Below are 57,671 nucleotides of genomic sequence, written 5' to 3'. Positions count from 1 at the left end.
GCGCGGTGGAAGTGCCCTTCCTCTCGACCGTCACCGGGCAGTTGCTGGACGGCACGGAGCTCGACGGCTCGTACTGGTTCCACAACCTGCGCCGGACCGTCCAGCTCCAGGAGGCCACCCGAACCCTGCTCGCCCAGGGCCACCGCGTCTTCATCGAGGCCAGCGCCCACCCGGTGCTGACCGTCGCGCTCCAGGAGACGATCGAGGACACGGCGTACGACAGCGCCGTCACCGTGGCCTCGCTCCACCGCGACGAGGGCGGACTCGACGACTTCCTCGCCTCTGCGGCGCAGGCCCACGTCTCGGGCGCCCCGCTCGACTGGGCCGCCGTGGCCGACGGTCCCGGCACGGCCGTCGACCTGCCGACGTACCCCTTCCAGCGCAGGCGCTACTGGCTGGAGGGTCCGCCGCGGGTCGGGGACGCGAGAGGGCTCGGTATGGCCGCCGAGCGGCACCCGCTCATCCATGCCGCACTCTGGCTGGCGGACGGGGACAAGCTGGTCCTCAGCAGCAGGATCGCCCTGAACACCCACCCCTGGCTGGCGGACCACGGCGTGGCCGGCGACGTGCTGCTCCCCGGTACCGCCTTCGTGGACCTGGCCATCCGGGCCGGTGACCACACGGGCCTCGACCAGCTCGACGAGCTGACCCTGCAGGCGCCGCTGGTGCTGACCGGCCGCGGCGGAGTGCAGCTCCAGGTCGTGGTCGACGCCCCGGACGACGAGGGAAGGCGCGCGTTGTCGTTCCACTCCCGCCCGGAGCCCGAGCCGGACGACGCCGCGGTCCACCCGTGGACCCTGCACGCCACCGGCGTACTGGGACAGGCGCAAGGACGCGCGGCCGAGACGGCCGGCACCGCCTGGCCCCCGCCCGGCGCCGAGCCGGTCGACCTGACGGCGGCGTACGACACGCTCGCCGGACGGGGCTTCGAGTACGGGCCGGTCTTCCGGGGCCTGCGGGCGCTGTGGCGCGCCGGCGAGGAGATGTTCGCCGAGGTCGCGCTCCCCGAGGACGCCCCTTCGGGCGAGTTCGGGATCCACCCGGCCCTCCTCGACGCGGCCCTGCACCCGCTGGCGCTCGCCCAGGACGGCGGACTGAGGCTGCCGTTCGCCTGGACCGGGGTCCGGTTGCACGCGGCGGACGCGAGCATGCTGCGCGTACGGATCACCCCGGTAGGTTCGGGTGCCGCACTGTCCCTGGCGGATGCGAGCGGTGCGCCGGTCGCGTCGGTGGAGACGCTCAGTCTGCGGGCCGAGGCCCCCGCGCAGCCGGCCGGCACCCCCCGCCAGCCGCTGCTCCACGTGGAGTGGACGCCCGCCCCGGAGGCCGCCCCGGCCGCCGGATGGGCCGTCCTCGACGAGTCCGGCCACGGCCTGCCGGCGCCGCTCGGCAGCTACTCGGACCTCTCCGGCATGCCCGGAGCCCCGCCGTTCGTCGTGGCCCCCTTCTCCGGCTTCTCCGGCTCCCCCGGCTCCCCCGGCGGCGACGGCCCCGGCGCCGTGGCGCACCGGGCCCTGCGGCTGGCCCAGGAGTGGCTTGCCGAGGAGCGGTTCGCCGACTCGCGCCTGGTCTTCGTGACCCGGGACGCGACCACCGCCCGCACCGAGGCCGGACTCGCCTCGGCTCCCGTCTGGGGGCTGGTGCGTACCGCCATGGCCGAGAACCCGGGCCGCTTCGGTCTGCTGGACCTGGGGGACTGGGACCTCTCCGAGGCCGAGCTCGGCCGTGCGCTGGCGGTACCGGACGCGCAGGCGAGCCTGCGGGACGGGACCCTGCTCGTACCGCGACTGGTCACGTCGCCCGCGGCGGGCGGCACCGTGCCCGCCCTGAACTCCGAGGGCACCGTGCTCATCACGGGCGCCACCGGCGCCCTGGGCCGGCTGTTCGCCCGTCACCTCGTCGCCGAACACGGCGTACGGCACCTGCTGCTGGCCAGCCGCCGCGGCCGGGACGCGGCGGGCATGCCGGAGCTGGAGGCCGAACTCCGCGCCCACGGAGCCGACGTGTCCGTGGTCGTCTGCGACACGACCGACCGCGAGGCAGTCGCCGCGATGCTGGCCGCGATCCCCGCGCAGCACCCGCTCACCGCCGTCCTGCACACCGCGGGCGTCCTCGACGACGGCACGCTGCATACCCTGACGGACGAGCAGCTCGACACCGTGCTGCGCCCCAAGGCCGACGCCGCCTGGCACCTGCACGAGCTGACGGCCGGCCTGGAGTTGGACGCGTTCATCCTGTTCTCCTCGCTGGCCGGTACGGTCGGCACCGCGGGACAGGCCAACTACGCCGCGGCCAACACCTGTCTGGACGCGCTCGCACACCACCGCCAGGCCCTGGGCCTGCCCGGTACCTCGCTGGCCTGGGGCCTGTGGGCCGAGGGCAGCGGGATGACCGGCCACCTGACCGACGCCGACCTCGCCCGCATGTCCCGTGGCGGTATCGCCCCCATCGGCAGCGAACAGGGGCTGGCGCTGTTCGACGCCGCCCTCGCGACCGGCCGGGCGACGGCCGTGCCGGCGCTGCTCGACTACGCCGGACTGCGCGCGCAGAGCGCGGACGGCACCCTGCCCGCACTGTTCCACGGCCTGGTGCGCCCGGCGCGGCGCGCGGCCGCCGGCGAGCGAGCGGGCGGGGACACCCTCCGCGAGCGCCTGGCGCGCCTGTCCGCAAAGGACCAGGAGCGCACGCTGCTGGAGCTGGTCCGCGGCGCCGTGTCCTCCGTACTGGGGCACACCGACGCCGACGAGCTCGCGCCCGACCGGGCCTTCAACGAGCTGGGCTTCGACTCGCTCAAGTCGGTGGAGCTGCGCAACCGGTTGAACGCGGCTGCGGGCCTGAAACTGCCCGCCACGCTGGTGTTCGATCACCCGAACACGGCCGATCTGGCCGGCTTTCTGCGGACCGCACTGCTCGGCCCGGACACCGCGGTAGCCGGGTCCGGACCGGACGCCGGTGCCTCCGACGAGCCGATCGCGATCGTCGCGATGGCCTGCCGCTACCCGGGCGGGGTCAGCTCCCCGGAGGAGCTGTGGGAGCTGCTGTCCGAGGAGCGGGACGCCATCGGCCCGTTCCCCGACGACCGCGGCTGGGATCTGGACGGCCTGTACGACACGGACCCCGACCACGCGGGCACCTCGTACACGCGGCACGGCGGATTCCTCTACGAGGCTCCGCAGTTCGACCCCGAGCTCTTCGGGGTGAGCGCGCGCGAGGCCACCGCCATGGACCCGCAGCAGCGCCTGCTGCTGGAGATCTGCTGGGAGGCGTTCGAGCGCGCGGGCATCGACCCGGCCTCGGTCAAGGGCAGCCCGACCGGTGTGTTCGCCGGTGTCATGGCCAACGACTACGCGGCGCGCCTGAAGGAAGCCCCCGAGGCGATGGAGGGCTACCTGTCGGTCGGCAGCACGGTCAGCGTCGCCTCCGGCCGTATCGCGTACACCTTCGGCCTGCAGGGCCCGGCGATCACCGTCGACACCGCCTGCTCCTCCTCGCTCGTCTCCGTCCACCTCGCCGCGCAGGCGCTGCGGAGCGGCGAATGCGGGCTGGCCCTGGCCGGCGGTGTGACCGTGCTGGCCTCGCCCAGCCTGTTCGTGGAGTTCAGCCGGCAACGTGCCCTGTCACCCGACGGCCGGTGCAAGGCGTTCTCCGCGCAGGCGGACGGGGCGGCCTGGGCAGAAGGCGCCGGAGTCCTCCTGCTGGAGCGGCTCTCCGACGCCCGGCGCAACGGCCGCAGGATCCTCGGCGTGATCCGCGGAACCGCCGTCAACCAGGACGGTGCGAGCAACGGGCTCACCGCCCCCAACGGACCCGCACAGGAGCGGGTGATCCGCCAGGCCCTGACCAACGCGGGCCTGACCGGCGCGGACGTCGACGCGCTCGAGGCCCACGGCACCGGCACCACGCTCGGCGACCCGATCGAGGCCGGGGCCGTACTCGCCACGTACGGACAGCAGCGCCCGGCGCCGCTGCGCATGGGCTCCCTGAAGTCCAACATCGGACACTCCCAGGCCGCCGCCGGTGTGGCCGGGGTCATCAAGATGGTCATGGCGATGCGGCACGAAGTGCTGCCCAAGAGCCTGCACATCGACGAGCCCAGCCCGCACGTGGACTGGTCCGCCGGCGAGGTGGACCTGCTCACCGAGGCGGTGCCGTGGCCCGAGTCCGGGCGGGCGCGCCGGGCGGGCGTGTCCTCCTTCGGCATCAGCGGTACCAATGCCCACGTCATCGTGGAGCAGCCGCCGGCCGAGGGGACGGTGCCGCCGGCCGAGCCGATGCCGGTCGTGCCGCTGCTGCTGTCCGCGCACAACGAAGCGGCACTGCTGGCACAGGCCGACAGGGTGGGCGCGGCCGTCGCCGGCCGGCAGGACCTGGCGGCGGCAGGCCGGACCCTGGCCGTCGGACGGGCCGGACTGCCGCACCGCGCCGTGGTGGTGGCCGCCGGCGCCACCGAAGCGGTCGAGGAATGCGCGGCGCTGACCGTGCGGGGCACCCCCGTGGACGGCCGTACGGCCTTCCTCTTCACCGGCCAGGGCAGCCAGCGGCTCGGCATGGGCCGGCAGCTGTACGCCGCCTACCCCGCCTACGCCGCGGCTTTGGACGCCGTATGCGCCGAGCTCGACACACGGCTTCGGACGCCGCTGCTCGACGTCCTCTTCGGCGAGGACCCGGAGCCGCTGGACCAGACCGGCCACACGCAGGCCGCCCTGTTCGCGACCGAGGTCGCGCTCTTCCGGCTCCTCGAAAGCTGGGGCGTACGGCCGGACTTCCTCGCGGGCCACTCCATCGGTGAGCTGGCCGCCGCGCACGTCGCCGGCGTCCTCTCGCCGGCGGACGCGGCGGAGCTCGTCGCGGCCCGCGGCCGGCTGATGCAGGAGCTGCCCGGCGGCGGCGCGATGCTCGCGGTGCAGGCCGAGGAGCAGGAAGTGCTGCCGCTGCTCGCCGGGCGGGAGGACCGGCTGGGCATCGCCGCCGTCAACGGCCCGACCTCCGTGGTGCTCTCCGGCGACGCGGAAGCCGTCGAGGCCATCGGAACCGAACTCGCCGACCGGGGACGCAGGACCAAGCGACTGCGTGTCAGCCATGCCTTCCACTCCCCGCACATGGACGCGATGCTGGAGGAATTCCAGACAGTCGCGAAGGGGCTCGACTTCGCCGCGCCCACCATCCCGATCGTCTCCGCCATGACCGGGAAGCTGGCCGGCGCCGAGGAGCTGACCACGCCCGAGTACTGGGTCCGGCACGTCCGCCGGCCCGTACGCTTCCTGGACGCGGCCCGCGCCCTGGAAGCGGAAGGCGTGCGGACCTTCCTGGAACTCGGCCCGGACGGCGTACTGACCGCCATGGGCCGAGACTTCCTCGACGCGGGTTCCCTCCTGGTCCCGTTGCTGCGCGGCGGCCGCCCCGAGCCGCACACCGCCGTCACCGCCGTGGCCCACGCCCACGTACGGGGCGTGGGTGTCGACTGGCGCGCGCTGTTCGGCGAGAACCTCGGACCGGCCGCGGACCTGCCGACCTACCCCTTTCAGCGCCGGCGCTACTGGCTCACGGAGGGGCCAGGGGCCGGCGACGTCACCTCAGCCGGACTCGACTCCGCGCGGCACCCGCTGCTCGGGGCCGCGGTTCCGCTTGCCGACTCCGACGGGGTCCTGTTCACCGGCCGGATCTCGGCCCGCAGCCACCCCTGGTTCGCCGACCATGCCGTCGCCGGCACCCCGCTGGTCCCGGGCACGGCCCTGGTGGAACTCGCGCTCCACGCGGGCGCCGCACTCGGCTGCGAGCGGCTGGAGGAGCTCACGCTCCAGGCACCACTGATCCTTCCCGACGAGGGCGCGCTCCAGCTCCAGATCACCGTCGGCGACCCCGACAGTGACGGCCGCAGGCCGGTGGCCGTCCACTCGCGCGGGGACCAGGAAGGCGACGTCTGGAGCCGGCACGCCGCCGGAACCGTGGGGGCGGCCGTTCCCGGCGGCCCCGAGCCCGACCTCGCGTCCTGGCCTCCGGCCGGCGCCGAACCCCAGCCGGTCGAGGACCTGTACGACCGCCTCGCCGGCCAGGGCTACGGATACGGCCCCGCCTTCCAGGGCCTCAAGGCGGCATGGCGCTCGGGTACGGACCTGTACGCCGAGGTACGGCTGTCCGCCGATCCGGACGGCTTCGCCCTGCACCCGGCGCTGCTCGACGCCGCGCTGCACCCGCTTCTCCTGGAGGAGTCGGCCCAGTTGCGGCTGCCCTTCTCCTTCGGCGGCGTACAGCTGACCGGGGCGCGGACCGCCCTCCTGCGGGTCAAGCTGTCGCCCGGCCAGGACGGAACGGTCGCGGTGACGATGGCCGACGAGACGGGTGCACCGGTCGCCACCGTCGCGTCGCTCGCCCTGCGGACGCTGCCGGAGGGGACCACGCTGATCCGCCCGTCCGGCCGCCACCTGTACGGGGTGGAGCGGACCGGCGTGGAGTTGGCCACCGGCAGCGAGCCGACCGTCGCGGTCCTCGGTGAGGCCGACCTCGGACTCGCCGCCGAGCACCACGCCGACGTGGCCGGCCTGGCCGCCGCGATGGCGGCCGGCTCGGCCGCACCCGACGTCGTCGTTCTTCCGGTGGGCCCGGCTGCTGTGGACGAGACCGGCAGGGTCACCGAGGAGGTGCTGGCGGTACTGCGGCAGTGGCTCGCCGCCGACGTGCCGACCGGAGCACGGCTCGCCGTGGTCAGCACCGGGGAACTGGCCCACAGCGCACTTTCCGGGCTGCTGCGGACCGCCGCGTCGGAACACCCGGGACGCTTCCAGCACGTGATCACCGACGGCCTGCCGGCCGACGGCAAGCTGCTGGCCGCCGCGCTGGCCGCCCCCCGGCCACAGCTCGAACTGCGCGGGGAGCGGGCCTGCGTGAGCAGGCTCGCCAAGGTCCCCCGTCCCCGGCAGGACCTGGCCGCCGACGACACCTTCGACCCGGAGCGCACCGTGCTGATCACCGGTGGCACGGGCGCGCTCGGCGCCCGGGTCGCCCGGCACCTGGTGACCGTCCGCGGCGCCCGCCGCCTGCTGCTCACCAGCCGGCGCGGCGGGGCAAAGGACCTGGCCGCCGAGCTGACGGCGCTCGGCGCGGAGGTACGGGTCGCGGCCTGCGACGCGGCCGACCGCGACGCGCTGGCCGCGCTGCTCGCCTCGATCCCGCAGAGGCACCCGCTCACCGCGGTCGTGCACGCGGCCGGAGTCGTCGAGGACGCCACGCTGGAGGCCATGAGCCCGGAGAGCCTGGCCCGGGTCCTGCGGCCGAAGGTGGCAGCCGCCTGGAACCTGCACGAGCTGACCGCCGGGGCGGAGCTGACGGACTTCGTCCTGTTCTCCTCCGTCGCCGGGCTGGTGGGGAACGCCGGACAGGCCGGCTACGCCGCAGGCAACACCTTCCTGGACGCCCTCGCCGAACACCGGCGCTCCGCGGGTCTGCCCGCCGTGTCACTCGCCTGGGGCATGTGGCAGGACGGCATGGCGAGCGACCTCGACCACGCCGACCGGGCCAGGCTCGCCCGTAACGGGATCCTGCCGATACCGGCCGAGGACGCACTCGCGGCACTCGACGTGGCCCTGGCCGGCGGCCGGACCGGGACCCCGCCGGTGCTCGCGCCGGTGGCGCTCGACCTCGCGGTGCTGCGGAGCCTCGGGGAGGAACTGCCCGAGGCGTACCGGGGCCTGGTGCGCACCGAGAGCCGGGCCGGGGCAGGCACCTCCGTGCCGGAGGGGATCCCGTTGGCGCGACGGCTCGCGGGCCTGGGCGCAGAAGAGCAGCAGCGGCTGCTGCTCGACTTCGTCAGGGAACAGGTCGGTACCGTCCTGGCCCACCCGGCCCCGCGGACGATCGACGTCCAGCGCGGGCTGCTGGACCTGGGGTTCGACTCCCTCACCGCGGTCGAGCTGCGCAACCGGCTCGACACCACCACCGGGCTGCGGCTGCCCAGCACGCTCGTCTTCGACCACCCGACCACCCAGGCCGTCGCCGCATACCTGTGGGGCGAGCTGGGCGGCGAGGAGGCGGACCCGGTCCAGGCGGCCCTGGACGCGGTCGAGGCCGCCCTCGCGGCCACCGGCCGGGCGGACGGCGGCGGACCGGAGGGAACGTACGCCGCGCGGCTGCGCAGCCTGCTCCGGACGGTGGACGGCGGCTCCGACGGAGCCGACCTCGACGCGGCGACCGACGACGAACTCTTCGCAGCACTCGACAACGAACTCGGCGGGTAGACATGGACAACGAGCAGAAACTTCGCGACTACCTCAAGCGGGCGATGGTCGATCTGCGCGAGAGCCGTCAGCGGGTGCACGAGCTCGAGGAGCGCGCCCACGAACCGATCGCGATCGTCGGCATGGCGTGCCGGCTTCCAGGCGGCGTCGCCTCCCCCGACGACCTGTGGCAGCTACTGGGCGCCGGACGGGACGCGGTCGGTCCGTTCCCGGAGGGCCGCGGCTGGAACCTGGAGAACCTGTACCACCCGGACCCCGACCACCTGGGGACCTCGTACTGCCGCGAGGGCGGCTTCCTGTACGAGGCGGACCGGTTCGACGCCGAGTTCTTCGGTATCGGTCCCCGCGAGGCCACGGCGATGGACCCTCAGCAGCGGCTGCTGCTGGAGACGGCCTGGGAGGCCTTCGAGCACGCGGGCATCGACCCGACCGCGCTGCGGGGCACCCGTACCGGGGTGTACGCGGGTGTCATGTACGACGACTACGGCTCCCGGACCCCGCAGGAGCCGGAGGACTTCGAGGGCTACCTGCTGACCGGCAGCGCCGGCAGCATCGCGTCGGGCCGGCTGTCCTACACCTTCGGCTTCGAGGGGCCGGCGGTGACGGTCGACACGGCGTGTTCGTCCTCGCTGGTCGCGCTGCACCTGGCCGCGCAGTCGCTGCGTCAGGGGGAGTGCTCGACGGCGCTCGCCGGCGGTGTGACGGTGATGGCGACGCCGGGCACGTTCGTGGAGTTCTCCCGGCAGCGCGGGCTGGCGCCGGACGGGCGCTGCAAGGCGTTCTCCGCTTCGGCGGACGGTACGGGCTGGGCCGAGGGCGTCGGTCTGCTGGTGCTGGAGCGGCTGTCGGACGCGCAGCGCAGCGGGCACCGGGTGCTGGCGGTGCTGCGTGGCTCCGCGGTGAACCAGGACGGTGCGAGCAGCCAGCTGACCGCGCCGAACGGGCCGTCGCAGGAGCGGGTCATCCGGGCCGCGCTGGCTGGCGCGCGGCTGTCGGCGTCCGAGGTGGACGCGGTGGAGGCGCACGGCACGGGTACGCGCCTGGGCGATCCGATCGAGGCGCGGGCACTGGTGTCCACGTACGGGCAGGACCGCGAAGAGCCGCTGCGGCTGGGCTCGCTGAAGTCGAACATCGGTCACACGCAGGCCGCGGCGGGCGTCGCGGGCGTGATCAAGATGGTCTTGGCCATGCGCAACGGGGTCATGCCCGCGACGCTGCACGTGGACGAGCCGACCTCGGAGGCCGACTGGTCGGCGGGCACGGTGCAACTGCTGACGCGGGCTCAGCAGTGGCCGGAGCTCGACCGTCCGCGGCGTACGGGTGTGTCGTCGTTCGGGATCAGCGGGACCAACGCGCACGTGATCCTCGAAGAGGCGCCGCGCGAGGGTGCCGCCGATCCTGCGGCAGGGCCGGATGCCCCCGTACCGCAGCCGGAGCCGGGCCTGCCGGCACCGTGGCTGCTCTCCGCCAAGTCGCAGGCCGCGCTACGGGCGCAGGCGAGCCGGCTGCTGGCCTGGACCGCCGACCACCCCGAGGCGGATGACGCCGACATCGCCGCCGCGCTGACCACCACGCGCGCCCAGCTGGGCCGCCGCGGTGCGGTGCTCGGCGCCGACCGGGACGCCCGCCTCGCCGGCCTGGAGGCACTGGCCGCGGGGTCGGCATCACCGCAGGTGGTGTCGGGTGCCGTCACGACCGGTGAGACCGCCTTCCTGTTCACAGGGCAGGGCGCACAACGCATCGGGATGGGCTCCGAGCTGGCTGCCGCCTTCCCCGTATTCGCCGCCGCCCTCGACGAGGTGTGTGCCGCATTCGACGCCCTGCTCCCGGTCTCGCTGTGCGACGTCATGTCCGGAGCCGCTGACGACGCCGAGGGCCTGGCGCGGCTCGACCGGACGGAGTTCACGCAGCCGGCGCTGTTCGCGTTCGAGGTGGCGCAGTACCGCCTGCTGGAGTCGTTCGGCGTGACCCCGGATGTGGTGGCCGGGCATTCGATCGGTGAGCTGGCCGCGGCGTACGTGGCCGGGGTGTGGTCGCTCGCCGACGCGTGCCGGCTCGTCGCCGCTCGCGGCCGGCTGATGGGCGCGCTGCCGCGCGGTGGCGCGATGCTCGCCGCCGCGGTGCCGGAGGAGCGGGCACGGGAGCTGGCCGCGGCCGGGACGCTCTCGCTGGCGGCCGTGAACGCGCCCGCAGCGGCGGTGTTCTCGGGCGAGAGCGTGGCGGTCGCCGCACTGGAGGAGCGGCTGGCCGGCGAGGGCGTGAAGACGACCCGGCTGACGGTCAGCCACGCCTTCCACTCGGCGCTGATGGAGCCGATGCTCACCGCGTACGAGCAGGTTGCCGGCTCGGTGGAGTACCGGACGCCCCGTATCGGCGTGTGTTCCACGGTGTCCGGCACGGCGGCCGGGCCCGAACTGCTGACGCCGCAGTACTGGGTGCGGCAGGTGCGCGAGGCTGTGCGTTTCGCCCCTGCGGTGCGGTCCCTCGCTGACGCCGGTGTGTGCCGGTTCGTCGAAGTCGGTCCGGACGCGGTGCTGGCGGCGCTGACCCGGCAGACGCTGGGCGACGAGGAGGCGTCCCACGCGCTGGTCGCGGCGGCGTCACGGCGCGGCGCCGACGAGGCAGACCAGTTCCTGCGGCTGCTTGCCGCCGCCCACTGCGCGGGCACCGGCGTCGACTGGACGCCGCTGACCCCGGGACGGTCGGCCACCCCTCTCGACCTGCCCGGATACGCCTTCCAGCACCGCCGTTACTGGGCGCTGCCCGACGACGGCGCACTCGGCGACCTGGGCCGCGCCGGCCTCTTCGGGCTCGAACACCCGCTGCTGCGCGTCGCCGCGCCGCTCGCGGGCCGCGACGAGTGGCTGTTCAGCGGCAGGCTCTCCACCGCCGACCAGCCGTGGATCGCGGACCACACGGCCTTCGGATCGATACTGCTGCCCGGCACCGGGTTCGTCGATCTCGCGCTGGCCGCGGGCCGCCGCCTGGAGCTGCCCGTCGTGGACGAACTCGTCCTGTCGGCGCCGCTGCTGCTCGACGGCGCCGACGCCGTGGACGTACAGGTCTCGGTGAGCGAGCCCGACCACACCGGCCGGAGAAGCCTGTCGATCCACTCGCGCCCCGCCGTGGCCGCAGGGCCGGCCGACGCGGGCGGGCCGGACTGGACGCTGCACGCCACCGGTGCCCTCGCCCACGCCGACGGCACGGCGCCCGCCTGGACCGACCCCGACTGGCCGCCGGCCGACGACGCGCCGGCCGACCACGTGCAGCTGTACGACCGGCTCGCCGACCTGGGATTCGGCTACGGCCCCAGCTTCCAGGGCGTACGCGCGGCCTGGACCAGCGGCGAGGAGGTGTTCGCCGAGGTGGCCCTCGACGAGGCGAGCGCGGGCCGGGCGGCCGGGTTCGGGGTGCATCCGGCGCTGCTGGACGCGACCTTCCACGCCGTCCTCGGCGCGCTCGCCGAGGACCTGCCCGACGGCAGGCTGCCGCTGCCGTTCTCCTTCGGCGGCGTCCGGGTGTTCCGGTACGGCGCCACCGCGGTCCGCGCCCGCATCATCCGCTGGGGGTCGGAAAAGGTGCGTATCGACGCCTGCGACGCCACCGGCGCCGCGGTGCTGTCGATCGACGCCGTGCTCGCCCGCCCCGCGGACGCGAGCGCCCTGGCCGGAGCCGGCGAGCCGCTCCACGCCCTCGACTGGACGCCGGTGCCGGCGCCCGAGGCGCCGGAGCGGCGGCTGGTCGCACTGGGCCGGCCCGTCCCGGGCTGCGCCGAGACGTTCGAGGACGCCGCGGCGTACGCGGCCGGCGGGGACCACGCGGGCGCAGCGGTCGTCTGGGCGCCCCAGACGGCGCCGGCAAACGGCGACGACGTCCCCGCGACCATCCGCACCGCCGTGCACGGCGCCCTCGCGGTGCTGCGCGACTGGCTTACGGAACCGGCCTGCGCCGACGCCACACTCGTCGTGCTGACCCGCAACGGCGCAGGTCTGCCCGGCGAGACGCCGGACCCCGCGGCAGCAGCCGTCCGCGGCCTGGTGCGCAGCGCGCAGTCGGAATACCCGGGGCGCATCGTGAACATCGACCTCGACGGCGCCGACCCGTACGGCAGCGGCCCGCACGACAACGGGATCGCGGACCTGCACCAGCGGATCGCCGCCGCGGCCGGCACGGACGAGCCGCAGCTGGCGTTCCGCGACGCCGCCACGCTGGCGCCGCGGCTGGTCCGTACGGCCGCCGCCGAAGGGGCCGGCGCATCCTTCGGCGACGGCACGGTCCTGATCACCGGCGGCGCGGGCGGACTCGGCGCCGTCACCGCACGCCATCTGGTCACCCGGCACGGGGTGCGCAGCCTGCTGCTCGCCTCGCGCCGTGGCTCCGCCGCGCCGGGCGTCGAGGAGCTGGTCGCCGAGCTGACAGCGCTGGGCGCCGACGTACGTGTCGCCGCCTGTGACGTCAGCGACCGCGCCGCGGTCGCGGCGCTGCTGGAGGCCGTACCGGCGCACGCACCGCTGACCGCCGTCGTGCACACCGCGGGCGTGGCCGACGACGGCACCGTCGAGACCCTGACCGCGGGGCAGGTGGACCGGGTGCTCGCCCCGAAGGCCGACGCCGCCTGGCATCTGCACGAGCTCACCCGCCACCTGGACCTGTCGGCGTTCGTGCTGTTCTCCTCCGCCGGGCCGCTCCTCGGCGGCCAGGGTCAGGGCAACTACGCCGCCGCGAACGCGTCGCTGGACGCGCTCGCCCAGGTGCGCCGTAGCTCCGGGCTGCCCGCGCATGCGCTGGCCTGGGGGCTGTGGAAGCTCGGCATGGCCGAGGCGTTGAACGACCCCGGCGCCGGCCACCTGGAGCGCCGGATCCGCACGCGGCTCGGCCTGGCCCCGATCGAGCCGGACGCCGGCATGCGGATGTTCGACCGTGCGCTGCACACGGACGAGCCGCTGCTGCTGACCGCGCTCCTCGACACCCCCGCCCTCATCGCGCTCGGCCGACTGGGCACGCTGCCCGCGGTGCTGCGCGGCCTGATCCACGTACCGGCGCGTGGCCACGTCGCCGACAGCCCGCTGCGCCAGCGGCTGCTCGACGCCCCCGCCGAGCAGTGGGAGGCGCTGATCCGCGACGAGGTGCGCGCGATCGCCGCCGCGGTCCTCGGCCACGAGTCGGCCGACGCCATCGACCCCGAAGTGCCCTTCACCGACCTGGGCTTCGACTCCCTCGGCGGAGTCGAGTTCCGCAACAAGGTGACCGCCGCCACGGGCGTCCAGCTACCGTCCACGCTGGTATTCGACTATCCGACCGCCGCCGCCGTCGCCGGCTTCCTGCGTACCCGGGTCGACGGCTCGGCGCCGGCGCGGCCGCGCCCCACCGCGGCCCCGGCCAGGCCCAGGGCGGACGAGCCGATCGCGATCGTCGGCATGAGCTGCCGGTACCCCGGCGGCGTCGGGAACCCCGACCAGCTCTGGGAACTCCTCGACGGGCGCGTCGACGCGATCACGACGATCCCGGGCGACCGGAACTGGGACGTCGACGAGCTGTACGACGCCGACCCCGGCAAACCCGGCAAGATCTACACCCGGGAAGGCGGCTTCCTGCCCGCCGCGGGCGACTTCGACGCCGCCTTCTTCGGCATCGGCCCCCGAGAGGCGGCGGCGATGGACCCGCAGCAGCGGCTGCTGCTCGAGGCGTCCTGGGAAGCGCTCGAAGACGCCGGCATCGACCCGGTCGCCCTGCGCGGCAGCGACACCGGGGTGTACGCGGGCGTCATGTACCAGGACTACGGCTACACGGCGCGCGAGGCCGCCGACGGCGCCGCGGAAGGCTATCTGGCGACCGGGTCGGCCGGCAGCGTCGTCTCCGGCCGGGTGTCCTACGCCCTGGGCCTGGAGGGGCCCGCGGTGACGGTGGACACGGCCTGTTCGTCGTCGCTGGTGGCCCTGCACCAGGCGGTGCAGGCGCTGCGCGTCGGGGACGCGTCGCTGGTCCTGGCCAGCGGGGTGACGGTCATGTCGACCCCGCTGCTGTTCCAGGAGTTCTCGCGGCAGCGGGCGCTGTCGCCGGACGGGCGCTGCAAGGCGTTTTCGAGCACCGCGGACGGTGTCGCGTGGTCCGAGGGCGTCGGTGTGCTCGCCCTGGAGCGGCTGTCCGACGCGCAGCGCAACGGGCGCCCGGTGCTGGCCGTGATCCGCGGCAGCGCGGTCAACCAGGACGGCGCGAGCAACGGCCTGACCGCACCGAACGGCCCGTCCCAGGAGCGGGTGATCGCGCGGGCCCTGGCCAACGCCGGGGTGGCCGCGGCCGATGTGGACGCGGTGGAGGCGCACGGCACCGGCACCACGCTGGGCGACCCGATCGAGGCACAGGCACTGATCAACGCCTACGGGCAGGACCGCGCCGAGCCGCTGCGGATCGGGTCGCTGAAGTCGAACATCGGGCACGCGCAGGCCGCCGCCGGCGTCGGCGGTGTGATCAAGATGGTGCAGGCGCTGCGGCACGAGACGCTGCCGTCCACCCTGCACGTGGACGCGCCGTCGCCGCACGTGGAGTGGCCGCAGGAGGCGGTACGGATCCTGACCGAGGCCGAGCCGTGGCCGGCTGGGGAGCGTACCCGCCGGGCAGGTGTGTCGTCGTTCGGGATCAGCGGGACCAACGCGCACGTCATCCTCGAAGAGGCGCCCGCGGGCCCGCCGGCGCCGGCCGGGGCGCTGTGCCCGGCGGCCCTGCCGCTGCTGCTGTCCGCGCGGACGCCCGCCGCACTGCGGACCCAGGCGCGCCGGCTGCACGACGCGCTGTGCGAACGTCCGGAGCTCGCCTTGGCCGACGTCGCGGCGACGCTGGCGCTGCGCCGCGCGCAACTCGAGCAGCGCGCCGCCGTCGTGGGCCCTGACCGGGAGACGCTGCTGGCGGGCCTCGCGCGGCTGGCGGTGGACGAGCCGGGTCCTGGCGTCGTCAACGGCGCTGGTCCGGCAGGCAGTACGGCATTCCTGTTCACCGGGCAGGGCGCGCAGCGGGCCGGGATGGGCGCCGGTCTTCACCGGGAGTTCCCGGCCTTCGCGACTGCGCTCGACGAGGTGTGCGCGGAGTTCGACGCGCACTTGGAGCGTCCGCTGCGGGAGGTGATGTTCGACGCGCCGGCCGATGCGGGCGGCGCGGCCGCGGAGACGCTGCTGGACCGCACCGAGTACGCGCAGCCCGCGCTGTTCGCCTTCGAGGTGGCGATGTACCGCCTCGTCGAGTCGTTCGGCGTCACGCCGGATGCGGTGGCCGGGCATTCGATCGGCGAGCTGGCCGCGGCGTACGTGGCCGGGGTGTGGTCGCTGGCCGACGCGTGCCGGCTCGTCGCGGCCCGGGGGCGGCTGATGGGAGTGCTGCCGGCAGGCGGCGGCATGCTGGCCGCCGCGGTGCCGGAGGAGCGGGCCGTGGGACTGCTGGCCGAGCCGGCCTTCGCCGCCCTCTCGCTGGCCGCGGTGAACGCCCCCGACGCGGTGGTCTTCTCCGGGGGCACCGAGGCGGTCGCGGCGGTCGAGTCGCGGCTGGAGACCGAGGGCGTCAAGACCAGCAGGCTGCGGGTGAGCCACGCGTTCCACTCCGCCTCGATGGATCCGATGCTGACCGAGTTCGAGGAGGTCGCCGCGGGCCTGACGTACCACCGGCCGCGCATCCCCCTGTGCTCCACGGTCTCCGGCGTGTTCGCCGACGACGCGCTGAGTACGCCGGGCTACTGGGTACGGCAGGTGCGCCAGACCGTGCGCTTCGCCCCGGCGGTGCGGTCGCTGCTCGACTCGGGTGCGGGCCTGTTCGTCGAGCTGGGCCCGGACGCGGTGCTGACGGCGATGACCCGCGCCACCGTGGCGGCGGACCCCGCGACGCGCGCCTCGGCGGTCGCGGGCTCCCGCCGCACCACTGCCGAACCCGAGCAGTTGGCCGCCGCGCTGGCCACCGCGCACTGCGCGGCCCGGCCGGTGCGGTGGGCGACGTACTTCGGAGACCGGCCGCAGGCACGGATCACGCTGCCCACCTATCCCTTCGAGCACGAGCGCTTCTGGCTGCGGCCCGCCGAGGCCGCCGCCGCGCCGCTCGCCGGTGCCGAAGCCGCCGGCCATCCGCTGCTGCACTCCCGGGTGCAGCTCGCCGGCAAGGACGAGTGGCTGTTCACGGGCAGGCTCTCGCCACGCACGCACCCGTGGCTCGCCGACCACGTCGTCTCCGGCGCGGTCCTCGTGCCGGGCACCGGGTTCGTGGAGCTGGCGCTGGCCGCCGGCGCCCGGACCGGCGTGCCGCGACTGGCGGAACTGACGCTCGCCGAGCCGCTGATGCTTCCGGCCGACGGCGCCGCGGACCTTCAGCTCACCGTGGGCGAACCCGACGCGGACGGGCAGCGGCCCGTGACCGTCCACGCCCGTACCGCCGACGCCTGGGTGCCGCATGCCCACGGCCTGCTCGCGCCCGCGGCGCCCGGCGCGGTGCCGGACTGGTCCCGGGCGTGGCCTCCGGCCGCGGGCGAGCCGGTCGACGCGCAGCAGGTGTACCTCGCGCTCGGCAGCCTCGGCTTCGGGTACGGCCCGGCGTTCCAGGGGGTACGGGCCGCGTGGTCGCGTGGGGAGGAGGTCTTCGTCGACCTGGCGCTCGACACCGGAACCGCCGAGGACGCCACCGGCTTCGTGCTGCACCCCGCGCTGCTGGACGCCGTATTCCACGCGGCTGTCGGCCGGCTCGCCGAGGGCGGGCCCGACGGCCGGGTGCCGCTCCCGTTCGCTTTCGGCGGCGTCCAGCCGGCCCGGACCGGCCCGGGTGCGCTGCGTGCCCGCATCGCCCGTACCGCGCCGAACACCTTCTGCGTGGACGCGGTCGATGAGACCGGTGGGCTCGTGCTGAGCATGGAGTCGGTGCGCTTCCGCCCGATCGAGCGGGACGCGCTGGCCAAGCTGCGCGGCGCAGCACCGCTTCTCGACCTTGAGTGGGAGGCCCTGCCCGAAGGCTCCGCAGCGGAACCCGGGCGCCCCGGACGTACGGTCGTGCTCGGCGACCCGGCGGCCGTCGTGGCCCCCGAGCCCCTGGCGAGCTGCGCCGGTCTCGCGGAACTCGCCGCCCTGCCGGAAGCTCCCGACACGGTGGTCTGGGCGGCACCCCGCGGCACCGGCGCCGGCGCGGCGGACGTACACGACGGCGTGCTGCGGACGCTCGCGCTGTTGCAGGAGTGGCTAGGATTCGGCCATCCCGGCCGGCTCGCGGTCGTGACCCGTACGGCCGCCGGGCTGCCCGGCGAGGAACCCGATCTCGTCGGGGCCGCCGTGGCGGGCCTGGTGCGCAGCGCACAGGCCGAGCACCCGGGGCGGTTCCTGCTCGTCGACCACGACGGCGACGCCCTGCCGCTCGCGTCGCTGGCCGGCGCCGCGAGTCAGGACGAGCCGAACCTGGCCGTCCGCGAGGGGCGGATCCTGGCGCCGCGGTTGCGGCAGCTGCCTGCCACCGCGCCGGACGCGGCTCCGTCGTTCGGCCAGGGCACGGTGCTCATCACCGGCGGCACCGGCGGCATCGGCGCGATCGTCGCCCGCCATCTGGCCGCGGCGCACGGCACCCGGCGGCTGCTGCTGGCGTCACGGCGCGGTGCCGCCGCGGACGGCGCCGCCGAGCTGGCCGCGGAGCTGACCCGCCTCGGCGCCCACGTGCGGGTCGAGGCGTGCGACTTCACGGACCGCACCGCGGTCCGGGACCTGCTGGCCGGCATCGACGGCGACGCCCCGCTGACCGCCGTCATCCATGCGGCGGGCGTCCTGGACGACGGCACGATCGACACCCTCACCGACGAGCAGACGACACGGGTGCTGGCGCCGAAGGTCGATGCGGCGCTGCACCTGCACGAGCTGACCCGCGACCTGGACCTGTCGGCGTTCGTGCTGTTCTCGTCCGCGGCGCCGTTGCTCGGCGGACAGGGACAGGGCAACTACGCCGCCGCGAACAGCGCGCTGGACGCGCTGGCCCGGATGCGGCGGTCCGCGGGCCTGCCCGCGCACTCGCTGGCCTGGGGCCTGTGGACCGTCGGCATGGCGGAACTCCTCAGCGGGGAGGGCGCCGGGCAGTACGTCCGCCAGATCCGGGCCAGGCTGGGCCTGGTGCCGATCGACGCGGAGTCCGGGATGGCGCTGTTCGACAACGCGCTCGCGACCGACCGGGCGACACCCGTGACAGCGCTGCTGGACACCGCGGCGCTCACCGGCCTGGCGCGCGGCGGCACCCTGCCCGCGGTACTGCGCGGCATGGTCCGGGTGCCCCCGGTCGGCACGAGCGCCGGTGCCAGCCTGGCGCGGCAGCTGGCCGCGCTGCCGGACGCGGACCGCGACGGCGTGATCCTGCGGGAGGTGCGCAACGTCGCCGCGGCGGTCCTGGGCCACGTGTCCGGCGACGCGATCGACCCGGACGCGCCGTTCACCGAGCTCGGCTTCGACTCCCTGGGTGCCGTCGAGTTCCGCAACCGGCTGGCCCAGCTGACCGAGCTGACGCTGCCGTCCACGCTGGTCTTCGACCACCCGACCGCCGCCGATGTGGCGAAGCTGGTGCGCTCGCGGATCGAGGAACCCGGGACCGGCGTGGCCGATCAGGCACCCTCCGGCGTACGTGGCACGATCACCGACCTGGTGTCGGCGGCGCATCGCCGGGGTGAGCTGGCAGGAGCGATGCCCCTGCTGACCGCGGGCTCGGCGCTGATGCCCACGTACGCCGCCGCCGAGGCCGCCGCACAGCGCCCGGCTGCGAAGCTCCTGGCGCGCGGCGCCGCGGCACCGGCACTGATCTGCGTTCCCTCGTTCCTGCCGGGCTCGGGCCCGCACCAGTTCGCCCGCCTGGCCCGCGAACTGGGCCCCGATCGGCAGGTCAGCGCGCTCCCGCTGCCCGGCACGCGCGTGGGCGACGACCTGCCGGCGACCTGGGCGGCGGCGATCGAGAGCCTCGCCGCGGCCGTGGCACTGGAACATAGGGCCCCGGTGGCGCTCGTCGGCTATTCGGTCGGTGGTGCGGTCGCCCATGCGGTCGCCCGGCGGCTGGAGGACGACGGCCACGAGCTCGCGGGCGTCGCGATGATCGACACCTATTCGACGCACGACGTCGAACTCAACCGCCTCGTGCTCACCGACGCGCTGGGGCAGATCCTGTCGCGGGACAACGCACTGACCCCGGTGGACGATCACGGCCTGGTGGCCCTCGGCGGCTATGCGCAGATATACCCCGAGCGCGAGGCCGAGCCGATCGCAGCGCCGACGCTGGACCTGCGGGCCACCGTGACGCTGAGCGGATTCGGGGACGTCGACCCTGTCCCCGACTGGCAACATCGCGGACCGACCGAGCACATCGAGTCGGACCACTTCTCGATCATCGAGGAACGGGCGGCGGAGACCGCTGCGCACCTGCGCCGCTGGCTCGATGCGGTCGGGTAGTTTCCGGCGCCAGGCGTGATCGGCGGTCAGCGAGCGGGACGCTGACCGCCGATCGCATCGGCGCCCGCGCCTGGAGGCAGAAAATCCGCCGAGTCGCAATCCGACGCGGGTGTGAAATTCTCGGCCGGTAAATCCGCCGGAGGCATAAAACTATTCGAACCGCAAATCCAATGCAGGCATAAAGCCGGTTCGGTCGCAACAGTCTTGACAAGGGCCAGAAACTTGACAGTGTTGTTGGGGCTGTTTAGAGTCCCCGTCGTTCAGGTTTCTGCCGACCGAAACTCAAAGGTGTTCATGACCACGCCGCCGACGCTGCCGAAATCCAGGCAGCGTTTGATTCTCGCCACTCTCATGCTGTGTTCACTGCTGATTTGGCTGGAGAATACTGTCCTGAGTACGACGCTGGAGACCCTTGCGGACCCGGTCCGCGGCCTGGGCGCCGACCCCGGTCAGCTGCAATGGGCCACCGGCGCATACACCCTGGTCTTCGCCACGCTGATGTTCACCGCGGGCGCGCTGGGCGACAGTTTCGGCCACCGGAACGTCCTGGCAATCGGTCTGGCGGTCTTCGCCGTGGCCTCGATGTGGGCGGCGTATGCGGGTGATGCGAATCAGCTGATTGCCGCCCGGGCCGCGATGGGCGTCGGCGCGGCGCTGATCATGCCGGCCAACTTCGCGATCCTGTTGTGGACTTTCACCGGCCCCGGACGGGCCACCGCGATCGCCATCTCCTCGACCTCCACCGGTGTCGGGATGGCGGCCGGGCCGGTCCTGGCGGGGCTCCTGCTCGGCAAGTTCTGGTGGGGTTCGGTCTTCCTCATCAACGTGCCCATTGCAGCCGTCGCACTGGCGGGTGTGGCCCTGCTGGTCCCCAATTTCCGCAGTCCCACGGTACGGCCGCTGGACCCGGCGGGAATCCTGCTGTCGATCAGCGGACTCGCAGCATTGACCTACGGTCTGATCCGCGCGGGGCAGGTGGACACCTGGAGCCGCTGGGACGTCTGGGCGCCGGTCGCGGTCGGGGTCGTGTTGCTGGCGACTTTCGTGGTCGTCGAGCTGAGGGCCAGGACGCCGAGCTTCGATCCGCGGATGCTCGCGCAGCGGATGTTCGGCGGCGGTAACGCATCGATGCTGCTGCTGCTGTTCTGCGTGGCCGCCATCACCTTCTACAACGCCTTCTACCTGCAGGGCGCGCTGGGCTACTCGCCGATGAAGGCCGGCCTGGCCAACGTCCCCACCGCGGTCGGCGCCGCCGTGGGCGCCCCCCTGGGAGCACGCCTGGTCAGCCGGTGGTCGCTGCGCCCCGTCGCCCTGCCGGCCCTCACGGTCGCCGCGCTGAGCTTCGGTGCGGTCGGGTTCCTCGGCGTGCACACCCCACTGGTCTGGATCGAGGTCCTGCTGCTGGTACAGGGTCTTTCCGTCGGTCTGGTGATGGCCCCGGTGACCGGGGCACTGATCAGCAGTCTGCCGCTGGAGCAGTCCGGCGCCGGGTCGGCGGTCACCAATACCGCGCGGCAGGCCGGCAGCGTGATCGGGATCGCTGTCGGCGGCACGATCATGTCGATCGCGTATCGAGGCGCGGTCGAGCCCGCGGTGGGCGATGTGCCGGCGGCGCACCAGGACAGCGTCCGGGTGTCCGCGGAACAGGCCCGGCACGTCGCCGCCACCCTCGACCGGCCCTCCCTCGCCCAGGCCGCCGACCGTGCGTTCATCCACTCCATGCACGTCGGCGCCGTCTGGATCATGATCATCGCCCTCATCGCCACCGCCGTACTGGTCATCGCTCTGCGCCCGACCGGAAAGAAGAAGGCCACGGCACCGGAACGGGACCAGGAAGTGGCCCGCAGCCCCGAGCCCCGCTCCACCGTACAAACCGAAGGATTGCCCGTTGTCGGAAATGAATGATCCCGCTGCGCGTGCGGTTGCATTGGAGCAGGATTATGTGGCCTCCGTGTACAAGTTGCTCACCGAGCGGCTTTCCGAGGCGCGCGTCCAGCGCGCGAGCGTGCTGAAGGCCCCGGCGGACAGCCCCGAAGAGGCGTATGAGAGAGAGAACACCGCCGAGCGTCTGGCCAAGGAAATCCGCCAGCTGGAGGGCGCCGAAACAGGGCTGATTTTCGGGCGCATCGACTGGGCGGACGGCATGGCTCTGCGCATCGGGCGGATCGGGCTGCAAACGGAGGAGGACGACATCCCTCTGCTCGTGGACTGGCGCGCCAATGCGGCCCGGCCCTTCTACGAGGCGACCCCGGTCCACCCGATGGGCCTGCGCCGCCGCCGGCACCTGCGCATCGAGGAGCGCACGGTCACCTCGGTGAGCGACGAGCTGCTGGACGGGTCCGTCCCGACCGACGAGGACGTCGTGGGGGACGGCCCGCTGGTCGAGGCGCTGTCGGCACGGCGTACGGGCACGATGCAAGCGGCTGTCGCGACGTTGCAGGCCGAGCAGGACGAGATCGTCCGCTCTGCGCACCGCGGGGTGACCGTGGTGCAGGGCGGGCCCGGCACCGGCAAGACGGTGGTCGCCCTGCACAGGGCGGCCTACGTCCTGTACGCGTTCCCCCGCGCCGCGGAGGAGGGCGTCCTGGTGGTGGGCCCGAACACCCGGTTCCTCGACTACATCTCCCAGGTCCTTCCCTCCCTCGGAGAGAACGACGTCGTGCTGGCGACCCTCCGGGAGCTGGCCGGCGTGTCCGCGGACACAGCAGGCCCCTTCGAGACGGCGCGTCTGAAGGGCCGCTCCGACCTCGCCGATGGCCTGGCCGGCCTGCTGCGCGTCCACCAGGCCCCAGGCGGGGACTTCACCGTACGGGTCGGACCGGAACGGGTCCGCCTGCCCGACGAGGAGGTCGCCACGGCCCGCAAGGCCGCCCTGGGCGCGGCATCGGGGCACAACCCTGCGCGCCAGGCGTTCAAGGAGCTCTTGGTCGAGGCCGTCACCGACGCGATGCAACGGGACATGGGCGACCTGCTGGAGCAGATCGACGCCGACGCGGAGAAGATGACGGGCCTCGACCTCGACCGGTTCACGGGCGCCGCCCAGCGCCGTGCCGAGGGTGCGGCCGACGCGGGTCCGGTCCACGAACTGGACCTGGACGCCCTCCGGGCCGATCTCCTCGCCGACGCCGACGTCGACGCAGCGGTCGAGGTGTTGTGGCCGCGCCTGGTGGCCGGTGACCTCGTCAAGGCGCTGCTGACGGACGCCGATGCCCTCGCGGAGCACCTGCCCCGCCTGACCGCGCAGGAGCGCGCCCTTCTGCTGCGCGGTCCCGGGGACCCGTGGACCGACGCCGATGTGCCGTTGCTGGACGAGGCCGCGAGCCTGGTCGACGGCCCCCCGGAGCGGACGTACGGGCACGTCGTCGTCGACGAGGCGCAGGAGCTGACCGCCATGCAGTGGCGGATGATCGTCCGCCGCTGCCCGGCAAAGGCGATGACGCTGGTGGGCGACTTCGCCCAGGCGGGCCCGGTCGCGACGGCACGCGACTGGAAGGAAGCGCTGAGCCCGCACGTCCTCCCACGGTTCAAACTGCACAACCTGACCGTCAGCTACCGCACCACGCAGGAGATCCTGGACAGCGTCCGCGACCTGCTCACGCGGATCGCTCCCGACCAGAAGCCCACACGGTCCCTGCGAAGCGGTGAGCCCCCTCGCACCGTGACCACACCTGCGGACGGGATGGCCGCGACCGTCGTTCAGGAACTCCGCGCCCAGAGCACCGAGCACCCGGACGAGCTGCTCGGGGTGATCTGCGCCGACAGCAGGGCGAGCGAGCTGGCGGCGGCCCAGGGCATCGCTGACCACGCACGCGTCGTCCCGGCGTCCGAGGCCCGCGGCCTGGAGTTCGACGGCGTCGTCGTCATCGACCCCGAGGAAATCAGCACGGCCCGCCCCGGCGGGGAAAGGGACCTGTACGTAGCTCTGACCCGGGCCACCAAGCGCCTGTGCACCGTCACCGTCCAGCCCGGCTGACGGCCCGGCTCCGCACATGTATCGGCGTTGCAAGCCCCCGCGGGCGGGCCGTCCGACGAGCGCGACCCTGTCCTACGTCCGGTGGTGACGGAGCGTCATGAGAGGTCGTCGACATCCGTGAGAGATGTCGACGAGCTTGTGCAGACGGTGTTTTCGGGACTGTCCCCGCTGGTCGTCGAGGACGTGGCCGACGAGGCCGAGCGGATCGTGCTGCGGGCACGGACTCCGCGGAACACGGCAGCCTGTCGGAACCCCGTCCGGGCGGGAGCAGAAGTCCATCGTCCGCAAGAGTGCCGGGTACGAATGGGGCGGCCCGTGTCCGTCACGTGATGGCCCACCAGCGCGAATCGGTCGGCGGGGCAGGGCTTGCGCGCAAGCCGTCAGGGCAGTGGCGCTGTGAGAGCCTGGATCGTATGAACCGCCTGGCTGGCGTGACCTCGCCCTACCTCCTCCAGCACGGCGACGCCCCGGTCGACTGGTGGCCTCGGACACCGGAGGCCTTCGAGGAGGCGCGGCGGCGCGATGTGCCGGTGCTGCTCAGCGTTCGGATACGCCGCCTGCCACTGGTGCCACTGCATTAGACAACCAGGTAGCTCCGACCTGGTGTGTTCACAGGAAGCGCCAGTATGGCCACGTACGATGAAGAACTGAGCCACAAGATCGACGCTTGGATCCGGGAGCAACTGACGGCTTCGCCGAAGTGAAATACCGATCACTACTTCGCCGTCAGGCAGCACCTTGAGGGCCAGGATTTCGTCCGCCGCTCGCGCGGAGAGCACAGCACCGGAGCGTTCAGCTCCTACGCAATCTCCGGATCACCTCCGCTCGCGCGGAGAGCACGCACTCGTCGCCTCCATGGACAACGAGGCCCTCGGATCACCTCCGCTCGCGCGGAGAGCACGCTTCCTGACCTGCAGTGTCAGAGGGGCTTTGCTGTTTCTTTGCCGGGGAGCGTGCTTGGCCGTGGGGCGGTGGTAGGCGTGGCATGCACTGTAGGCGGCGTCATCGTTCAGAGGATAGGAGCGGCTGGTCAGCTTGTCGTGGCAGAGCGAGTTGAGCGGTCGTTCTGCGCGATTGAGGCCAGCGCCGGGATCGTTGCGGTGCTGACTGTGGTCGGCTCTTGATTCCTCACAGGGTCCCGAGGTCGGCCGTGGCGGAGAACGGGGCGGTGGCTCTCACGGTGCCGGTGAAGATCTCGCCGTCCCGGTAGGTCGTAATGGCGGGGTCGAGAACGTAGGTGTAGACGATCGGGAGCCGGTGGCGGCCTGCTCGATGCGCCAGTAGAAGGGGATGCCCGCCTTGGCGTACTGGTCCACCTTCACGATCCGGTCGGTGGTCTCCGAGCCCGGCGACACGACCTCGACGATCAGGAGCACGTGCTGGGGCGGGTGGGCGTGAGGTCGATGGTTTCCGCGCGGTAGACGATGACGTCCGGGCGGCGGTTGGTGAGCGGAACGTCCTGCAGGCGGACGTCGAAGTCCGTGTCCGCGTTCCAGTCCGGGCCTGCGGCGGCGTCCAGGGCGTTGGCCAGGATGCGGGCCAGCCGATTGTGGCGCTTGGAGGCGCGCGGGCTCACGACGACCATCCCGTCCACGACCTCGATGCCGGCGCACTGTTCCTCGGACCAGGAGTCGTACTGTTCCGCGCTGATCTGTGTATGCATCCACGCGGGCGCCACCATCTCGGCGGTCATGGTGCACGTCCTTCGAGAGGCCTCGGCAGGTCCGGGGCTGCTGCATCAAGCCTACTGTTCCGAGGCGTCGAGCCGCCCGACTCGGAGGAAGGTCGTGAAGAGTTCGATGGCTACTCCCAGAGGAATGGGGCGCCCACCACGTGATGGCGCATAAGTGCAATTCGGCCAAGCGAGGTGGGCTCTTCAGTGCCTCGCTGGTCACGCCTGGTGCTGTGAGAGGCTGAATCGCATGAATCGGTTGGCTGGCGTGACCTCGCCGTATCTGCTTGAGCATGCCGACAACCCCGTCGACTGGACACCGGAGGCCTTCGAGGAGGCGCGGCGGCGCAATATGCTGGTGCTGCTCAGCGTCGGATACGCCGCCTGCCACTGGTGTCAGTGAACTCATTAACCCAGTAGTCGGCGGTGCTCACACCTCTCTGATGATCACGCGGTTCCCGCAGAGCTTCGACCAGTCGTTGTGTGCCGGTTCCAGGACGACCACCGGGGTCGCCACGCGGAGCGCGAGGGCGGCGAGCCCGTCCAGGGCGAGCTGGTGCCCGACGGCCTCGGCGAGGTAGCAGGACAAACCCGGTGCTCGGTCGTGGAAACCCGCTCCGGGCGTGGCGGCCCGGCCGTGATTCGGCGGATCCTGCTCCATCAGACACTGCCCGGGGAACGAACCAGAAGCAGTCCCGCACCGTAGGAGCGGGCCCGGCCGACGCCGTTGGCAAGGGCGTCGACGAATGCCTCGGGGTCGGTCACGGTCAGCTCCCCCTTCAGCTCCGCGCGGCCGATCCTGGCGCCCTGGTGCTTGGCTGTCAGGCTCAGCTTGGGCAGCATGCGCACGACCATGGAGTCTGTCACCCCGTGCGCCCCGATACGACGAACACCGAGGGGACTCACACGTTCCTCGCCCTCGGCCTGGAGGCGATCGGCAAACCACCGCCGGACATGACCGGGGGTCGTGTCGGACAGCCGTTTACGGGGTGCGCGGTCGTGCTCGCGCGTGCCACGCTGGCGCGTGGGGTTCACCACGATCCGGAAGGCGTACGCCTCTCCGGCGCGGACCGCCATGTCGACCGGCAGGGTGGTGATGTCGTCGGTCAGAGCCGCTCGGGGGACGAACGACCAGTCCGGCTGGACGCGGGACTGCACGATCAGGACCAGCCTGTTGTTCTTCAGGTCCAGTGACCAGACGTGCAGGATGCCCATCTGGGCCCGTGGGTCCGGCTCATTCGGGGTGATCCACCCGTTGAATCCCGACATCACCAGGCGATGCATGATGTGGGGGTCGAGAACGGCCTTCTGCGCCAGAACATGGCGGGCGTCGAGGTGGAGGACGCTGTGACAGGCCACGAAGCGTGCGATGGCAGTGGAGGCCGTGGTCATAGCAGGTGCTCCCATCCGATGGACTGGCCCGGTTCGATGTACACGCGTCGTTCCCAGCGGGGCGCGTAGCTGCGGTGGGTGGGGTGGAAACTGACCGGCTGGTCGTTGATCCTTGAGGCGCCAGTGGTGCCGGGTGCCACCTCGACCCAGGTCCACGGCTGTTCGGAGGTGGCCTGCGGGAGCAGGCGGGCGGCAGCGAGGACCTCCTCGATGCACCCGGGGTGTACCCCACCGGAGATCTCTCCTGCGGGCGGGCAGGATTTCCGTCCGAGCCAGAGGAAGCGCCGAGGCTGTTCCAGAGCCACGGCCAACTCGTCCAGCATCTGCTTGTCCTCATGCTCGACCGCCGCGACGAACTGGGCATCCGCGAGGTAGGAGCGGTTGGTGATGATCGGGTTGCGGTGCCCCGTCCGGGGGAGGAGCTGGCCACTGTTCGGATCGGGGGCGATGCCCTTGGGCGCCCCGTACCACCCGCCGACGGAGGGGCCGGGCATGACGCCGAACGCCCGCCCGGGCATGTTGTCGAAGAGGGGAGCCGTCGTCCGGTTCAGCCGGTGGTCGGTGATCAGGTCACGAGGGCGAAGGGGATATCGTCCACCGCCGACGGTGTGGTAGTCCTCCACTGGGGTACCGGGCCGGTCGGCACGCACTGCGAACCGGAGTTCGTCGAGCGGCGTGATCGGATCCTCCCGGTTGAACCCGGCGGCGGCGGCGAGCAGCCCGATGAAGCCTGACTTGGTGGGCCTGAGGTGTGTGTCCCGCTGGTCGAACCGTGAGCTCAGCCCCCAGGACTGGAGAGGGCCGGCCAATCGGGCCAGGAGTACGTACGAGCTCACGGGGCGGTCATTTCCTCGACGGAAACCGCCTCGGTGGCGACGAGTGCCCCTTCCTGGCCTGCGAGTTCAGTCAGCAGCTCTTGGATGCCCAGGTCGTAGGTGAGGACGCGCCCCCCGCCGATGTCGAAGCGCTTAAGGGTGACCAGACGGTGCTGCGCGAGGAGCCTGCGGGCGGCCGCAAGAGCGACTCCGCCCCCTGCCCGCTCGTCGATCGGCGATTCGAAGGCCGCGGCGTAGTTGAACGGGCGCGCCCCCTCGAAGGCCAGGACCAGCTTGGGTAGGGAGCCCGTGGAAGCGGTGGTGTTCTTCTTCGCGTGGGGCATGGCGTCGACAAATGCCTCTACGAACTGGCGCTCCGCCGCGCGGGCGGCCTCGTCCACTTCCTCAGGTGGCATCCCGCCGGCCGCCAGGTTGTTCCGCAGCTGCACCCGGTCCAGTGCCGCGTGCCGGTAGAACGTCCCCGAGATCAGGGACTGGTAACCGGTCATCCCCGCGCCCGCATCGTCCGCCGCGTCCAGGAAGTCCAGGGCGTTCGCCTTGCGCCGGACCTTGGCATCGTCCGCGGCGCTGTAGAAGTCGTCGATCTGGTTGGCCCTGTGCACGGTGAAAGCGGGGCCGGTCATCACAGCACCGTCCACATTGGGTGAGTCCGCGATCTCGGCGAGGAAGCGCCCGTACAACGCGATGTCGATGGCGTCCCTGGGCGCGAGTGCCGTGAGCACCCCGGCACGTACCTCCCTCGGCAGGGGAGGGATGCGCTCCTCGCCTGCGCCCCCCTCGCCATCGGCCGGCGACTCGGTTTCCGCAGCCGCCCGCTTCCTGCCCCGGGAGCTGCTCTTTGCCTCCTCACGTGCGGCTTCGAACTCCTTGACCCACTCGGCCACGACGTCCCGCTTGGCGTCGATGGAAGCGGCCAGCTTCTCTCCGGCGTCCTCGGGAGCGAAGACCAGCACCTTGGTAAGGTCGCGGGTGCGTTCCTTGTCCCCGAACTTGAGCCCCACGCCCTCCAGAACGGCCTTGGCGGTCGGGAGGGCTTCGCCCCGCTCCCAGCCCAGAGCGCAGAGTGCGTCGGTGGCGAGAAGTGCCCACTCGCGGGTGCGCATCCCCATCGTGTAGCCGGCCAGCGCCCCCTCGCCCGCGTTCGCACGGTCACGGCCGAGCGTTCGTTCCGCCCGCCGTCGCGCCTGCGACGTGATCAGGTTCCGTGTCTCGCCACCGAACGGGATGATTTTCGCCATCCCGTTCTCATCGCGGACCGGCAGCACTGCCACCAGGCTTTCGAGCGCGTGGAGGGAGAGGAACTGGTGGCAACCGAGCTGTTCGTACACGGCGTCGCTGCGAATGATCGTCACGTTGTCAGTCGTTCCTCTTCGAAGGGAAAACGGGGGTGTAGAAGTCGCGGGCCCAGTCGTAGGCGACCGACCCGCCGGGTGACCGCCACTTCGTGAGGTCGTCCGCCAGCCGCGCCCAGGACGGGGGCGTCACGTCACAGGCGCGGGCGCGCTCGATCGCGTGCTGCAGGTGCCGCAAGGGGAGCTCGTGCGAGGCCACCAACCGGTCGAGGAGCCGAGTGGCCCCAGGATCATTGGGGCCCCTTCCGCCCGGACTGCCGATACGGCGGAGCGCGCGGCCTGTTGACCCTGAGCCGGAAAGCGCTCTGCTCCGGCCGGCATGGAAGCGCGCGAAGAGGAACGCCACCTTTTCGTAGGCGAGCCGCTGCTCCTCCTCCTCTGCGAAGTTGGCAGCGATCAGCCTCGGCTCGGTCAGGGCTTCGGGCCGCCTCAGGTCGGCGAGTGCACCGGTGTCGTGCGACCACACCAGGCGGCACAGGTAGCGGCTGAGCTGCTCGGACCGAGGGCGCTCATGAGTGGCCGTGCCCTTGGGCGCCCCAGCTACGTCGTCGACACTCTCCGCGATCAGGGCCTGCAGTTCCGGGGGCAACTGCGGATCAGTCATGGGGATTCCCCTTGAGGTAGGCGGGGCACTTCGTGGCATTCAGCATCTGCTTGAGCCGCATCTCGGCCTGGATCCGGGCCCTCATCCCGCGCTCGCCGGGCGGCAGCGAGGCCAGGCGGGACCGCAGGGCGTTCCGCATGGTCGTCCGGATCTCCCGTCCGAACGCTTCCAACGGCCCGGCGTCGGGTCGTTGGTTCGCGTTCACCGCGTCGAGCAGCGCGTGGAAGGGAGCGGCGGCCCCGGCCCACATCTCACGCGATCCGTTGAACCGGGCAGTCTGCGGCTTTCGGTCCGCCGGCTTGGCATTCGGGTACGCCGCCTCACGGGCGGCGACCGCCGCCGACCACAGCGCTTTCGCCGCGTACTCGCACATCGCCGATCCCTCGTCGGCCGCCCACTTCAGGTCGACCCGCAGACTCGACGTGTACGGGAACGAGTCCGACACCCACCTGACGGCGGCTGACTTGCGAGAGACGAGTCCCACTGCCCACAGGCTCACCGACCTGTCGGGCAGGTCGGCGAGGCGGTCGTACAGGTCCGCGCCCTTGGTCCGGTCCGCGGCCGACGCGTACAGCGCGTGAGCCTCTTGCCAGACCGCCCGGTCGACACTCGGGCGCAGCGGCCCTTCGTAGTTCCCGGACCGCGTCAGCACGGCGTCCTGCAAGTACGCAGGGGGCAGCGGGGCGAGCAGTTCGCCGGCGGCCATCAGCACCCGGTCGACCATCAGCCGACCGTCGACCAGAACGGGTCGCAACAGGATCGACCTTCCGAGGAAGGAGTGCAGGTCCGCCCGGCCGTCGGGGAGGCGCGGCTCCTTCCCGGAACGGAAGGTGCGCCGGCGTCGGCGCCCGTCCGTCCAGGAGTAGTTGAAGGTCGGCTGCGGGTCCCTGCCGGGGACGAGGTTCAGCCGAAGCGTGTCGCCGAGCGTCGGCCCCATCGCGATCACCCGGATACGGGAACCGAGCCGCCCGACGGCCTGGTAGGTCAACTGCGGCCCCCGCCAGCCCGCTTTGGCCATCGCCCTGCCGCCGAGACCGTAGGCGTGCTGGGCGAGCATCGCCCTGAGCGCGACATCCGGCCGCATCGGATCGGGGTCGTGCAGATGGGACTTGTCGAAGAACTGGTTGTAGTCGCCTGCGCGTTCGATGACGAGCTGTGCATGCCCCACCCCGTGGCCGTCGAGGAAGGGCGCGAGTTGTGCGTTCTGTCCCAACGGCCGCTCCGGATGGAAGAGGTCCCATCGGTCGTCCGGCTCACCAGCAAGCCAGTCGGCTGCCGGACTCAGCGACTCCTGGCCCTCGACCCAGTGGCTCCACTCCTCGGGCGAGGTGGGGACGTGATCCGACGAGTAGAGGATCGCCAGCAGGTACTCGAAGACGGCGACATCTTCCCCCGCGGTTGAACCCGAGAGCGCGAGGACCCGGTCCGCGTTGCGCAGGAGATCCACCAGGCTCATCAGCCTGACGACAGCTCTGCCGGAGGCTTCGTCCACTGTCAGTGCCGGCTGGCACGCTTGCGTGCGTGGATCCCACCGCCATACCGGATTCGAGGCATCGCCTGAACCTCGGTACATCGTTGTCGGCTGATCATTTGGCATGTGTCGGACGCTAGCAGTGGCGGGGTGATCAGATGAGGGATTCCCGGAAAATCGGTCTCGGGTGGATACTTATCTGGGGCAAGACGGACCGGCGTGGAGTCAGTGACCGCCGTGGCGAGGGGAGTTGGAATCCGCTGCTCGCTCACATGCTCGATGTGGGCGCGGTCACAGGCGAGTTGTGGGACAACTATCTCGCACAGCCGGTACGTGACCGTCTCGTCGAGGCCCTTGGCGCCGGAGACGAAACGGTGGCGCGGAGGAACGCCATGTTCTACGCCGCCTTGCACGACCTGGGCAAGGCGTCCGTCGGCTTCCTCCACCAGTTCGGCAGGGGGCGCTGGGTCCGCTCGCGGATGCGACAGGCCGGGAGGACGTGGCGCGCACAGGCGCGTGCGGCAGGACTGCCTCTGCCGGAGGAATCGGGATCCGCCCCTTGGGTGGGGCACGAGCACGTCACGGCCCATCACCTGCCGCGCCTGCTCGGCTGTACCTGCCGACACTGCGGAGGCAAGGGTGAGGCGGGCCGCGGCCGTGGTCTCCACCGCATGGCGCTGCTCCTGGGCGGCCACCACGGCCACATTCCCCACCTTGAGACCGTTCACAGAGCAGCTCGCGCGGCTCGGCCGGACGGCTGGGACCCGTACTACCGGCACATGATCGAGACCCTTGCCCGCTTGTTCGGAGTCGACCTGGAACGCCTGCCCGAGCGCACCACCCTCGAACGCCCCGTGTCACTGCCGCTGTTCGCGGGTCTGGTCGTGATGGCCGACTGGATCGCCTCCGACGAGACCCTCTTCAACTACCGCCTCCTCACTCAGACCGTGGAGCAGTGGTGGAAGGCTTCGCAACGGCAGGCGGAAGCCGCTCTTCGCAAGCTGCGTCTGCACTCCTGGGTGCCCGGACCTGCGGAGTGGGCAGAACTCTTCCCTGAGGCACCCGTCCCCCGCCCGTTCCAGGCCGCTGCCATGAGGGCCGCGCCCAACGACGGCCCCGCGCTGGTGATCGTCGAAGGTTCCACCGGGGCGGGGAAGACAAGCCTCGCCCTGTGGTACGCCCATCATCTCGCTCGCGTCAACGGCTACCACGGGCTGTACGCGGCAATGCCCACCCGAGCAGGGACCGATCAGGCTGCCGCCGAGTACCTCTCCTTCCTCACCCGAGCATTCGGCACCCCTACGGACGTCAACTTGGCGATTGTCCACAGCACGGCGGAAGCCTCCCCGGCCGTCCATCGGTTGCTCGACGCCGGGAAGCGGAGGTCTGGCCGCGAACGTGCGACCGATTGTCTGCCGTTCATCGAGGACACCCTGTCCTCCGCGGACGATCCGGAGCCGCCAGGCCGGCCCGTCCTCGACCCGTGGTACCTCCGTAGGTGCCTTGGCGTGGTCTCCACGTTCGGTATTGGCACCGTGGATCAGGTCGTCCTGGCCGCCCAGGCGTCAGAACACTGGTTTCTCCGGCTCTTCGGTCTCGCCAACAAGACGGTGATCATCGACGAGGCCCATGCATACGAGCTGTTCCAGGAAAGGCTCCTGGAGGCCGTTGTCAGCTGGCTCGCGGATGCCGGAGCCTCGGTGGTGGTGCTCTCCGCCACCCTTCCGAGCGGCGCCCGGCAGGCTGTAGCCGACGCCTGGTGCCGGGGCCATCGTGCCCAGCCGCGTCCACTCCGGGCCGGGGGTCCCGTCACTCTGATCGACCGAGGGGGCCGAGTCACCGGTGTGCGACCCGACGAGGCACCCGCTCCGCAGCACACCCGCCTGGACCTCGTCCGTGACCCCGGACCGGCAGCACTGGCCGACCTCATTCTCCGCGAGGCCGCCGACGGAGGGTGCACCGCAGTGATCCGCAATCGGGTCGACTCGGCCCACGATCTCTACTCCGAGGTATGTGAGCGGGCCAGCAAGCGCGGTTGGCGACCCGAAGAAGTGGTCCTCCTGCACGGGAAGTTGTTGCCACGCGACCGTCTCTCCCTGGAGACACGGCTGCGGGATGCTCTGGGGCCGGGAGAAGACCGCACCCAGCGCAACCCCGCCCGGCCGGAGCGCCTCCTCGTGATCGCTACGCAGGTACTGGAACAGTCCCTGGACCTGGACTTCGACCGTCTCTACACCGACCTGGCCCCCGTCGACCTGCTCATCCAACGCCGGGGGCGCCTACACCGACACGCCCCCAACCAGGCCGGTCGTCCGACCCCCTTGCGTGAGGCGCGCATGACCGTCCTCCACCTGCCCGCCCCGGACGGCCTTCCCCTGGTAAGCCCTCCCACCGAGAACAGCCCGGGCAACTTGGACGCGCACGTGTACGCGCCCTATTCGCTGACGATGTCCTGGCACCTCCTCAACGACCTCGTCAGCACCCCGTCCACCTGCGTGTCCTGCGCGGGCGAACGAAACCCGGAACGACAGGACGGAGCCGCCTGCTTCGATGCCGCGCGAGACGGCGCCTCGCTGATCGAGAGGGCCTACCACCCGGCGCCCTTCCCCCGCACGCCCATCGGCTCCTTGCTCAGAGCCACCTGGGAACAGTGGCTCGATGACCTCAGCGACCATGACAACACTGCCCACGCCCGCGCCCTGTACCCCTACGGCCTTGACGGAGAGCCGACGGGGGTCGAAGCCCTGAAGAGCGGCGAGGCGCATGGCAAGGGCGATCGCAGCACCGGCGCACTGTCCGCACGGTCGCGTCTGAGGGAACCCGGCACGGCGGTGGTCGTCCTCTTCCGCCAGAGCCCCGGTGGCGGGAAACCGTTCTACAGCTACGACCCGGCCGGTGAACTGGCCGCCGATCTCGGCGACCACAGTGCTCAGCACGACCAGGAGGCTATTGACGCTCACCGGGCTCAGCAACGTGAGTTGCTTTTCAACTCCAGTGAAATTCCGACCAGTTGGCTCTCGCACCTCTCGCCGGTCTCCGAGTGGCCGCCCTTCTCCGACAGGCCGCCTCTGCGGAACAGGGCTGTGATCGTTCTCGATCCCCGAGGTCGATGTCTCAGCGGGCCGAGAGGGCCTATCGCCTACACCCCCACACGGGGCCTGCACCTTGTGAGGCGCTAGCGATACGCTGCCCGTCCCTGTTCCCGCTCAACCGCAGGGATGGGCCGGATATACCGAGGTTCCCGGCTCTCTTCTCCCCGCGCCAGCGGGGCCTTCGGGCGATCGGAGCAGCTGAGGGCCGGCCGCGCGGGTCACCCCATGCCTCACGGGCTCCGCGAACTCGCCCAGGCCCTGTCCCCGATGCCTCAGCCCTTCGCCCTGGGGAGCGGGGCGGGCACTGCGCAGAGGAGCTGAGGGCTCCCTGGCTGGAAGCTTATGGCGTGAGAGGCTGGAGCGTATGAATCGCCTGGCCCGTGCCACCTCGCCGTACCTGTTGCAGCACGCCGACAACCCGGTCGACTGGTGGCCCTGGACGCCGGAGGCCTTCGAGGAGGCGCGGCGGCGCAATGTGCCGGTGCTGCTCAGCGTCGGATACGCCGCCTGCCACTGGTGCCATGTGATGGCGCGGGAGAGTTTCGAGGACGAGGCGACGGCCCGTCTGATGAACGAGAACTTCGTGGCGGTGAAGGTCGACCGGGAGGAACGGCCCGATGTCGACGCCGTCTACATGGAGGCCGTGCAGGCCGCCACCGGACAGGGTGGCTGGCCGATGACGGTGTTCCTGACGCCCGACGCCGAGCCGTTCTACTTCGGGACGTACTTCCCGCCCGCACCCCGGCACGGCATGCCCTCTTTCCCGCAGGTGCTGGAGGGGGTGCGTACCGCGTGGGAGGACCGTCGGGCGGAGGTCGCCGATGTGGCCTCCCGGATCAGTGCGGACCTGGCTGCCCGCTCCATCAGCCTGCCCGCGCCGCAGGTGCCCGGTGCCGAGGAGATGGGGGCGGCGCTGCTCGGGCTGACCAAGGACTTCGACGCGAGCCGGGGAGGGTTCGGCGGGGCGCCGAAGTTCCCCCCGTCGATGGTGCTGGAGTTCCTGCTGCGTCACCATGCCCGCACCGGCTCCGAGGGTGCGCTGCAGATGGTGGAGGCCACCTGCGAGGCGATGGCCCGCGGCGGCATCTACGACCAGCTCGGCGGCGGTTTCGCCCGCTACTCCGTGGACGCCGAGTGGGTCGTACCGCACTTCGAGAAGATGCTCTACGACAACGCCCTGCTGTGCCGCGTCTACGCGCACCTGTGGCGCGCTGGGGACACCTCCGGGCCGGAGGCGGGGGAACACACGGAGCGGGCCCGCCGTGTCGCGCTGGAGACCGCCGACTTCCTGGTCCGTGAGCTGGGCACCCAGGAGGGCGGGTTCGCCTCCGCGCTGGACGCCGACAGCGACGACGGCCGCGGCGGCCACGCCGAGGGCGCCTACTACGTGTGGACCCCGGCGCAGCTCGCCGAGGTGCTCGGGCAGGACGACGCGGAGCTGGCCGCCGCCTGTTTCCGGGTCACCGACGAGGGCACCTTCGAGGGCGGTGCCTCGGTGCTCCAGTTTCCCGACCGATCGGAGCCGCAGGACGCGGCCCGTCTCGCGTCGGTACGGCGCAGGCTGTTCGAGGCCCGTTCGGGGCGGCCCCGGCCCGCGCGGGACGAGAAGGTGGTCACCGCCTGGAACGGGCTGGCTGTCGCGGCGCTCGCCGAGACCGGCGCCTACTTCGACCGCCCCGACCTGGTCGACGCCGCACGTGCGGCGGCCCGGCTGCTGGTCGAGGTGCACACCAGCGAGGACGGGCGCCGCCTGGTGCGGACGTCGCGCGACGGCGTGGCCGGCACGAGTGCGGGCGTCCTGGAGGACTACGCCGACGTGGCCGAGGGCTATGTGACCCTGTACGCCGTCACCGGCGAAGCGGAGTGGCTCACTCGCGCGGGCGCACTGCTGGACACCGTGCTGGAGCACTTCGCCGCCGACGACGGCACCCTCTACGACACCGCCGACGACGCCGAGCAGCTGATCCGCCGCCCGCAGGACCCCACGGACAACGCCGTGCCCTCCGGGTGGAACGCGGCAGCCGGAGCGCTGCTCAGCTACGGCGCCTACACGGGCGAGAGCCGCTACCGGGAGGCGGCCGAGCGGGCGCTCGGCGTCGTGCGGGAACTGGCCGCCCGCGCGCCCCGCTTCCTCGGCTGGGGGCTCGCCGTGGCGGAGGCCCTGCTGGACGGGCCCCGCGAGGTGGCCGTCGTCGGTACCGCGCGGCAGGCGGGTGCCGACCTGCACCGGGCGGCGCTGCTGTCGACGGCGCCGGGCGCCGTGGTCGCCGCCGGGGACCCGGGGGAGTCGAGGGTGCCGCTGCTGGAGGGGCGCGGCCTGGTGGACGGGCGGCCGGCCGCCTACGTGTGCCGTGGCTTCGTGTGCACGGCGCCGGTGACCACCGCCGACGAACTGGCAGCCGCCCTGACCGAGTGAACGAGTCCCGGGAAGCCGGGTTCCGCCGCTACAGCGTCAGGCCGCGTTCGAGTACACCCAGGGCCTGGGTGACCAGGGCGCGCAGGTCGTCGAGGGTGCCGGTGACACCGGAGTCGGCCCAGGCGTAGAGGGCCTCCAGGAGCGCGCCGAGCATCGCGCCGGTGACGATCCGCAGCTCCAGGTCGTCCTCCGGGCGGCCGGTCCGCTCGGCGAGGGCCCGGCGCAGCAGCCACGCGGTGTCGGCGGAGTGCTCACTCATCCTGCCGCGCAGGGCGGGTACGTCCCGGACGAGCCGGAGGCGCTGGAACGTCTCGGCGGCGTCCGCCCGGTAGACCTGGGCGAGCGAGGCGTACAGCGCCTCCCGCAGCGCGGCCACCGGGGGTTCGCCCGCCGGCCTGCGCCGCAGGGCGTCCTCGACCAGGCGGTCGTACTCGTCCGTCAGCACGATGTCTTCCTTGGTGGGGAAGTAGCGGAAGACGGTGCTGGGGGAGACCTCCGCCTGGTCGGCGATCTGGTCGACGGGTGTGGCGTCGTAGCCCTGTTCCTCGAAGAGGCGGTAGGCGGTCCGCCGGATGGCGCGGCGGGTCCGGATCTTCTTCCGCTCGCGCAGACCCGGCCTGACCGGGGGGACGTCTGCGCCGGCGGCGGCGTCGGCGGAGGTCGTACGTGCGGGGGCCATGGATCTCATTGTCGGCCATGGCCCGCGGGCCCCGTCACGAGCGGACCGTCACCGGGGTGCCACGCGCGGACCGTCACCGGGGTGAGGGAAAACACCAAGCGCCCCGACAGGGGCGACCGTAGGCTGGCGTCATGCAGGTCATCCAGTCGACGAAGCTCGCCAACGTCTGCTACGAGATCCGGGGCCCGGTCCTTGAGGAGGCGCAGCGGCTGGAGGCGGCGGGGCACCAGATCCTCAAGCTCAACACCGGGAACCCGGCGGCGTTCGGTTTCGACTGCCCACCGGAGATCCTGGAGGACATGCTCCGCAACGTGGGCACCGCGCACGGCTACGGCGATGCCAAGGGCCTGCTGGCGGCGCGCCGCGCGGTGATGCAGCACTACCAGAAGCAGGGCGTCGAGCTGTCCGTCGAGGACGTCTACCTGGGCAACGGCGCCTCCGAGCTGATCCAGATGTCCATGCAGGCGCTGCTGGACGACGGGGACGAGGTGCTGGTCCCGGCGCCGGACTACCCGCTGTGGACGGCGTCCGTCTCGCTGGCCGGCGGCACGGCCGTGCACTACCGCTGCGACGAGCAGTCCGACTGGATGCCCGACCTCGCGGACGTGGAGCGGAAGATCACCGACCGGACCAAGGCACTGGTGATCATCAACCCGAACAACCCCACGGGCGCGGTCTACGACGAGGAGATGCTGCGCGGACTGACCGAGATCGCGCGCCGGCACGATCTGATCGTCTGCTCCGACGAGATCTACGACAAGATCCTCTACGACGGCGCCACGCACACTCCCACCACGGTGATCGCCCCCGACCTGCTGACGCTCACCTTCAACGGCCTCTCCAAGTCCTACCGGGTGGCCGGCTACCGCAGCGGCTGGCTCGCGGTGTGCGGGCCCAAGGCGCACGCCGAGAGCTACATCGAGGGCCTGACGATCCTGGCGAACATGCGGCTGTGCGCCAACATGCCGGCCCAGCACGCGGTGGCCACGGCGCTCGGCGGCCGGCAGTCCATCGAGGACCTGGTGCTGCCGGGCGGCCGGCTGTGCGAGCAGCGGGACGCGGCGTACGAGATGCTGACGCGGATTCCCGGTGTCACCTGTGTCCGGCCCAAGGGCGCGATCTACGCGTTTCCGCGGCTGGACCCGAAGGTGTACAAGATCAAGGACGACCGGCAGATGGTGATCGACCTGCTCCGCGCGGAGAAGATCATGATCGTGCACGGCACCGGCTTCAACTGGCCGGAGCCCGACCACTTCCGCATCGTCAACCTGCCGGCCGCCGACGAGCTGCGGGACGCGGTGGAGCGCATCGGGCGGTTCCTGGACGGCTACAGCCAGCCGTGACCGCGCCCGTCACCGGCCTGCGACACCGGGCTCAGCGACCGCCCTCCGTGACCGTTTGGTGAATACGGGCCAACTTTAGACGTTGTCCAAGTTAGGATGGTTTCCTGAACGCACCAGGAGGCCATCCATGTACGAACCGATCCGCACCAAGTCGGTCCACACCGTGGCGGAGAGCGCCCTGGCTGCGCTGCCCCGGCGTACCCGCGAGGAAGAACTCGACATCCGCCTGGCAGGGCACCTGACGGCGTTGCTGACGGTCACCGACGAGCTGCGCGCCCTGACGCCCTCCGCGTCGCTGGAAACGGCGGCCGCCGAGCTCGCCACGCATGCGGCCCGCCTCTCGGGCGGACGCGCGCCGCTGCGTGCCGAGCCCTCCGCGCCGCGGGCCGACGCCGCACACGTCGACTCCCTCCACGCGCGGGCGCGCACCCTCGCCGGCACCGCCCTGGCGGTGGCGACCTCGCGCGGTGACGAGGCCGTCGCCGCGCTGATGGCCGAACGCCTGGCGGCGCACGACACCAGCGAGGCGGTACCGGCGTAAGGGGCCGGGCGGGCCGCTTCCGTCAGCCCAGCCGCTGCACCAGCGCCCGGTACTCGTCCCAGAGCGCCTCGGGGGTGTGGTCACCGAAGGTGTTCAGGTGCTCGGGGACGAGAGAGGCCTCCTCCCGCCAGACGTCCTTGTCGACGGCGAGGAGGAAGTCCAGCTCCTTCTCGGACAGGCCGAGCCCCTCGGTGTCGAGGTCGCTCTTGTCCGGGAGCCGCCCGATGGGGGTCTCCACCGCCTCGACCTCGCCGTTCAGCCGCTGCACGATCCACTTCAGGACGCGGCTGTTCTCCCCGAAGCCGGGCCAGACGAACTTTCCGTCGTCGTCCTTCTTGAACCAGTTGACGTAGTAGATCCTCGGCAGCTTTGCGGCGTCGGCGCGCCGGCCGACCTCCAGCCAGTGGGCGAAGTAGTCGCCCATGTTGTAGCCGCAGAACGGCAGCATGGCGAACGGGTCGCGGCGCAGCTCGCCGACCTTGCCCTCGGCGGCGGCGGTCTTCTCGCTGGCGACGTTGGCGCCGAGGAAGACGCCGTGCTGCCAGTCGAAGGATTCGGTCACCAGTGGGACGGCCGAGGCGCGGCGGCCGCCGAAGAGGATCGCGGAGATCGGCACCCCCCGCGGGTCCTCCCACTCGGGGGCGATGATCGGGCACTGTCCGGCCGGCACGGTGAAGCGGGCGTTGGGGTGGGCGGCCGGGGTCGGTGACTCAGGCGTCCAGTCGTTGCCCTTCCAGTCGGTCAGATGGGCGGGCTTCTCCTCCGTCATGCCCTCCCACCACACGTTGCGGTCGTCGGTGAGCGCGACGTTGGTGAAGACCGCGTTGCCCCACAGGGTCTTCATCGCGTTGGCGTTGGTGTCCTCGCCGGTGCCCGGGGCGACGCCGAAGAAGCCGGCCTCCGGGTTGATCGCGTAGAGCCGGCCGTCCTCGCCGAACCGCATCCAGGCGATGTCGTCACCGATCGTCTCGACGGTCCAGCCCGGGATCGTCGGCTGGAGCATCGCCAGGTTGGTCTTGCCGCAGGCCGACGGGAACGCCGCGGCGATGTACTTGACGGCCTCCGCCCCGCCGCGCGGCGGCGTCAGCTTGAGCACCAGCATGTGCTCCGCTAGCCAGCCCTCGTCGCGCGCCATCACCGAGGCGATGCGCAGCGCATAGCACTTCTTGCCCAGCAGCGCGTTGCCGCCGTAACCGGAGCCGTAGGACCAGATCTCGCGGGTCTCGGGGAAGTGCGAGATGTACTTGGTGGAGTTGCACGGCCACGGAACGTCCTGCTCGCCCTCGTCCAGGGGGGCGCCGAGGCTGTGCACGGCCTTGACGAAGAAGCCGTCCTCGCCCAGTTCGTCCAGGACCGCCTGGCCCATGCGCGTCATCGTCCGCATCGAGACGGCGACATAGGCGGAGTCGGTGATCTCGACGCCGAGCGCGGAGAGCGGGGAGCCGAGCGGGCCCATGCAGAACGGGACGACGTACATCGTGCGGCCGCGCATCGCACCACGGAAGATGCCCTGTTCCCCGGCGAAGATGTCGCGCATCTCGGCGGGGTCCTTCCAGTGGTTGGTGGGGCCCGCGTCCTCTTCCCGCTCCGCGCAGATGAAGGTGCGGTCCTCGACCCGGGCGACGTCGGACGGGTCGGAAGCGGCGTAGTAGGAGTGGGGGCGTTCGACCGGGTCGAGCGCGGTGAACGTCCCCTTGGCGACCAGCTCTTCGCACAGGCGGTCGTACTCGGCCTGGGAGCCGTCGCACCAGACGACGCGGTCGGGCCGGGTCAGTTCGGCGATCCCCGCGACCCAGGAGAGCAGCTCCTGGTGCCGGGTGGGGGCGTCGCCCGAGGCCGGGGTCGCGGATGTTGCCGAGGGGGTCGGGATGGTGGGAGCCGCAGTACTGCGCGCCACGATCGCTCCAGACGTCGAGGGTTTGATGCTGCTGTCGAGCGCGCCCCTTGGGGGCCGCGACCCGGATGCATTCGTGGCAGTGGGTCCTTCTCGCTCATCCGGTGCCGCTTGTGCTCATCTGATCATGCGCCGCGCACGGGTGTCTGTCCAGACGGAGAACGTGTGTCAGGCGGCACCTATGGTCATCTCTCCTGTTCAACGCCGCTACGATGAGCGGGAGAACGGCCCGGAACCTACGGTTCCGTAGGTCTGGGTACGATGGCCCGATGACAGACTCCGCGTCCTCGTCCCCGGAGCGCGCCGTCTCCGAACGGACCGCCGCGCCGTCCTCGTCGGCCCCGCACTCGCCGGAGCCCTCGGCCGCGGCCAAGCTGTCCGCCTCGGCCCACAACGCGGCGCAGCTCATCAAGCCCAAGCTGCGCGGCTGGCTGCACCTGGGCATGTTCCCCGCCGTACTGATCGCCGGCATGTTCCTGACCGCGCTGGCCGACAGCCCGCGCGGCCGGATCGCGTGCGCCGTCTACACCCTGACGGCCTGCCTGCTGTTCGGCATCAGCGCGCTCTATCACCGCGGCGACTGGAGCCCCCGGGTCAACGCCGTCCTGCGCCGCCTCGACCACGCCAACATCTTCCTGATCATCGCGGGCACCTACACCCCGCTGACCATCCTGCTGCTGCCCGACGGCAGCCGTGACCTGCTGCTGTGGGGCATCTGGATCGCCGCCGCGCTGGGCATCGCCTTCCGCATCTTCTGGGTCGGCGCCCCGCGGTGGCTCTACACGCCCTGCTACATCGCCATGGGCTGGGCCGCCGTCTTCTTCCTTCCCGAGTTCATGCGGACCGGCGGCATCGCCGTCCTGGTGTGCGTCGTCGCCGGCGGAGTCCTCTACAGCGCGGGCGGCGTCGTCTACGGCATCAAACGCCCCAACCCCTCACCCCGCTGGTTCGGCTTCCACGAGGTCTTCCACTCCCTGACCCTGGCCGCCTTCGCCGTCCACTACGTGGGCATCTCGCTGGTGGCGTACCAGCACGCGTAGGGCCTTCGGCCCGGATCGGTCACGCACAACGACCGCATGAGGTGAGCAGGCGTGACGGTCGTGGACCACCTGCTCGCACGGGTGCTGGTGAGGTTTCCCGGGCTTCCCCGTACGGAACCGCCCTCATCCCGCCCGCCGCACCGACCGGCCCGCCAGGGCATCGGTCCGCTTGCCGTCGGCGATGACCTGCCGGCCCGCGACCAGGACGTGGGGGATGCCGGTGGGCAGGGCGCGAGGGGCCTCGAAGGTGGAGGTGGCGGCGACGGTCTCCGGGTCGAAGACGACCAGGTCGGCCACATTGCCCTCGCGTACGGTGCCGCGGTCGGGAAGGCGGAGGCGGGCCGCCGGGCGCCCGGTGAGATGGGCGACGCACTCCTCCAGCGAGAGGATGCCCAACTCGCGCACGTACCGCCCCAGATACTGCGGGAACGTGCCGTAGGCGCGGGGGTGCGGCTTGGCGCCCTGGAGGATGCCGTCGCTGCCGCCGGTGTGCACCCGGTGCTGCATGATCGCCCGGACGTTCTCCTCGTGTCCGACGTGCTGGAGGATCGTCGAGCCGAGCCGGTCCTCGACCAGCAGCCGGTGGGCCGTCGTCCACGGTTCCTCGCCCCGGGCCGCGGCCGACGCGGCGACCGTGGCGCCGACGTGGTCGGCGAGCGCCGGGTTGCTCACGCCGGAGATCTCGATGGCGTCCCACTCGATCGGCACCCCGTGGCAGCCGTCGGCGCCCTCGACCTCCATCACGTGCCGGATCCGCGCCGTCGTGGCCGGGTCGGCCAGGCGGGCGAGGGTCGCCTCGGGCCCGCCCTCGTTGGCCCAGCTCGGCAGCATCGCGGCGAGTGTCGTGCAGCCGGGGGTGTAGGGGTAGGTGTCGAGGGTGATGTCGGCGCCGCCGGCCAGCGCCGCGTCGAGCAGCGCCAGCAGCTCCGGTGCCTTCCCCTTGTTCACGCCGAAGTTCATGGTGGCGTGTGCCAGGTGCAGTGCGCAGCCGGCCTCGTGGGTGAGGGCGACCATCTCCTCGTACGCCTGGAGCGCGCCGGCGCCGTAGGAGCGGTGGTGCGGGCAGTAGTAGCCGCCGTACTCGGCGACGACGCGGCACAGTTCGGTCAGCTCCGCGTCCGAGGCGTACATCCCGGGCGTGTACGTCAGGCCGGACGACATGCCGACCGCGCCCTGCTCCATGCCCTCGGCGACCAGCCGCTTCATGGTGGCCAGTTCCCCGGCGGTGGCCGGGCGGTCGTCCCAGCCGGTCGCCAGCATCCGCACGGTGCCCTGCGGGACCAGGTAGGCGGCGTTGATCGCGGTGCCCTGGCGGTCGATGCGGTCCAGGTAGCCGCCGACGGTGCGCCAGTCGAAGTCGATGTCGCTGCCGTCGCCGTTCCAGCCGGTGATCGCCTCACGGACCGCGGCGAGGGTGGTCTCGTCGACGGGCGCGTAGGAGAGCCCGTCCTGCCCCAGCACTTCGAGCGTGACGCCCTGCGCGGCCTTCGCCGAGTGGTCCGGGTCGCGCAGGATCGCCAGGTCGGAGTGCGCGTGCATGTCGATGAAGCCGGGCGCGAGGACCTGGCCGCCTGCGTCGATGACGGTACGGGCACTCGGCCGCGGCTCGCCCTCGCGGGCGATCCGGTCGATGCGGCCTTCACGGACGGCGACATCCGCCCGGTAGGAGGGGGCGCCGGTGCCGTCGATGACGCGGGCGTCGCGGATGACGAGGTCCATGGGCGGGTGAGCTGCCTTTCCGGGTCTTCCGGGTGGGTGCGCTTACGGAGCTTCCCGGAACCTTTCGGGGACGTCTCGGGGTCCCAGGAAGCTGCCGGGCGGGCCGGTATCAGAAGAATCAGAAGAAGGGGTCAGAAGAAGGTGCGGACCAGGTCCACGACGGTGCCGTCGGCCTCCACCACCGGGATCACCTGCCACTTGTCGAAGATGGTGCACGGGTGGGACATCCCCAAGCCGATCCACTCGCCGACCTGGAGGGGCACGCCCTCGTCGGTCCGCAGCCAGGCGTGCTGGTCGCTGAGGGCGGTGACGGTGATGCCGTCGGCGTCGCGCACGCCCCCGTCCAGACCCCGTACCGCGTGGGGCTCGGGCAGCTCCAGGTCGAAGGCGGCGTCGCGCTTGCCGGCGTTGACGAAGGCCTGACCCGGCTCGGGCCGCGAGACAACCTGCGTCCACAGCGTGAAGGCTGCCTGGAGCCCGCCCTCGTCGGGGTGCCGGTTGAAGGGCGTCAGATGGCGGTAGTGGCCGTCGTCGTGGGAGACGTAGGCGCCCGAGCGCAGCAGCTTGAGCACCGGCACCGAGAGCGCGGGCACCTCGGCGAAGGCCTCCGCCACGGCGTCGAACCAGGCGCTGCCGCCCGCGCTGAGCACGATCTGGTCCAGCCCCGCGAACCGCCCGGCCGCGTCGAAGGCGGCAGCCAGCTCCACCAGGCGCCGCAGCCAGGCGCGCACCGCCTCCAGGGACGCGCCGGGCACCTCGCCCTCGTACCCGGCGACGCCGACCAGCCGCAGTGTCGCGGTGGCGGCCACCGCGTCGGCGACGGCGGCGCACTCCTGCTCCGTGCGGACGCCGGTGCGCGCCCCCTCGCCGGCGCCGAGCTCGACGACGACGTCGACCGGGCGGCGGGCGCCGGCCGCGCGGAGGGCCTCGTCCATGAGGGCGACGCCGGGTGCGGAGTCGACGTAGCAGACGAAGCGGAAGTCCGGGTCGGCGTCGAGTTCCGCGGCGAGCCATCGCAGCGCGGCGGCGTCCACCAGTTCGTTGGCCAGGAAGATCCGGGAGACCCCGAACGCGCGGGCGACCCGCACCTGGTGGGGGACGGCCAGGGTGATGCCCCAGGCGCCGTGCTCGATCTGGCGGGCGAAGAGCTGGGGAGCCATGGAGGTCTTGCCGTGCGGGGCGAAGGCCAGACCGTGCCGGGTGGTATACGCGGCGAGCGCGGCCAGGTTGTGCTCCAGCCGCTCGGCCGAGAGGGCGAGCACGGGGGTGGTGAAGCCGCCGGTGAACAGGGAGCGCCGCTCGGCAGCCAGCTCGCCGAGCGTGGTGCCCGCGGTGGCGGCGTCCGGCGGCAGACCCTTGAAGCGGTGGTCGGCGGGCTCGTCCGCCAGGCGGGCGAGGGCGTGGGCGGCTGCGGTGGGGCGGGGGCCGGGGGCTGCCATGCGGGACTCCGGGGATGTGACCGTGCGGAAGCCCGTTGCATTTTCTGCAACGAGCATTGCGTATGACGCTTATGGCTGTCTAGCATCCCGCCGAACGGCCGGTCAATGGAGCCGGACGAGCCGGTGCACGGCAAGCGCCCGGTGCGGGTGCGGTGCACGGCCGGCACGCGCCCGGCGGGCGACCAGCGAGCGACGAGGAGCAGCACCCACCGTGACCACCACCCCGAAGACCGATGTCGTCTGCCTGGGCGAGTCCATGGTCACGTTCCTGCCCTCGCGCCCCGGCCCGCTCGCCGACGTGCCCTCGTTCCAGCGCACCATCGGCGGCGCCGAGTCCAACGTGGCCTGCGCCCTGGCCCGCGCCGGGTACCGGGCCCGCTGGGTCAGCCGGGTCGGCGCGGACGGCTTCGGCGACCACCTGGTGGACACCATCGCCGGGCACGGGGTGGACACCACCGCCGTCGCGCGCGACCCCGAGCGGCCGACCGGCATCTACTTCCGCACCGACGGCGAGCGCGCCACCGGTGCCGACGACCCCGCGTGCGGTCGGGAGGCCGGCGCCCCGCCCACGCCCGGGGCGGGCACCGTGCCGTCCGCGCGGGCAGTCGCCCAGCCGCCCGCACCGGCGACCCCCGCGGCGCAGGGCGAGCGGCCGGGCGTGTCCGCGCCGCTGTCCGAAGTGGTCTACTACCGCGCCGGTTCGGCGGCCTCGGCCATGTCCCCGGAGACCGTTCCGGCCGAAGCGGTGCGCGCAGGGCACCTCCTCCATCTGACCGGCATCACCGCCGCCCTCTCCGCCGACTGCCTGGCCCTGCTGCGCACCCTCACCTCCGCCCGTCCCGCCGCGGCCCGCAGCGGCCACCCGGGACCGCTGGTCTCCTTCGACGTCAACTACCGGGTGGGACTGTGGCGCACCGCCCCCGAACCCGCCCCGGACGTGCTGCTGGAGCTGGCCCGGCACAGCGACATCGTCTTCGTCGGCGAGGACGAGGCCGCCGCCGCGTGGGGCATCACCGGCGGGCCCGAGGCGGTGCGCGCGGCGCTGCCGGAGCCGGCCGTGCTCGTCGTCAAGCAGGGCAGCGCCGGGGCCACCGCATACGTCGGTGACGCCGAGGACACCGCCGGAGGCGCGGGGGTGTTCGCGCCCGCGCTGCGGGTGGACGTCGTCTCCCCCGTCGGCGCCGGGGACGCCTTCGCCGCCGGGTTCCTGGCCGGCACCCTGCGCGGGCTGCCGGTGGCCGAACGGCTGCGGCACGGACACCTGATGGCCGCCGCCGTCCTCACCGCCGCCGGGGACCTCGCCGCTCCGCCCGCGCCTGAGACGGCCGACCGGCTGGTGGCCCTGGACGACGCGGCCTGGGGGAGACTGCGGCTGGGCCCCGGCTGGGCGTCGGAGGCGAGCGCCCCGGAGCCGGCGCACGGCCACGGGAGCGCGGACCCCCGGCAGCCGGGCGACACGTCAACGGAGGTGCGTACCGCATGAGTCAGACCGTCGATCGGGCGCTGAGCATCCTGCCGCTGCTCGCCGAGGGGCCCGCCAACCTGGAGCAGGTCGCCGCCGAGCTCGGCGTGCACAAGTCGACGGCGCTGCGGCTGCTGCGCACCCTCCACGAGCACGGCATCGTCTACCGCCAGCCCGACCAGCGCTACCGGCTGGGCGCGCGGCTCTTCGCCCTCGCCCAGGAGGCCGTGGAGAACCTCGACATCCGCGAGATCGCCCACCCGCACCTGGCCGAACTCAACGCCGCCTGCGGGCACACCGTCCACCTCGCCGTCTACGAGGAGGACGAGGTCCTCTACATCGACAAGGTCGAGAGCCGCTACCCGGTGCGGATGTACTCGCGCATCGGCAGGCCCGTGGCGATCACCGTCGCCGCCGTGGCCAAGCTGCTGCTGGCCGACCTGCCCGAGCCGGAGCGGCGCGCCGTCGCCGAGCGGCTCGACTACCCCCGCTACACGTCCCGTTCGACACCCGACGCCCGCGCGTTCCTCGCGGAGCTGGCCACGGTGCGCGAACAGGGCTGGGCCACCGACCTCGGTGGCCACGAGGAGTCCATCAACTGCGTCGGAGCCCCCATCCGGGGCGCCGAGGGGCGGGTGGTGGCGGCCATGTCGGTCTCCGCGCCGAACGTGGTCGTCTCCGCCGACGAACTCCTCGCCCTGCTGCCCCGCGTACGGCGGACCGCTGAGGCCATCAGCGCCGAGTACACGGGGCAACCCACCCCTCCGAGAACCAAGAGAGCCGCACCATGAGCGAGAAGCTGTCCAAGACCGCACTGACCCCGGCCACCCACACCACGCCGCCCGCTAAGTTCTCGCACGGTGTGCGCAAGGGCAACGTCCTCCAGGTCGCCGGGCAGGTCGGGTTCGGCCCGGCCGTCGAGGGCCAGGCCCCCACCCCGGTCGGGCCGTCCCTGCGCGAGCAGACCCTCCAGACCCTCGCCAACGTGGCAGCCATCCTCACCGAGGGCGGCGCCACCTGGGAGGACGCCGTGATGATCCGGGTATACCTGACGGACACCGCGCACTTCGCGGAGTTCAACGAGATCTACAACGAGTACTTCGCCTCCCTCCAGGAGGCCCCGGCCGCCCGTACGACGGTGTACGTCGGCCTTCCCGCCGGTCTTCTCGTCGAGATCGACGCGCTCGCCGTCCTCGGCTGAGCCGCTTCCCCTGCCTCGCCCCGGGGCCGCCCGACGGGCGCTTCCCGGGGCGTGTCGGCAGGGGCTCCTCTCAGCACTGAACAACGGAGTTCCCCATGCTCTCTGCCGCCGCCGAGAAGACGCCGCCCCACACGGGCGGCCTGCTGGCGCTCATACCCGGGACCGGGGGCCTGCTCACCGTGGCGGCCCTCGGGATCGTCCTGCTGCTCGTACTGATCATCAAGGTCCGCCTCCAGCCGTTCGTGGCGCTGCTCGCCGTCTCCATCGCGGTGGGGCTGGCGGCGGGCCTGTCCGTCACCGAACTCTTCGGCACCGTCCAGAACTCCGACGCCGTCTCGATGATCGAGTCGGGCATGGGCGGCATCCTCGGACACGTCGCCATCATCATCGGCCTCGGCACCATGCTGGGCGCCATCCTGGAGGTCAGCGGCGGTGCCGAGGCCCTCTCGGCGAAACTGCTGGGCCTCTTCGGCGAGAAGCGCGCCCCGCTCGCCATGGGGCTGACCGGCCTGCTCTTCGGCATCCCCGTCTTCTTCGACGTCGGCATCTTCGTGCTGGCGCCCATCGTCTACGCCGCCGCCAGGCGCAGCGGCAGGTCCGTGCTCCTGTACTGCATGCCGATGCTGGCCGGTCTGTCGATGACCCACGCCTTCCTGCCGCCGCACCCCGGCCCGGTGGCCGCCGCCGGACTGCTCCACGTGGACCTCGGCTGGATCATCCTGATGGGCGCCGTCTGCGGCATCCCCGCCGTGCTCGCCGCCTGGGTGTACGCGGCGTGGATCGGCAACCGGGTCTTCGTCGAGGTGCCGCAGGACATGCTGGAGGCGATGGAGGAGTCCCGGCGTGCCGTCGCCGCGGACCTGGACGCCAAGGCGGAGGAGAAGCCGGTCTCCGTCGGTACGGTGCTGGCCATCATCGGCACCCCGCTCGTGCTGATCCTGGCCGCGACGTTCTCCTCCATCGCGCTGGATCCCTCGACGGTCCGCTCGGTCATCGAGTTCATCGGCCACCCCTTCGTGGCGCTGACGGTGGCGCTGCTGCTGTCCTACTGGCTGCTGGGGCTGCGCCGCGGCTGGAGCCGCAAGTCGCTGGAGACGGTCTCCACCGCCTCGCTCAAGCCGGTGGGCAACATCCTGCTGGTCGTCGGCGCGGGCGGCATCTTCGGCGCCGTCCTGCAGGGTTCGGGCGTCGCGCAGGCGCTCGCGGACGTGTTCGGGGACGCGGGGCTGCCGGTGATCGTGCTGGCGTACCTGATCTCGCTGGTGCTGCGGGTGGCGCAGGGCTCGGCGACGGTCGCCATCGTCACCACGGCCGGGATCGTGGCACCGCTGCTGGCGCAGAGCGACCCCTCGCAGGCGCACGTGGCGCTGGTCATCATGGCGATCTCCGCAGGCTCGATCTTCGCCTCGCACGTCAACGACGGCGGGTTCTGGATGGTCTCGAAGTACTTCGGCATCTCCGAGCGGGACACCCTCAAGTCGTGGACGGTGCTGGAATCGGTGCTCTCGCTCGCCGGATTCGTGGTCGCCGCCCTGGTGAGCATCGTCGTCTAGGGCCACGCCCGCGCCGCTACGCCCGCCGCGCCGGCACGTCCGGCCGAGCCGCAGCCGGCGCACGGTACGCGCCGTATGCGCCGTACGCCCCCGGAATCGCGTCTGCCGATTCCGGGGGCGGTCTTGTGGCGGGCACCGACTGGCCCAAGAATGCGGGGCGTCAGACCGAACGAACCTTCGGTACCGGAGAGGAACCCCCCACCATGAACAGACCTCTCGTCGGCTCCCTCACCGCCGTCGTCCTCGGCGCAGCCGCGCTCACGGGCGTCGCCGCTGCGCCGGCTGCCGCCGCCCCCACCGACTCCGCACCGCACAAGGCCGCCCCCTCCTTCGAGGGCACTGTCGCGCTCAGCAACTGCTCGGGTTCCGTCGTCAAGATGCCTACCTCGCAGCCCGACGACCCCGCGCTGGTGCTGTCCAACGGGCACTGTCTGGAAGAGGGCATGCCCGAACCGGGGCAGGTGATCACCGACCAGCCCTCCGACCGCTACTTCACCCTGCTGAAGGCCGACGGCAGCGACGCGGGCACCGTCGACGCCACCAAGGTCGCCTACGCGACGATGACCGACACCGACGTGTCGCTCTACGAGGTCGGCTCCACCTACCAGGAGATACAGGACCAGTTCGGCGTCAAGGCGCTGGACCTGGAGGCGTCCCACCCCACGCAGGGCAACGCCATCACCGTCGTCTCCGGCTACTGGAAGGAGACCTACGGCTGCGCCGTCGACGGCTTCGTTCCCCAGCTGAAGGAAGACGGCTGGACGATGAAGGACTCGATCCGCTACACCGCCGACTGCCAGACCAAGGGCGGCACCTCCGGTTCACCCGTGATCGACGACGCCAGCGGCAAGGTCGTCGGCGTCAACAACACGCGGAACGAGAACGGTGAGGAGTGCACGCTCAACAACCCCTGCGAGGTGGACGAGAACGGCAAGACCACCGTCCACGAGGGGATCGGCTACGGCCAGGAGACCTACATCCTCGCGCCGTGCGTGGGTGAGGGCAACAAGGTGGATCTCGACGCCGAGGGCTGCACGCTCCCCAAGCCGTGAACGCCTCTCGCGTACGGACCTCGGGGCTGCGCCATGACGTGTCGATTCCTTTCGACGCATCCCGATGAATGAGGAGTACATGAGAAAGCCCCTGGTCAGTACGGTCGCGGCGGCGCTGTTCGGCGCCGCCGCGCTCGCGAGCACAGCCACGACGCCGGCGGCCGCCGCCGGTGGCGGCGGGGCCCCGCCGTCGTTCGAGGGCACCGTGGCGCTCAGCAACTGCTCCGGCTCCGTGGTCGAGCTCCGGCACTCCAAGGCCACCGACCCGGCCCTGGTGCTGTCCAACGGACACTGCCTCGAAGAGGGCATGCCCGGTGGGGGCGAGGTCGTCACGGACAAGAAGACCAGCCGCGACTTCACCCTGCTCGACGCGGACGGCAGCGACGCCGGGAAGGTGCACTCCGACAAGATCGCGTACGCGACGATGACGGACACCGACATCTCCCTGTACGAGACGACCTCCACCTACCGGGAGATCAAGCGCAAGTACGGCATCGACGCGCTGGAACTCGACGCCAGGCACCCGCGCCAGGGCCGCGACATCACCGTGGTGTCCGGCTACTGGAAGGAGAGGTTCAGCTGTGCCGTCGACGGCTTCGCCCACCGTCTCAAGGAGGGCGACTGGACCTGGAAGGACTCCATCCGCTACACGATGGACTGCCAGACCAGGGGCGGAACCTCCGGCTCGCCGGTCGTCGACGACCGCACCGGCAAGGTCGTCGGCGTCAACAACACCCACAACGAGGACGGGGAGATGTGCACCCTGAACAACCCGTGTGAGGTGAACGGACAGGGGCACGTCGTCATCCGCTACCTCAACGCGTACGGGCAGCAGACGTACCTGATCAACCCCTGCTTCGGGCGCGGCAACCAGCTCGACCTCGACGCGCGGGGCTGCCGGCTGCCCCGGCCGCAGGCGTAGCCCCGCCGCGGTCTCCGTCCGCACCCCTGCGCACGCGAGCGCCCCCGGACCGGACGAACCGGTCCGGGGGCGCTCGCGTGCCGCCGGTGACGGGGAGGTGTCACAGGGCGTGCACGTGGGGCCCCACGGTGCTCGACCAGCTGTTGCCGTCCGCCGCGTCCCACGCCGTGGACCACGCCATCGCGCCGCGGATGCCGGGCCACTTCTCGTCCGGGGTGAAGCTGCCGCAACCGGTGCCCTTGGCCAGGCAGTCGAGAGCGTCGTTGACCACACCCGGCTCGACGTACCCCGAGCCGGCCGCCTGCGAGGAGGCGGGGGTGCCGATGCCCACCTGGGAGGGGTCGAGCCCGCCCTTGATCTGCACGCAGGCCAGCGAGGTGAGGAAGTCGACGGTGCCGGAGGAGTAGACCTTGCCGTCGCAGCCGTTCATGGAACCGCTGTTGTAGTACTGCATGTTGACCACGGTCAGGTAGCTCTTGATGTTGAGCGCGGTCTTGAAGTACGCGTTGTCCGGCGACTGCATGTCGACGGTCTGCGGCGCCATCGTCACCACCACGTCGCTCTTGGCGTCGTGGATCGCGTCGAGGGCCTTGGTCATGTACGTCGCGTCGAGGCCGTTCTCCAGGTCGATGTCGACACCGTCGAAGCCGTACTCGTCCATGAGGGAGACGATGCTGTCCGCGAACGCGTCCGCGGAGGCGTCGTCGCTCACGGAGACGGCGCCCTTCTCACCGCCGACCGAGAGGACGACCGACTTGCCCTCGTCGTGCTTGGCGGCGACGTCGGCCTTGAACTGCTCCTCGGAGTAGTCGAGCTCGGGGTCCAGGGTGAAGTCGACCTGCCCGGGGGAGCCCGTCGCCTCGGCGAAGGCCACGGCGATGATGTCGTACTCGTCCTGCACGTCGGCGAGGGTCTGCACGGTGGCGCCGTTGTCGAAGTTCTGCCAGTAGCCGGTCACCGCGTGCTCGGGCACCTGCGAGGCGCCGACCCGGGGCCCCGGGCCGCCGGCCGGGGACTCGGCGTGCGCGGCCGCCGGGCCGAGCGCGACCAGGCCGACAGCGGCGAGGACCGAGGCGGTGAGCGAGGCGGCCAGCGCGGCCAGAGCGCGTGGGGACGTGCGCCGTGGTGACGACGTACGGCGTGGTGACGTATGGCGTGCGGGACGGGACACAACTGCCTCCGATGTGGGGGGACATGGGGGAGGTGGTGCGCATGCGCCGTACAACCTGGTCCAGACCATTGGGGTTGTCAAGGTGTACGACAACGAACGGTGCCGTCCCCACCCCTTGTGCCGCGCGTCCGCAGACGGTTACATGCGCCTGCGACCTGCGCGGTCGTGCCCAGCAACCCCGAAGTCCCTGCGTACGGCGGAGGCAGCACGGTATGTCAGGCCCGGACACCACACCCCCGGCAACCGGCGGCGACGCCGCCCCGCCGGTGCGCAAGCCCAGTTGGAAGATGATCGGTCCCGGCATGGTCGTCGCCGCGACCGGTGTCGGCGCCGGAGACCTGGTCGCCACCCTCATCGCGGGCAGCAAGTTCGGCTACACCCTGCTGTGGGCGGCGGTCATCGGCTGCATCGTCAAGATCGCGCTCGCCGAGGCCACCGGACGGTGGCACCTGGCCACCGGGCGCACCATCTTCGACGGCTGGCGCAGCCTCGGCGCCTGGACCACCGTCTACTTCGCGGTGTACGTCGTCGTCTGGGGCTTCGTCTACGGCGCGACCGCCATGTCCTCCAGCGCCCTGCCGCTCGCCGCGCTCTTCCCCGACGTACTGCCGCTCAAGGTGTGGGCCATCATCACCGGGCTGATCGGCCTGGCGTTCGTGTGGACCAACCGGTACGCCGTCGTCGAGAAGATCATGATGGTGTTCGTCGGCGTGATGTTCGTGGTCGTCGTCTTCGTCGCGCTCCGCGTCGCCCCCGACCTGCCGCGGGCCTTCGCCGGACTGCTGCCCGTGCTGCCCTCCGGCTCCATCGTCTACACGCTCGGCCTGGTCGGCGGCGTCGGCGGCACCATCACCATGGCCGCCTACGGCTACTGGATCAACGCCAAGGGCTGGACCGACAGCAGCTGGATGAAGATGATGCGGCTCGACAACCGCGTCGCCTACATCACCACCGGCGTCTTCGTCGTCGCCATGCTCATCATCGGCGCCGAGCTGCTGCACGCCTCCCATGTCGCCCTCGCCACCGGCGACAAGGGCCTCCTGGACCTGGACTCCGTCCTGGAGAGGCGGTTCGGCGGCTTCACCGCCAAGCTCTTCCTCATCGGCTTCTTCGCCGCCTCGTTCTCCTCCCTGGTGGGCGTCTGGCACGGCGTGAGCCTGATGTTCGCGGACTTCGTGGAACGGCTGCGGGCCGCCCGCGGCCAGGACGCCGCGGCGGGAGTGGCCCCCCTGGCCCGGGGAGAGCAGGAGCGCTCCTGGCCCTTCCGCGGCTACCTGCTGTGGCTGACGTTCCCGCCCATGGCCCTGCTCTGGCTCGACCAGCCGTTCGGGCTCGTCATCGCCTACGGCGTGCTCGGCGCCTTCTTCATGCCCTTCCTCGCCGCCACCCTCCTGTGGCTCCTCAACACCGACCGCACCCCCAGCGAGTGGCGCAACGGCCCCCTCAGCAACGTCCTGCTCGCGGCGTCCTGCGTCCTCTTCCTCGTCCTGTGCGTCCAGGAACTCCGCGACCTCCCCTGGTGATCACCCCGGGCCACCGTGGAACAGCCCCGCGGCATCACCGCCCCACCACGCCTCCTCCGGCCAGGGTGCCGCGTCCGGCGGAGTGGCTGCCGTTCTTCACGCCGTTTCGTCTTCCTCGAACAGGTGGCCGGGATCGGTGGCGGTGAAGGCCCGTTCCAGCCAGGTGTCGAGGGTGCCCGGGTCGGTGCAGGTGGTGATGCGGGCGCGCTGCGCGGGGGTGACGGGGATGCCGCGCCACTCCAGCAGATGCAGCACCGAGTCGGCCTTGCCCTTCGCCTCGCCCTTGGCCTCACCCCTGGCCTCGCCCTCGGCGATGCCCTCGGCCTTGCCCTCCAGGAAGGTCTCCTCCACGAGCGTGCCGCGTCCGGGGAAGTAGCTGCCGTTCTTCATGAGCTTTCTCCAAGTTCGCTGAGCCGGGCCGTTGCCGAGACCGACTCCAACAGTTCCGCGTAATAGCGAAGGGACTCGTCGTCGGCTCGACCGAGGGCACGTGCCAGGGCATCCAGTATGGCGGAGATGTCCGGACTCCTGCCATGAGTCATTGCCGCGAAGGTGGCCATCGCGAGATCTTCGGCCGCCTCCTCCGGGTCGACGATCATCGGCACGTTGCCGGGCCCGAGGACGAGCGGCCTCACGGTGAGGGGATTCCAGTCGCCGGTCCCCAGGTGGAAGGGGCCCACGGCCCACTCGGCCGTCTCCTTGTCGTGGCAGAGCACCACCAGCAGCGCTGGGCACCTGTTCTTCGACTCCAGGAAGGAGAGGTAGTAGGCCCAGCTCCTTTCCTTCTCCGGGTCGGGCCGGCTCTGTGCCTCGATGGCGAGCATCGTGGGCGTACCGCCGTCCCGCGGATTCAGTCGCAGCACGGTGTCCATGCGTCGCTCGATCGGTTTGAGCTCGGTGGCGTCAGGGGTGAGTACTTCGACGAGGGAGTCCTCGGGGAGGGAGACGCCCAGCAGCCGGAAGGTGGGGACGAGCAGCGCGGGCCGTTCCTGGAAGATCCGGTGTGCCGTCTCGTGACGGGAGGTGACCATGGCTGGACGCTATGAAGATCAGCAGGGGGTCGCGGGCGAAACCGTGGCGTGACCATCAGATCGGATGAACACTCCCCGGGGGGGCCGCAGTCCGGAACCCGTGGGGTGGGGGTTGCGAATGGGGTCGCGGTGGGTAGTGGTCCGGTCACGTGCGTTGCGGGGAACGGTTCTCTCGCCGGGATCCCCTGGCTAGTGTGTGAGGTCGGCACAACCGTGGCGGACGCGGCAGCGTGGGGGAGTCGCCGTGCGGTTCGCGCGGCGGTGGGGCATCCCGGGGGAGGCGGATGTGTCTGTGGCGTTGGCGGTCACCAGCCCGGGGCACATGCTCGCGCCGTCCGACGGCCACACCCCCGCTGCGCACGTCTTCACCTCGCCCGGTGAACAGCCGCTGGAGGCGGCACTCGCCGAGACGTCGGCCCTGCTGGAGCGGCACGGCTACCTCGTCCTCGTCCATCCGGAGACCCTGCCGCTCCCGTTCCGGCACCGCCTGCACACCGTCAGGGCGCTGCTGGAGAGCCGACGCCTCGCGCTGGTGCCGGTCCCGTTGCCGCCGTTGGCGACGGCGGTACTGGTGCGGCAGTTGCGGCAGTTGTCGCTGTGCGACTTCTCGCCGGGGGTGCTGGGCGCTGCCGTACGGCTGCTGACGCACTACCTGTACGCGGGGGCCGTCCTCGGTTCCGTCGCCAAGCTGGACCGGGTACCGGTCACCGTGGGCTCACACGCCCGCTCGTGGCTGCCCGGCACCCAGTTCGCGGTGCTGGCAGCGCCGGTTCCGGAGCTGGTCCGCATCGGCGCGGCGGAGGGCGAGGACGGCCTGACCGGGCCGCGGTTCGCCACCGATCTGACGGTCGCGCACGGGCAGTTCAGCTCCGACTGGGCGACCCGCACCCTGCCGGCCCGCTGGCGGGTGGGCCGGGTCGCGCAGGCGCCGTTGCCCTCGGACTCGGCGGCGTGGTGGGGCACGGGCAAGCTGACGGAGTTCGTGGCGGCCATTCCGGACGTCTCCGTGCTGTACCAGCTCGTCGCCTCGGTACGGCGCGACGTGTGCCACGGGTGCGGCCTGGAACTCATCGGTGACCGGTGCGCCTTCTGCGCCGCACCGTTGCCCGCGGAACCGCCCGGCGCACCCTCCGCGGCGCCTGAACCGTCTGCAACGCCTGAGCCGTCCGCGAAGCGCGACCCGCGCGCGCTCGACCGTTCCCGGCCTGCCGACGGTGCCCCCGCCCGTCCCGCGGACGGTCACCGTCCCGTCGTCGCCGATCCCCGAGGTCTCCGTCCATGAACTCACGCCGGCGCCGCGGCGTCCTCCTGCTGGTCCTCTCGCTCGTGTGCGCCCTCGCGGCGTTCGCCGGGGTGCTGGCCGTGGTCAGGAATGTGGAGGCCGAGGTGGGGGACGAGGTGACGGCCTATCGGCTGAAGGAGGACGTGCCCGCCTACGAGAAGCTGGACGCCTCGCAACTGGAGCGGATATCGATGCCCAGGCGCTGGCTGCCGGGGACCGCGGTCACCGATCCGGGGCAGATCCGCCGCAGGATCGCCGCCAACGCGTTGCAGAAGGGCTCGCTGCTCCAGTCCGACATGATGGCGAAGCGGCCGGAGCTGGCGGAGGGCGAGCAGGAGCTCGCCATCATGATCGATGCGGAGACCGGCGTGGCCGGGAAGATCGATCCGGGCAACCGCGTCAACATCTACGCCACGTTCGAGGGCGAGCGGCGCCCGGAGGGGACGGGCCGTGACGACCGGGGCGGTGGCGGGTCGGGCACGCCGTCGGAGTCCCGGCTCATCGTCAGCCGCGCCAAGGTCATCGACGTCGGCAAGCTGACCCCGCTCGACGACGACGGCGACCGCGACGAGCGCACCCGCCGCGAGGAGCGCGAGGGGGTGCCGATCACGTTCGCGCTCTCCACCGGGAACGCGCAACGGGTCGCGTACGCGGAGTCCTTCGCGGAGAACGTCCGGCTGGCCCTCGTCGCGCCGGGTGACGACACCCGGGCCCCCGAGAAGGACCGCATCTACACGCTCCCCGGAGACGAGTGAGGTCCCATGGTCACCCGCATCCTGCCGGCCGTCAGCGATCCGGACGCCGCCCGCGCGGTCGTCACTCTGCTCAGCCAGCTGCCCGAGGCCGAGCCGATGCCGCCGGCCGTGGACTCCGCCCAGCTGCTGGAGCACCTGGCCCGCCAGGCGGAGGAGGCACGGGACGGGCTGCCGGAGGTCGTGTTCGTCCACGAGCTGATCGGCCCGGTGTCCGCGCTGGAGCTGATCGGTCAGGTGGCGCTCCGGTTCCCCGCCGTCGGCGTCGTGCTGGCCACCCAGGACACCAGCCCCCGGCTGTACTCGGCGGCGATGGACGCCGGGGCACGCGGCGTGGTGGCGCTGCCGCTGGCCTACGACGAGCTGGAGGCGCGGGTCACCGCAGCCGCCGGCTGGGCCCGCGGGGTGCGCCGTCATCTGGGCGGCGGGTACGAGGCCGGATACGGCGCCGCCCCGTACGGGCCCGGCGGGCCGGCGGGCGGCACGGTCGTCACCGTGACCGGCGCCAAGGGCGGGGTGGGCAGCACGCTCACCGCCGTCCAGCTCGCGCTCGCCGCCCGGGCAGCCGGACGGGACACGGTGCTGGTCGACCTCGACCT

32 protein-coding genes and 3 pseudogenes (2 of these 35 cut by a window edge) are annotated in these 57,671 nt (G+C 72.1%); 21 read left to right on the top strand and 14 right to left on the bottom strand.

Annotated elements, in window-relative coordinates:
• The 5 genes and pseudogenes from H297_RS43960 to H297_RS41040 all read left to right on the top strand — a co-directional run.
• Window positions 1-8,231: the 3' portion of a type I polyketide synthase gene (locus tag H297_RS43960; protein ID WP_158693631.1), read on the top strand. The gene continues 7,414 nt to the left of window position 1, outside the view; 8,231 of the gene's 15,645 nt are visible here — the last part of the coding sequence; its start codon lies beyond the left edge, outside the window; its stop codon occupies window positions 8,229-8,231.
• A 2-nt stretch (window positions 8,232-8,233) separates the two neighbouring features.
• A complete protein-coding gene (locus H297_RS34205) occupies window positions 8,234-19,660 on the top strand; it encodes a type I polyketide synthase (RefSeq protein ID WP_051351441.1) in 11,427 nt (3,808 codons plus the stop codon).
• 294 nt (window positions 19,661-19,954) lie between these two features.
• The gene (locus tag H297_RS34200) at window positions 19,955-21,565 is read left to right on the top strand and encodes an MFS transporter (RefSeq protein ID WP_051351440.1); all 1,611 of its coding nucleotides are present in this window, start codon (window positions 19,955-19,957) and stop codon (window positions 21,563-21,565) included.
• Window positions 21,566-21,602: 37 nt separating this feature from the next.
• The gene (locus H297_RS0103320) at window positions 21,603-23,633 is read left to right on the top strand and encodes an AAA family ATPase (RefSeq protein ID WP_027735896.1); all 2,031 of its coding nucleotides are present in this window, start codon (window positions 21,603-21,605) and stop codon (window positions 23,631-23,633) included.
• Between the two features lie 413 nt (window positions 23,634-24,046).
• Window positions 24,047-24,233 (top strand): annotated as a pseudogene (locus H297_RS41040) (DUF255 domain-containing protein); the annotation flags it as partial.
• Between the two features lie 528 nt (window positions 24,234-24,761).
• Here H297_RS41040 and H297_RS34195 read toward each other — a convergent pair.
• Window positions 24,762-25,326, bottom strand: a pseudogene (locus H297_RS34195) (Uma2 family endonuclease).
• Window positions 25,327-25,555: 229 nt separating this feature from the next.
• Between H297_RS34195 and H297_RS41035 the strand changes: the two are divergent.
• A pseudogene (locus tag H297_RS41035) lies at window positions 25,556-25,702 on the top strand (DUF255 domain-containing protein); the annotation flags it as partial.
• 33 nt (window positions 25,703-25,735) lie between these two features.
• Here the strand turns inward: H297_RS41035 and H297_RS0103300 are convergent.
• Genes H297_RS0103300 through H297_RS34190 form a run of 6 tightly spaced genes read right to left on the bottom strand, consistent with a single transcriptional unit; the run spans window position 25,736 to window position 31,062 of the window.
• Window positions 25,736-25,966: a hypothetical protein gene (locus tag H297_RS0103300; protein WP_027735895.1), complete on the bottom strand. Its 231-nt coding sequence runs from the start codon at window positions 25,964-25,966 to the stop codon at window positions 25,736-25,738.
• Window positions 25,966-26,697: a type I-E CRISPR-associated protein Cas6/Cse3/CasE gene (gene cas6e / locus H297_RS0103295; RefSeq protein ID WP_027735894.1), complete on the bottom strand. Its 732-nt coding sequence runs from the start codon at window positions 26,695-26,697 to the stop codon at window positions 25,966-25,968. The genes H297_RS0103300 and cas6e overlap by 1 nt, the downstream gene beginning before the upstream one ends.
• Window positions 26,694-27,533 (bottom strand): type I-E CRISPR-associated protein Cas5/CasD, encoded by an 840-nt coding sequence (gene cas5e, locus H297_RS0103290; protein WP_027735893.1) that lies wholly within the window; start codon window positions 27,531-27,533, stop codon window positions 26,694-26,696. Before cas5e ends, cas6e begins: the two co-directional genes overlap by 4 nt.
• Window positions 27,530-28,885, bottom strand: a complete 1,356-nt coding sequence (locus H297_RS0103285; protein WP_078513694.1) for a type I-E CRISPR-associated protein Cas7/Cse4/CasC — start codon at window positions 28,883-28,885, stop codon at window positions 27,530-27,532. Before H297_RS0103285 ends, cas5e begins: the two co-directional genes overlap by 4 nt.
• Window positions 28,886-28,889: 4 nt before the next feature.
• Window positions 28,890-29,489 carry a type I-E CRISPR-associated protein Cse2/CasB gene (gene casB, locus H297_RS0103280; protein ID WP_027735891.1) on the bottom strand — a complete coding sequence of 200 codons (600 nt, stop codon included), beginning with the start codon at window positions 29,487-29,489 and terminating at the stop codon, window positions 28,890-28,892.
• Entirely contained in the window at window positions 29,482-31,062 is a 1,581-nt protein-coding gene (locus H297_RS34190; RefSeq protein WP_051351439.1) for a type I-E CRISPR-associated protein Cse1/CasA, read from the bottom strand. The genes casB and H297_RS34190 overlap by 8 nt, the downstream gene beginning before the upstream one ends.
• Window positions 31,063-31,118: 56 nt before the next feature.
• On the opposite strand from H297_RS34190, the gene H297_RS0103270 reads away from it, so the two are divergent.
• Both H297_RS0103270 and H297_RS0103265 read left to right on the top strand, forming a co-directional pair.
• On the top strand, window positions 31,119-34,139 hold the full coding sequence (locus H297_RS0103270) for a CRISPR-associated helicase/endonuclease Cas3 (protein ID WP_078513693.1): 3,021 nt from the start codon (window positions 31,119-31,121) through the stop codon (window positions 34,137-34,139).
• Window positions 34,140-34,416: 277 nt separating this feature from the next.
• A complete protein-coding gene (locus H297_RS0103265) occupies window positions 34,417-36,468 on the top strand; it encodes a thioredoxin domain-containing protein (RefSeq protein WP_027735889.1) in 2,052 nt (683 codons plus the stop codon).
• Window positions 36,469-36,496: 28 nt separating this feature from the next.
• On the opposite strand, the gene H297_RS0103260 is transcribed toward H297_RS0103265, so the two are convergent.
• Window positions 36,497-37,147 (bottom strand): acyl-CoA-like ligand-binding transcription factor, encoded by a 651-nt coding sequence (locus H297_RS0103260; RefSeq protein WP_027735888.1) that lies wholly within the window; start codon window positions 37,145-37,147, stop codon window positions 36,497-36,499.
• Window positions 37,148-37,278: 131 nt separating this feature from the next.
• Between H297_RS0103260 and H297_RS0103255 the strand changes: the two genes are divergently transcribed.
• Window positions 37,279-38,490: a pyridoxal phosphate-dependent aminotransferase gene (locus H297_RS0103255; protein WP_027735887.1), complete on the top strand. Its 1,212-nt coding sequence runs from the start codon at window positions 37,279-37,281 to the stop codon at window positions 38,488-38,490.
• Between the two features lie 127 nt (window positions 38,491-38,617).
• Window positions 38,618-39,031 carry an SCO4983 family protein gene (locus H297_RS0103250; protein WP_027735886.1) on the top strand — a complete coding sequence of 138 codons (414 nt, stop codon included), beginning with the start codon at window positions 38,618-38,620 and terminating at the stop codon, window positions 39,029-39,031.
• Between the two features lie 22 nt (window positions 39,032-39,053).
• On the opposite strand, the gene H297_RS0103245 is transcribed toward H297_RS0103250, so the two are convergent.
• Entirely contained in the window at window positions 39,054-40,928 is a 1,875-nt protein-coding gene (locus H297_RS0103245; RefSeq protein WP_027735885.1) for a phosphoenolpyruvate carboxykinase (GTP), read from the bottom strand.
• A 266-nt stretch (window positions 40,929-41,194) separates the two neighbouring features.
• Between H297_RS0103245 and trhA the strand changes: the two genes are divergently transcribed.
• Window positions 41,195-41,965, top strand: coding sequence for a PAQR family membrane homeostasis protein TrhA (gene trhA, locus H297_RS0103240; RefSeq protein WP_027735884.1), 771 nt, complete (start codon window positions 41,195-41,197; stop codon window positions 41,963-41,965).
• Between the two features lie 123 nt (window positions 41,966-42,088).
• Here the strand turns inward: trhA and H297_RS0103235 are convergent, their stop codons facing one another.
• Together H297_RS0103235 and H297_RS0103230 are read right to left on the bottom strand one after the other, a co-directional pair.
• Window positions 42,089-43,684: a D-aminoacylase gene (locus tag H297_RS0103235; protein ID WP_027735883.1), complete on the bottom strand. Its 1,596-nt coding sequence runs from the start codon at window positions 43,682-43,684 to the stop codon at window positions 42,089-42,091.
• Between the two features lie 131 nt (window positions 43,685-43,815).
• Window positions 43,816-45,123, bottom strand: a complete 1,308-nt coding sequence (locus H297_RS0103230) for an alanine racemase (protein WP_027735882.1) — start codon at window positions 45,121-45,123, stop codon at window positions 43,816-43,818.
• A 211-nt stretch (window positions 45,124-45,334) separates the two neighbouring features.
• Here H297_RS0103230 and H297_RS0103225 point away from each other — a divergent pair, with 211 nt between their 5' ends.
• The 6 genes from H297_RS0103225 to H297_RS0103200 all read left to right on the top strand — a co-directional run bounded on the left by H297_RS0103225 (window position 45,335) and on the right by H297_RS0103200 (window position 51,313).
• The gene (locus H297_RS0103225) at window positions 45,335-46,606 is read left to right on the top strand and encodes a sugar kinase (protein WP_027735881.1); all 1,272 of its coding nucleotides are present in this window, start codon (window positions 45,335-45,337) and stop codon (window positions 46,604-46,606) included.
• Entirely contained in the window at window positions 46,603-47,376 is a 774-nt protein-coding gene (locus H297_RS0103220; RefSeq protein ID WP_027735880.1) for an IclR family transcriptional regulator, read from the top strand. The genes H297_RS0103225 and H297_RS0103220 overlap by 4 nt, the downstream gene beginning before the upstream one ends.
• A complete protein-coding gene (locus H297_RS0103215) occupies window positions 47,373-47,786 on the top strand; it encodes a RidA family protein (RefSeq protein WP_027735879.1) in 414 nt (137 codons plus the stop codon). Before H297_RS0103220 ends, H297_RS0103215 begins: the two co-directional genes overlap by 4 nt.
• Window positions 47,787-47,881: 95 nt before the next feature.
• Window positions 47,882-49,339, top strand: a complete 1,458-nt coding sequence (locus H297_RS0103210; RefSeq protein ID WP_027735878.1) for a GntT/GntP/DsdX family permease — start codon at window positions 47,882-47,884, stop codon at window positions 49,337-49,339.
• Between the two features lie 203 nt (window positions 49,340-49,542).
• Window positions 49,543-50,391, top strand: a complete 849-nt coding sequence (locus tag H297_RS0103205; RefSeq protein ID WP_027735877.1) for a S1 family peptidase — start codon at window positions 49,543-49,545, stop codon at window positions 50,389-50,391.
• 79 nt (window positions 50,392-50,470) lie between these two features.
• The gene (locus H297_RS0103200) at window positions 50,471-51,313 is read left to right on the top strand and encodes a S1 family peptidase (protein WP_027735876.1); all 843 of its coding nucleotides are present in this window, start codon (window positions 50,471-50,473) and stop codon (window positions 51,311-51,313) included.
• 100 nt (window positions 51,314-51,413) lie between these two features.
• Here H297_RS0103200 and H297_RS0103195 read toward each other — a convergent pair whose 3' ends face one another.
• Window positions 51,414-52,415 (bottom strand): chitinase, encoded by a 1,002-nt coding sequence (locus H297_RS0103195; protein ID WP_051351504.1) that lies wholly within the window; start codon window positions 52,413-52,415, stop codon window positions 51,414-51,416.
• A gap of 281 nt (window positions 52,416-52,696) precedes the next feature.
• Here H297_RS0103195 and H297_RS0103190 point away from each other — a divergent pair, with 281 nt between their 5' ends.
• Entirely contained in the window at window positions 52,697-54,007 is a 1,311-nt protein-coding gene (locus tag H297_RS0103190; protein WP_027735874.1) for an Nramp family divalent metal transporter, read from the top strand.
• Window positions 54,008-54,103: 96 nt separating this feature from the next.
• Here the strand turns inward: H297_RS0103190 and H297_RS43955 are convergent, their stop codons facing one another.
• Entirely contained in the window at window positions 54,104-54,397 is a 294-nt protein-coding gene (locus tag H297_RS43955; protein ID WP_027735873.1) for a hypothetical protein, read from the bottom strand.
• Window positions 54,394-55,038, bottom strand: a complete 645-nt coding sequence (locus H297_RS40120) for a hypothetical protein (RefSeq protein WP_486589382.1) — start codon at window positions 55,036-55,038, stop codon at window positions 54,394-54,396. Before H297_RS40120 ends, H297_RS43955 begins: the two co-directional genes overlap by 4 nt.
• Before the next feature lie 286 nt (window positions 55,039-55,324).
• Here H297_RS40120 and H297_RS0103175 point away from each other — a divergent pair, with 286 nt between their 5' ends.
• The 3 genes in view from H297_RS0103175 to H297_RS0103165 are tightly spaced (at most 6 nt apart) and all read left to right on the top strand, a layout consistent with a single transcriptional unit that may run on beyond the window.
• Window positions 55,325-56,320: a hypothetical protein gene (locus H297_RS0103175; protein ID WP_027735872.1), complete on the top strand. Its 996-nt coding sequence runs from the start codon at window positions 55,325-55,327 to the stop codon at window positions 56,318-56,320.
• Window positions 56,317-57,075 (top strand): Flp pilus assembly protein CpaB, encoded by a 759-nt coding sequence (gene cpaB, locus H297_RS0103170; RefSeq protein ID WP_027735871.1) that lies wholly within the window; start codon window positions 56,317-56,319, stop codon window positions 57,073-57,075. The genes H297_RS0103175 and cpaB overlap by 4 nt, the downstream gene beginning before the upstream one ends.
• A 6-nt stretch (window positions 57,076-57,081) precedes the next feature.
• Window positions 57,082-57,671: the 5' end (the start) of an AAA family ATPase gene (locus H297_RS0103165; RefSeq protein WP_027735870.1), read on the top strand. The gene runs 1,219 nt beyond the window's last position; 590 of the gene's 1,809 nt are visible here — the first part of the coding sequence; its start codon is at window positions 57,082-57,084; its stop codon lies off the right edge, out of view.

It is taken from the genome of Streptomyces sp. CNT360 (genome assembly GCF_000424785.1).
This window is presented reverse-complemented; position numbering and strand designations above follow the sequence as displayed.

Excerpts from the sequence above, each read along its gene's own strand:
- H297_RS0103265 (WP_027735889.1), top strand. The coding sequence starts at position 34,417 with ATGAATCGCCTGGCCCGTGCCACCTCGCCGTACCTGTTGCAGCACGCC.
- H297_RS34205 (WP_051351441.1), top strand. The coding sequence starts at position 8,234 with ATGGACAACGAGCAGAAACTTCGCGACTACCTCAAGCGGGCGATGGTC.
- H297_RS0103235 (WP_027735883.1), bottom strand. The coding sequence starts at position 43,684 with ATGGACCTCGTCATCCGCGACGCCCGCGTCATCGACGGCACCGGCGCC.
- H297_RS34200 (WP_051351440.1), top strand. The coding sequence starts at position 19,955 with ATGACCACGCCGCCGACGCTGCCGAAATCCAGGCAGCGTTTGATTCTC.
- H297_RS0103220 (WP_027735880.1), top strand. The coding sequence starts at position 46,603 with ATGAGTCAGACCGTCGATCGGGCGCTGAGCATCCTGCCGCTGCTCGCC.
- H297_RS0103200 (WP_027735876.1), top strand. The coding sequence starts at position 50,471 with ATGAGAAAGCCCCTGGTCAGTACGGTCGCGGCGGCGCTGTTCGGCGCC.
- H297_RS0103270 (WP_078513693.1), top strand. The coding sequence starts at position 31,119 with ATGAGGGATTCCCGGAAAATCGGTCTCGGGTGGATACTTATCTGGGGC.
- H297_RS0103255 (WP_027735887.1), top strand. The coding sequence starts at position 37,279 with ATGCAGGTCATCCAGTCGACGAAGCTCGCCAACGTCTGCTACGAGATC.
- H297_RS0103205 (WP_027735877.1), top strand. The coding sequence starts at position 49,543 with ATGAACAGACCTCTCGTCGGCTCCCTCACCGCCGTCGTCCTCGGCGCA.
- H297_RS0103300 (WP_027735895.1), bottom strand. The coding sequence starts at position 25,966 with ATGGAGCAGGATCCGCCGAATCACGGCCGGGCCGCCACGCCCGGAGCG.
- H297_RS34190 (WP_051351439.1), bottom strand. The coding sequence starts at position 31,062 with ATGTACCGAGGTTCAGGCGATGCCTCGAATCCGGTATGGCGGTGGGAT.
- H297_RS0103215 (WP_027735879.1), top strand. The coding sequence starts at position 47,373 with ATGAGCGAGAAGCTGTCCAAGACCGCACTGACCCCGGCCACCCACACC.
- H297_RS0103230 (WP_027735882.1), bottom strand. The coding sequence starts at position 45,123 with ATGGCAGCCCCCGGCCCCCGCCCCACCGCAGCCGCCCACGCCCTCGCC.
- trhA (WP_027735884.1), top strand. The coding sequence starts at position 41,195 with ATGACAGACTCCGCGTCCTCGTCCCCGGAGCGCGCCGTCTCCGAACGG.
- H297_RS0103210 (WP_027735878.1), top strand. The coding sequence starts at position 47,882 with ATGCTCTCTGCCGCCGCCGAGAAGACGCCGCCCCACACGGGCGGCCTG.
- H297_RS0103190 (WP_027735874.1), top strand. The coding sequence starts at position 52,697 with ATGTCAGGCCCGGACACCACACCCCCGGCAACCGGCGGCGACGCCGCC.
- H297_RS40120 (WP_486589382.1), bottom strand. The coding sequence starts at position 55,038 with ATGGTCACCTCCCGTCACGAGACGGCACACCGGATCTTCCAGGAACGG.
- H297_RS0103250 (WP_027735886.1), top strand. The coding sequence starts at position 38,618 with ATGTACGAACCGATCCGCACCAAGTCGGTCCACACCGTGGCGGAGAGC.
- casB (WP_027735891.1), bottom strand. The coding sequence starts at position 29,489 with ATGACTGATCCGCAGTTGCCCCCGGAACTGCAGGCCCTGATCGCGGAG.
- cas6e (WP_027735894.1), bottom strand. The coding sequence starts at position 26,697 with ATGACCACGGCCTCCACTGCCATCGCACGCTTCGTGGCCTGTCACAGC.
- H297_RS0103260 (WP_027735888.1), bottom strand. The coding sequence starts at position 37,147 with ATGGCCCCCGCACGTACGACCTCCGCCGACGCCGCCGCCGGCGCAGAC.
- cpaB (WP_027735871.1), top strand. The coding sequence starts at position 56,317 with ATGAACTCACGCCGGCGCCGCGGCGTCCTCCTGCTGGTCCTCTCGCTC.
- H297_RS43955 (WP_027735873.1), bottom strand. The coding sequence starts at position 54,397 with ATGAAGAACGGCAGCTACTTCCCCGGACGCGGCACGCTCGTGGAGGAG.